The organism is Micromonospora humida, assembly GCF_016901255.1.
Taxonomy (GTDB): domain Bacteria; phylum Actinomycetota; class Actinomycetes; order Mycobacteriales; family Micromonosporaceae; genus Micromonospora; species Micromonospora wenchangensis.
The window spans coordinates 115344-171646 of sequence record NZ_JAFEUC010000010.1; the positions used below are offsets into that span (position 1 = coordinate 115344).

The following is a 56303-nucleotide window of genomic DNA, read 5'->3' on the forward strand; positions in this document are numbered from 1 at the left end:
GCCAGCCCCCGGATCATGGCCGGGGTCCGGCAGGCCCTCTCGGTCGCGCTCATCCTGATGGTCATCTCCGAGATGTTCGCCTCGTCGGCCGGGCTGGGTTACCGGATCGCCTACTTCCAACGCAACTACCTCGTCGCCGAGATGTGGAGCGGCATCCTGCTGCTCGGCGGGGTCGGCGTGCTGCTCGCCGTCGTCTTCGGGGTCGTCGAACGGCGCGTGCTGCGCTGGTACCACGGAATCAGGGAGGTCAACCGTGTCTGACCGGGGCACCCTGCTGCGGGTGACGCAGCTCAACAAGGTCTACCGGGCCCGCACCGGCGACGTCGAGGCGATCGGGGACCTCAGCTTCACGATGGACGCCGGCGAACTCGTCTGCATCGTCGGGCCGTCCGGGTGCGGTAAGACCACCCTGCTGAAGTGCCTCGCCGGCCTGCTGCGCCCGACCGGCGGCACCGTCGAGATGCACGGCGCACCGGTGACCGGCCCCAGCCCCGCGATGGCCGTGGTGTTCCAGGAGTACGGCCGCAGCCTCTACCCGTGGCTGACCGTACGCGGCAACGTCGAGCTGCCGCTGCGGCACAAGCGGCTGTCCCGCGCGCAGCGGCACACCCTGGTCGCCGACGCGCTCGACGCGGTGGGCCTGGCGCACGCCGCCCGCAGCCACCCGTGGCAGCTCTCCGGCGGGATGCAGCAGCGGGTGGCGATCGCGCGGGCCGTCGCGTACCAGCCGGAGGTCCTGATCATGGACGAGCCGTTCGCGGCGGTGGACGCGCAGACCCGGGCCGACCTGGAGGACCTGGTGCGGGAGCTGCACGCCCGACGCGGGATATCGGTCCTGTTCGTCACCCACGACATCGACGAGTCGGTCTACCTGGGGCAGCGGGTGCTGGTGCTGTCCCACGCGCCCACCCGGGTACGCGAGGATCTGGTGATCGACCTGCCGGCCGACCGCGACCAGATCACCACCCGCGCCCTGCCCCGGTTCACCGAACTGCGCACGCACGTCTACGGCGAGATCCAGCGGGCCAGACGCGGGCAGAATGTGGCCCCGCGACCCGCGCCGTGAGCGCGCCGGGCGTCGGAGGCGTCGGAGGGGATGACTGTGGCTAGGCGACAGCCCAAGCAGCTGGTGCTCGCCTTCTTCGGCGAACACGTCGTCGACGGCGACACCGGGCCGATCCGGGCCAGCGTCCTGATCACCGTGCTGGAGGGGGCGGGGGTCGCCGCGCCGGCGACCCGGGCCACCCTCGACCGGCTGGTGCGCAGCGGCGTCCTCGCCCGGGGGCGCAGTGGTCGGGAGACGCTGTTCTCGCTGACCGAGCACGGGGCGGCGGTGCTGCGGGAGGCGACGTACCGGGTGCGCGGGCCCCGGCCGTTCGACCCGCAGGGCAGCGGTTGGACCCTCGTCACCTTCTCGATCCCGGAGGAGCAGCGGACGCTGCGGCACCGGCTGCGCTCCACGCTCACCTGGGAGGGTTTCGCGCCGATCCGCGACGGGCTGTGGCTGGCCCCCGGCGAGGTCGACCTCGCCGGGTCGTTGGAGCCGCTGCGCCAGGATCTCGCCCCGCACCCCGTGGTCGCCTTCCACGCCCGCGAACTCGCCGGCTTCCCGATCGGCGACAGCGTCCGCGCCGCCTGGGACATCGAGGCGATCCGGCGCGAGCACCTGGCGTTCATCGACAGGTGGGCCGACCCGGCCGCGACCACGGCGACGGCGGGCGCGTTGACCCTGCGCACGATGCTGGTGGCGGACTGGCTGGCGCTGCTGCGGGCCGACCCGAGACTGCCTGCCGAGTTCATGGACGCGCAGTGGCCGGCCGCCCGGTCGGCACAGACCTACCGCCTGGCGCACCGGGCGCTGGCCGAGGCGTCCGCGGCGGAGTTCGCCGCCCTGGTCACCCAGCGGCCCACGGTCAGCCGGCGAACCGCGCCCGCAACTCGGCCTTCCTGACCTTCCCCGACGCGGTCCGCGGTAACTCGTCCACGATGACCACGTTCTTCGGCAGCTTGTAGCGGGCGACCCTACCGTCGAGGTGGGCCCGGACGGTACCGGTGTCCACCGAGGCCCCCGCCCGGACGGTCAGCACCGCCCACGGCACCTCCCCCCACCGGTCGTCCGGCACCCCGATCACGGCCGCCGACACCACCCCGTCGATCTCGCCGAGCAGCAGTTCGAGTTCGGCCGGGTAGATGTTCTCGCCACCCGAGATGATCATGTCCTTGAGCCGGCCGGAGACGTAGAGGTAGCCGTCGTCGTCGAGGCGGCCCAGGTCGCCGGAGCGGAACCAGCCGTCGGCGGTGAACGCTTCGGCGGTCGCCTCCGGCAGGCCGTGGTAGCCGGGGAAGACGTTGGGCCCGGCCACCTCGATCTGACCCACCGCACCGGCGGGCAGCACCGCACCGGTCGGGTCGGTGATCCGGACGTCGGTGAAGAAGTGCGGCAGGCCGACGCTGCCCTGCTTGGCCCGGGTCATCGCCGGCGGCAGCGCGGTCGCGCCCGGCGACGCCTCGGTCATCCCGTACCCCTGGGAGAACGACAGGCCGCGCGCCTCGTACGCGTCGAGGATGCGGGTCGGCACGGCGGACCCGCCGCAGGTGAGCTTCGTCAGCGTGGACAGGTCGGTCGAGGCCCAGTCGGGGTGGTCGGCCAGCAGTTGGTAGGTGGTCGGCACGCCGCTGAGCATGGTCACCCGGTGCCTGGCGATCTGCGCGAGCGCCCGGCCCGGTTCGAAACCCCGCTCGATGACCATCGTGGCCCCCTTGAGGATGACGGGCAGCGCGCCCATCCCCAGCGAGGCGACGTGGAACAGCGGCGAGATCATCAGCGCCACGTCGGTGGAGACCACGTCGTAGTCGACCACGCAGTTGAGCGCCACCCAGGTCAGGTTGCCGTGGGTGAGCACCGCGCCCTTGGCCCGGCCGGTGGTGCCCGAGGTGTAGACGATCGCCGCCGGGTCGGCGGGGCCGGGGTCGGCGTGCCCGGCCCGTGCCGGGTCGGCGTCGCGGGTCAGCGTCGCCAGGCCCGGCCGGTCCGGGGTGCCCTCGCCGGTGACCAGCACCCGTGGGGGCCGGGTGGTCGGCAGGGCGGCGGTCACCGGCACCGCGAAGTCCGGGTCGTGGATCAGCACCCGGGCCGCGCAGTCGGTCAGCACGTGGCCGATCTCGGGGGGCGCGAGCCGGGTGTTGACCGGCACGAACACGGCACCGAGCCGCACCGTCCCGAACATCACCTGGAGGAACTCCGGGCTGTTCTCGCCGAGGTAGGCGACGGTGTCGCCGGTGCCGACGCCGTACTCCCGCAGCACCGCCGCGACCCGGTCCACGGCGTCGGCGAACTGCGCGTAGGTGACGGTCGCGCCCGCGCCGTGCACGAGGGCGACCCGGTCCGGGGATCTGAGCCGACGCCGGGCCACCCAGGCGCCGATTCCGTGCTGGTGCATCAGCAGTCTCCTGGTGGTGGAGGTGGGATGATGACCTGGCCGGACGCCCGGGGCCTCAGGCGTGGAAGCGGTACAGCCCCCGGGCGACCACCGCCGGCTTGGTGCCGCCCTCGATCTCGATGGTCTGGTCGACGGTGAGCTGGTAGCCGCCCCGCACCTCGGTCACCTCGACGACGGTGGCCCTCATCCGCACCCGCGCGCCGACCACGACCGGGGCGGGGAAGCGCACCCGGTCGAGGCCGTAGTTCACCTTGGTCGACACGCCCTTGACCTCCAGCAGCTCGGTCCAGAACGGCACCGCCAGCGACAGGGTGAGGAAGCCGTGGGCGATCGGCGCGCCGAACGGGCCGCCCGCCGCCCGCTGCGGGTCGACGTGGATCCACTGGTGGTCGTCGGTGGCGTCGGCGAACAGGTTCACCTGGTCCTGGGTGACCGTCCGGTAGCCGGTGTGCCCCAGGTCCGTGCCGGCGAGGTCGGCGAGCTGGTCGTAGGTGATGGTCGTCGTCATGGCGACTCCTCTCGTACGGGTGGGGCGAGGCCCAGCAGCCGGGCCGCGTTGTCCTTGAGGATGCCCGGGAGCACGTCGGGCTTGAGGTCGGTGGCCGCCACGTCCCGCAGCCACCGGTCGGGGGTCAGCAGCGGGTAGTCGGTGCCGAACAGCACCCGGTGCCTCAGCACCGAGTTGGCGTGGCGCACCAGCGCGGCCGGGAAGTACTTCGGGCTCCAGCCGGACAGGTCGATCCAGGTGTTGGGTTTGTGGGTGGCCACCGACAGCGCCTCGTCCTGCCAGGGCACCGACGGGTGGGCCATGACGATCTGCAGGTCGGGGAAGTCGGCGGCGACCGGGTCGAGCAGCATCGGGTTGGACAGCCCGAGCCGCAGACCGTACCCGCCGGGCAGGCCCGCGCCGATGCCGGTCTGTCCGGTGTGGAAGATCGCCGGGAGGCCGGCCCGTTCGATCAGGGCCCACAGCGGGGCGTACGCCTCGTGGCCGGGGTCGAAGCCCTGCACGGTGGGGTGGAACTTGAACCCGCGTACCCCCTCCTGCTCGATCAGCCGGGTGGCGAGGTCGAGGGCCGCCGCGCCGGTGCGCGGGTCGACCGACCCGAAGGGGATCAGCACGTCGGCGTGCTCGGCGGCGGCGCGGGCGATCTCGGCGCTGGACAGCGGCGGGTGCCGCAGCTGGGTGCCCGCGTCGACGGTGAAGACGACGGCGGCCATCTGCCGCTCGCGGTAGTACCGGGCCACCGCGTCGACGGCGGGGCGGGGCCCGTCGGTGCGGAAGTACTTCGACACGGCGGCCACCAGAGGTTCGGGCAGCGAGGCGTGGCCGTGGTCGTCGACCTCGATGTGCACGTGCATGTCGATCGCGGTGACGGCGTCGAGGTCGATCGCGGGTCGGTACACGGGCGGCAGCCTCCGTCGGGCGGGTCCGGTCCGGCGGGGCGGGCGGACGGTCTCGTCGGTCCAGTGACGGTCGGCCGGGTCAGGGGCTCGCCGGCTGGAACTGGGCGGGCAGTTCGGGGAAGCGTTCGCCGACGCTCTGCGCGGCCCCGTCGAACGTCGTCGGCCAGGCCTCCACCAGCGCGTCGTAGGTCCAGCCGCCCTCGCGGTAGGCGGTCAGCGCCGCCTCCGGGTGGGTCCAGATCTGCAGGCGGTCGCCGCCGACGCCGATCACCTGTCCGGTGACCTTGGCCGCCGCGTCGGAGGCGAGGAAGGCGACCAGGCCGGCCACGTCGTCGACGGTGCCGAAGCCGAGGTCGTGCCGGAAGAACGCGGGCATCGGCTCACCGTCGGCCTCGGCGCGTACGGCGGCGGCGAAGTAGGGGACGGTGGCGGTCATCGCGGTCGCGGCGACCGGGACGACGGTGTTGGCGGTGATGCCCGCCCGCTTCAGCTCCAGCGCCCAGGTGCGGACCATGCCGACGATGCCCGCCTTGGCCGCCGCGTAGTTGGTCTGGCCGAAGGTGCCCCGCTGGCCGGTGGGCGAGCCGATGCAGATGATCCGGCCGCCCTCGCCGGCCTGCCGCATGTGCCGTACCGCCTCGCGCACGGTGGTGAAGGTGCCGCGCAGGTGCACGGTGACGACGGTGTCGAAGTCGTCGTCGCTCATCTTCCACAGCACGGTGTCGCGCAGGACTCCGGCGTTGGTGACCAGGGCGTCGAGCCGACCGAACGTGGCCAGGGCGGTGTCGACCAGTTCCTGGGCGGTCCCGGTCGGGCCCACCGGCGCGGTCACCCCGACGGCCCGCCCGCCGGACGCCTCGATCGTGGCCACCGCCTCGGCCGTGACGTCGGCGTCGATGTCGTTGACCACGACGTGGGCGCCCCGCCGCGCCAACTCCTGGGCGTAGGCCAGGCCGAGGCCGCGCCCGGAGCCGGTGACGATGGCGACTTTGCCGTCCAGTGACATGGGCACTCCCTTCCGTCGATGCGATCTGAGCACGGACCGTTGAGAATGTCAATTATTCAGGAAGCTTGCTACCATCGTCGCCATGCCCGCCGAACGGACCCGGTCGACCGGCAGCGACCGGCTGCGGGACAGCGCGCTCGCCGGTGACCTGAGCTTCCTGCTGGCCCGCGCCAACGCGCTCGCCCTCGCCGCGGCGAACGCCGCCCTGTCCACCCACGGCCTGAAGGCCCGCTCCTACTCGGTGCTCGCGCTGGCCGCCGACGACGTCCGCCCGACCCAGCGCGAACTCGCCGAGTTCCTGCGGCTCGACCCGAGCCAGGTCGTCGCCCTCGTCGACGGGCTGGAACAGCGTCACCTCGTCGAGCGGCACGCCGACCCCGCCGACCGGCGGGCTAACGTCCTCGTCGCCACCGACGCCGGCCGGGACCTGTTCGCCCGCGCCCGCGACGCCGTCCGCGCCGTGGGGATCGACTCGCTGTCCGTCGTGCCGGCGCAGGACCAGGCCCGGCTGGCCCGGCTGCTGCGGCTGCTGGCCTTCCCCGACTGATCCCCTCACCGGGGCGTGCTGCCCATGGCCCGGGACAGCACCCGGCCCGCCGCCTGCACCAGCGGGGCCAGCGCCACCGGGTCAGCCCGGTCGTGGGCGACCACCAGCGACAACGCCGCCACCACCCCCTCCGGGGCCCGGATCGGCGCGGCCACCGACAGGGCGTCCATGGTGACCTGCCGGTCGCTGACCGCGTACCCGACCCGGCGCACCTCGGCCAGCTGACGGCGCAACCGCCCCGGATCGGTGACGGTCAACGCGGTGTAGCGCTCCAGCGGCGCGGCCAGCACCCGTTCCTGCACCTCGGCCGGAGCGTGGGCGAGCAGCACCAGCCCGACCCCGGTGGCGTGCAGCGCGAACCGGCCGCCCACCCGGGTACGCACCGGCACCGCCTGCCGGCCGGCTATCCGTTCGATGAAGACCAGTTCGAGCCCCTGCCGGACGGCGAGCTGCACGTTCTCGTGCGTCACCTCGTACAGGTCCTCCATCACCGGCAGGGCCACCTCGCGCAATCCCAGTCCCCGGGGCGCGAGCGAACCCACCTCCCACAGCCGCAGGCCGATCCGGTACCGCCCGTCCCCGCCGCGCTCCAACGCACCCCAGGCCAGCAGTTCCGCCACCCGCCGGTGCACGGTGGACAGCGGCAGCCCGGCCCGGCGGGCCAGCTCACTGAGCGTCAGGGCCGGGCTGGCCGGGCTGAACGCGTCGAGCAGCGCCAGCACCCGGCTGGTCACCGTCCGACCCGGCTGCCCGCGCATCCCACCATCCTCCCCGCCCGCGCCGGCCGGTCACAGCTCCAGGACGAGCCGGGGGGTACGGGCCCGCGAGACACAGATCAGCATGGTGTCCCCGGCGGCGCGGTCCTGGTCGGACAGCAGGCTGTCGCGGTGCTCCGGCACCCCGGCCAGCACCGGGGTCTCGCAGGTGCCGCAGGTGCCCTCCCGGCAGGACGACAGGACCGGCACCCCGGCCTCCTCCACCGCCCGCAGGATCGGCACCCCCGGCGGCACGGTCACCGTCCGCCCGGACAGCGCGAGTTCCACCTCGATCGCCGTGTCCGGCCCGGCGGTGTCCTCCCGGGGGGCGAACCGCTCGACGTGCAGCCCGCCGGGCGGCCAGTCCCGGCAGTGTGCCTCCACCGCCCGCACCAGCGACTCCGGGCCGCAGCAGTAGACCAGGCCGTCGCCGGGGCCGGCCAGCAGCCCGGCCAGGTCGAGCAGCCCCGTCTCGTCCTGCGGGTACAGGCCGACCCGGTCGCCGTACCGGTCACGCAGCCCGGTGGCGTACGCCATCGCGGCGCGGGTGCGTCCGCCGTACGCCAGGTGCCAGTCCGCGCCCGCGGCGTCGGCGGCGGCGACCATCGCCACGATCGGGGTGATCCCGATGCCACCGGCGACGAAGCGGTACCGCCGGGCGGCGACCAGCGGGAACGTGTTGCGGGGGCCGTGCACCCGGACGGTGCCGCCGACGGTGAGCCGCTCGTGCGCAGCCCGGGAGCCGCCGCGCCCCGCCGCCTCCCGCTGCACCGCGATCCGCAGGACGGACCGGTCGGCGGGGTCACCACAGAGGGAGTACTGCCGCAGCAGACCGGGGCCCAGCTCCAGGTCGACGTGCGCGCCCGGCGCCCACCCGGGCAGCGCCGCGCCGTCGGGGCGGGCCAGGCCGAACTCGACGACCCCGGCGGCCACCGGCTCCCGGGCGACCACCACCAGGTCCGTTCCGGTCACGCCGGCACCGCCTGCCGGCCGGTCGGGTCGGCCGCCGGCACGCTCGGGACGTGGTGGCCGCGCGGATGGTCGAGCAGCCACTGCCACAACGCGACCGGCTCCTCGGCGAGCCGCTGCGCGCCGCAGTGGCAGATGCCGCGCAGGGTGTCGGTACCCGGCACCCAGTGGACCCGGTAGACCCGGCCGCCGTCGACCGCGGGGGTCACCGGGGCGCTCCCACCGTCCCCGACCCGACGAGCCGGGCCAGCAGCCGCCGGGCGGCCAGCCCACCGGTGTCGATGTTGATGCTCAGCTCCTGGTACCGCTCCGGTTCGGCGGCGATCACCCGCTCCAGGACGTTCAACGCCGCGACGTCCTGCATCACCACGGTGTGGTTGCTCTGGTGCAGGTACTCGCTGACCGACTCGTCGTCGACCGCGAAGTCCCGGGCCACCGCCCAGAAGTCGTACGTGCTGTGCGCGGTCGACGGGGTGATCGCGTAGACGATCTCGGCGTGGAAGGCGGCGCTGTCCTCGCCCTCGGCGGGTGGATAGACCCCCTGCGGGGCGATCCGGCTGTGCAGCAGGTAGAGGCAGGGCGGGTGGTACTCGATGTCCTGCCAGCGGGTGATCCGGCCCTGGATGCCGGTCGAGCGGGCGTAGAACGGCGGGCACTCGGCGTCGTCCATGTGCCGGCTGACGTGCACCACGCCCCGGTCCTCGTCCACCTCGGTGGTGATCGGGGTGTCCGCCACCTCGGGGGTGCCGATGTAGCCGCCGTGCAGGTAGGTCTCGTGGGACAGATCCATCAGGTTGTCCACCAGCAGGCCGTAGCGGGCCTCCAGCGGGGCCATGCCACGAACCACCGCGTACCGGGGGTCGGCCAGCCACGGCGCGCGGGGAATCGTGGCCGGGTCGGCCCGGTCCCGGTCACCGATCCACACCCAGACGAAGGAGTCCTGCTCCACCACCGGGTACGCCGCGACCCGCGCGGTACGCGGAATCCGCTGCTGCCCGGGGACGAAGACGCAGGTGCCGGTGGGGTCGTAGGTGAAGCCGTGGTAGCCGCAGACGACGGTGTCGCCGTCGAGGCGGCTCTGCGACAGCGGGAAACGCCGGTGCACGCACCGGTCGGCGAGCGCCACCGCCTCCCCCGCGCCGGTGCGGTACAGCACCAACGGCTCACCGAGCACGGTACGGGCGAGCAGGTCCCGGCCGACCTCGACGCCGTGGGCCGCCACGTACCACTGGTCCCGGGCGAACTCCATCCGCACGACCTCCTCGCGGGCTGACCATCGACGGAGACGAATCATCGCGTCCGGGGCCGCCGCCCGGGACCATGCCTTCCGTTGAGTGGAAGACGGGGTGGCGGCACCGCCGGCCGGGAACGCGTCGGGCGCCGTCCGAGCGGGGCATCGCGGCTGCGGACCGTGCGGCACGATGGTCGGGTGGACACGCAGGGCTACTCCTTCGACAACGCCAGCGCCCAGGCAACCGCCCACCACGACGCGCTGGCGGACCTGTTGGACGAACCGACCCGGGCCGCCCTCACCGAACTCGGCGAGCTGACCGGCCGGCGCTGCCTGGAGGTGGCCGCCGGGGCCGGCAGCATCGCCCACTGGCTGGCCGACCGGGCCGCCGAGGTGGTCGCCACGGACATCGCCCCGCAGCACATCCCGGCCCGGCCCGGCCTCGTCGTGCGCCGCGAGGACATCGTCACCGACCAACCGCCTGGCACCTTCGACCTGGTGCACGCCCGGCTGGTCCTGGGCCACCTGCCCCGTCGGGAGGAGGCGCTGCGGCGGATGGTCGCCGCGCTGCGGCCCGGTGGCGCGCTGCTCATCGGCGAGTTCGCCCACCCACCCGCCGACTTCGTCGCCGACGCGCCCGACGCGGCAACCGCCGACCTGCTGATCCGTTACCTGGCCGCCCACGTGGCGACGCTGACCGCCCGGGGACTGGACACGGGGTGGGCGCAGCGGGCCCCCGCCGTCTTCGCCGACGCGGGGCTGACCGACGTGCGGTCGCACACCACGGCACACCGGTGGCGGGGCGGCGGCCCGGGCTGCCGCCTGCTGCGGGCCGGCATTCCCCAGCTACGGGCCGCCCTGCTGGCCCACGGGGCGACCGACGCCGACCTCACCGCGACGATGGCCGCCCTCGACGACCCCCGGGTGGTCGTCAACGGCTTCCCCTTCGTGCAGATCAGCGGTCGCGCCCCGCACCGTCCGGCCTGACCCCGTCGTTGCGCCGCCGCCGACCCGGGCCGGTCAGGCCCGGACCCGGCGGGCCGAGCGGGGGGCGGGGCGGGTGGGCCGGCCCACCCGGGTGACGTGCAGCAGGCGCTGCGGCGCGACGTCGAGCAGCGCACCGAGCGCCGTCCGGGTGGTGGGGACGTCGATGAGCTGGCTCAGCGGGTGGGCGGCCAGGCCCGCCGTGTGCAGGGTCAGCCAGGCCCGCAGCAGCACCCGTCCGAACGCGACCTGGCCGGGGTGGTCGAGGTGGTCGGGGGCGATCAGGACCAGCACGGTGCCGCCCTGGGCGAGGGGGTCGCCAGCGGCGGCGGCGAGCAGTCGCGGCAGGCCGAGCGGGCGCAGCACCGGGTACCCGGCCAGCGCCGCGCGCAGGCCGACGGCGGCGGGGCGCGACAGGGCGAGGCACCTGTCGGTCAGTCCGTCGGCGTGGTAGCCCGGGTGTGCCGGGTCCAACCGCAGCCAGTGCCGCAGTTCCGCGACGACGGCCGGGTCGGCGTACTGCCGGCGGTCGGCGGTGCGTAGCAGCGTGCCGAGCCGGCCGGCGTCCGGCACGGCCCGTACGCTGCCGCCGGCCGGGCGGGCGACCGCGTCCAGCGCGGCGCGGGTGTCGGCGTCCACCGTCCCGGCGAGGGTGCCCCGGTGGGTCCGGCGCTCCCACACGTCGGTGGTGCAGAACGGCGTCGGGTAGCGGTCCGGGGCGGGCCGCAGCAACCCCACCCACCTGTGGTGTTCGTCGTGGTCGGCGACGTACTCCAGCCGCAGCCCGGCGTCGGCCGCGACGATCAGGCACGTTTCGACGAACGCGCCGAGGGACAGCCGCAGGTCCCGGCCGGTGGGGTCGCCGACGGGCAGGGTGTGGGCGGGGTCCCAGCCGATCCGGATCGCGTCGGGCTCGTAGCGCAGCCGCCACGGTTGGGTGTTGTGCGCGCTCGGGGCGCGCCAGCACCACGGTTCGAGGGCGCGGAACGCGTCGTGGTCCAGGTCCACTAGCGCTCCTTCGCGTAGAAGGTGTACCCGTGCAGCGGTCGACCGCCGAGGCGGCGGTACTGGGCGGCCGAGGCGACGTTGTCCCGCTCGACGTAGGTGCTGCGCAGTGTGGTGTAACCGCCGGTGTACAGGTTGCGGTGCAGGTGGGTGGAGAGCAGCCGCTGGTAGCCGCGCCCCTGGTACTGCGGGAGCACCCCCTTGACGATCAGCACCGCCTCCCGACGGTAGCGGCGGCGGGCGGCCAGCAACCGGGCCTGGTTGAGCAGGTGCAGGTCGCCCCGGACGGCGATCAGGAACTCGCTGATGTCGGGTACGCAGAGCACGAACGCGACCGGCTCGCCGTTACGGGTCAGGTAGAGCAGCAGCGACTCGTCCAGCAGGTACGCCAGCCCGTCGGTCTGCCGCCGTAGCTGCGCGGCGGAGATCGGCGTGTAGTAGCCGAGCTGGGCGAAGGAGGCGTTGAGCATCCCGCGCAGGAGGTCGAGCTGGTCGTCGAGGTGGCGGACGTCGCCCCGGTGCAGCGCGATCCGGGCGCCGTCCGGGTCGACGTGCACCGGCGGGAGGGGCTCCGGTGGGGCGGGCACGGGGCAGATCCAGGTGTCGGCCTCGAACCGGCGGACGAACCCGTACGCCTCGTAGGCGGTCGGGTACCACGGCGGATTCCAGGCGCTGTCGACGAAGCCCCGCTCGGCGTACCCGGAGGTGATCACGCCACCGGCCTGGTTGGGTAGCAGCGCCACCGGGCCGAACAGCAGGTCCCGGTCGGTGCCGGCGTGCGCGGCGATCGCGTCGAACAGCGGCTGCGCCGCCGGCTCGGTGAACTCGGTGAGCCCGAAGAGCTGGCACCGGCGGCCGAGCTTGGCGTCGAAGTCCGCGTCGGTGTGCAGGGTGGTCCGGCCGACGACCGTGCCGGCGGCGTCGCGCAGCAGGTACAGCGGCACGCCGTCGCGCCACCAGCGGCGGATCTGCTGGCGGGGGGTGGGCACGTGGCGGGGTTCGCCGGCGTAGAGCCGGTCGCCGAAGGCGAGGAACTGCCGCAGGCCGCGCCGGTCGGTGACCCGGGTGAACCGGTGCCGGGCGGGGCTCACCGGCGTACCGCCGGCCCGGTCGTCTCCGCGCCCAGCGGGGTGAAGGTGTCGATGTGCCCCATCTGGGGGCCCTCGGCCCGCCAGGTGCCGTTGGAGTAGCCGTCGGGGCTTGCGGTGTAGAGCCGGATGAAGCCGGCGGTGGCGTTGCGGGTGCCGTCGGTCAGCCAGACCATCAGCCGGCGGTGGTGCCGGGTGCGGGCGAAGCGCAGCATCGCGTCGCGGTCGGTGAAGAACGCGATGGTGCCCAGCGTCAGCGGGAACTGCCAGTAGACGGTGTGCCAGCAGTAGCCGTTCATCCGGCGCATGTCGCGCAGCATCCGGAACCAGGACGGGGCGAGCCGCAGCAGCACCAGCGGGTTGGTGTAGCGGGTGCCGCCGATGAACATGGCGCCGGCGCGGGCCTGCGCGGGGGCACGGGAGAAGTCACGGGTACGCATGGTCACCTCACCAGGTAGCTGTTCTTGATCTTCTGTTGCCCGGCGAACGGGCCGGTGCCGGGCTCGTGCAGCTCGACCCGCAGGTCGCCGGCGGTGGCGTCCTCCACCAGGGACTGGGCGAAGTCGCGGGAGACCGAGGTCAGGTGGCGGCGGACGCCGAGGCGGCACGCGTCGGCGAGCGCGGTGCGTTGCGGGGCGGCCAGCGGGCGGCGCAGTTCGAGGTGGATCACCGGCCGGCTCTCCAGCGTCGCGTCCTCGACCAGGGCAAGGCAGAACCGGCTGATCTCGGCGGCGTACGGGTTGCCGACGTAGAGGCCGTACTCGACGTCCTGCGGGTAGAGGTTCGCGCCGAGGTAGGAGATGGTGGAGTCGCTGCGGCCGAAGAGCAGCAGCAGCGGCAGCGTCATCCGCTCGGCCGCGAGCGCGGGACGCAGTTCGGCCCGGCGTACCGGGTCGGCGCAGACCAGCTCGACGGCCCGCTGGTACGACACGAGCTGCGCCTCGTCCCCGACGTTGTACCGCAGCCGGGGCTGGAGCACGTCCCCGGTGACCGTGCAGAGCAGTTCCCGTCGCTCGTTGGTCTCCAGGTAGGTGGCGAACGGGTTGTACTGGAACACCATCGGCAGCCGTTGCTCGTCCGTGCCGAGCAGGGCGTCGCGCAGCCCCCGGTCGGTCTGCAGGCGGCGGCGCAGCCACACCGTGAACCGGGTCTCCGCGCCGATGCCGATGCTCAGGTCCGACGCCCCGTACGCCGACCGGACGCGGGTGAAGCGTTGCTCCAGGTAGTCGCGTAGCGCCTCGGTCATCGCCTCCCCGCCGCAGCTGGCCGCGACGCGGTACCGCGACCAGGGGAAGCCCTCGGCGTCGAGCCGGTCGCGCAGGTGCTTGAGGAACGGCGGGTAGGCGGTCACCAGGTAGTCGAAGTCGGGGCCGAACTCCCGCAGGGTGTCGATGATCTTCCCGAGGTCGGGGCCGGTGTTCTTCACCACCGCGATCCGGGCCATCGCCGCGCCGGTGGTCGTCCCGGTCGCCCAGGCCCCCATCGAGTAGGCGTTGATGACGAACGGTCGGCGCATCGGGAAGACCAGTCCGGTGTAGCCGGCGATGTCCCGGTGCACGGCGTGCAGTTCGCGTTCGCCGCGCGGCCAGTTGAACGGCTGCCCGGCCGAGCCGGCGGACTCGTCGACGATGACCCCCCGGGTGGGCAGCCGGCCGTGCCGGCACCGGGCGGTGGCGTCGTGGGCCAGCACGTAGCTGCGCTTGTCGGTCTCGGGAAAGTCGGTGAGCCGGCGGCGCACGCCGGCCGGGCGGGCCTGCAGGAAGGCGCGGTAGGCGGGGACCTGCCGGGCGGCCCGCGCGCACACCGCGCGGGCGTGCGCGGCGGCCAGCGCGTCCAGTGCCGGGTGGTGCCGCCGGGCCGTCCAGCGCCAGCCGGCGGGGTGCCGGGCGGCGAGCCGGCCCAGCGCGGCCACCGCGCGGCCGAGGGCCCCCAGGCCGACCTGCCGGCCGTGCGCCACCACGGCCGGCAACGGCGATTCGACGGTACGCAGGGCGACGGGTCGGTGCGGTAGCTCGGCCATGCCGACCACTCTGTCCGGGCCGGCGCGCCGGGTCCTGAGGCCGGATGCGGTGGGTACCTGAGTATTCCTACTCGGTCGACCGCCCCGGCCCGCTCGTGCCGGGTGTTCCCGGCACGAGCGGGCCGGCCGGGGTCAGCCGGTGGGCCGGCCGAACCAGCGGGTCAGCTGGCCGTCCAGGTCGCTCTGGTCGTCGCCGAGCCAGGCGACGTGACCGTCGGGGCGCAGCAGGACGCACGGGGCGTCCAGGTCCGCCGTGGGGTCGGTGAGGTGGTCGACCCGGTCGGTCCAGCCGGCGACGCCGAGCCGGCCGGTGCGGTCCAGCAGCAGGCCCCGGCCGTGGCGCAGCCGGTCGTAGAGGCGACCCTGACGCAGGTCGAGGTCACGCAGCCGCCGGCCGAGCAGGTCGGGTCCCGGGCCGAGGTCGTAGCGGACGCCGATCGCGGTGATCTTCTCGGTCAGGTGGCGGTTCACCGCGTCGAAGGCCACCAGTTCGGTGAACAGCCGACGTACGGCCTGCGCGCCCGGTCCGTCGGAGAGCAGTTCCGTCTGGGCGCGGGTGTTGTCCAGCACGTCGGCGGCGACCGGACGGCGTTCGTCCTGGTAGGTGTCCAGCAGGGTGGCCGGTGCCCAGCCCCGCACCTGGGCGGCCAGTTTCCAACCGAGGTTGACCGCGTCCTGCACGCCGAGGTTGAGGCCCTGCCCACCGATGGGCGGATGGATGTGCGCCGCGTCGCCGGCCAGCAGCACCCGCCCCACCCGGTACGCGTCGGCCAGTCGGGTGGCGTCGCCGAAGCGGGACAGCCAGCGTGGGGAGTGCACCCCGAAGTCGGTGCCGGTGACGGCGCGTAACCGCTGCCGGACGTCGTCGATGGTGGGCGGTACGGCCCGGTCGGTGACCCCGGCGGCGGGGACCACGACGCGGCAGGCGCCGTCGCCGAAGGGGGTCAGGCTGAAGCGTCTGTCGACCTGCCCGAGCCCGGCCAGGGTGGCCGCGATCTCCTCGGGCGACCTGCCGACCGCCATCTCGCCCATCAGTGTCTCGGTCCGCGCGGGTTCGCCGGGGAAGGCGACGCCGAGCAGCTTGCGCACGGTGCTGCGGCCGCCGTCGCAGCCGACGAGGTAGCGGGCCTGTAGCCGGTGCCCGTCGGCCAGCGTGACGCCCACCCCCGCGTCGTCCTGGTCGAGGCCCACCACTGGCGTGCCGTGGCGGATCTGCGCCCCGATGCCGGTCGCGTGCTCTTCGAGCAGCCGCACGACGACCGGCTGCGGGATGCCCAGCAGGTAGGGGTGGGCGGTGTCCAGTCCGGGGGGCGGGGGCGCGGCGATAGCGGCGAAGAAGCCGGCGGCGGGTCGTCGCCGGCCGTGTTCGTGCAGACGGTCGAGCAGTCCGCGCATCGCCATCAGTTCGATGGTGCGGACGTGCAGGCCGACGATCCGCACCAGCGAGGTGGGTTCGGTCTCCCTTTCCAGGACGAGGACCCGCACGTCGTGCAGGCGTAGTTCGGCGGCGAGCATCGCGCCGGTCGGGCCGCAGCCGACGATGATCACGTCGGTGTCGTGGGGTGGCCGGCCGGCAGGGGCCGGGAAATCCGGTGTGGACCCGACCGTTGCGGTGGGCGGGGTGGGGGCGAGCGGCGACTGGTGCACGGGAAGCGCCTTTCGGGAGTGCCTGGTGGGTGGGGCGCTCCCGGGCGACGGTTACGTCGGTCGCCCGACCGCGACGGGCAGGGGGAGCACCCACGTGGGTACGGCGTTCATGGGTCTCACCTCCTCGGGCTGTGTCACGGGCAGCGGCAATCTATCCACCGGCCGGCGGCCTGTCCAGCGCCTTTTTCGGCCGTCCGGCCCCGAATTTCGAATGTTTCGGCTTCCGCCCGCCGGCCGGCGCCGGCAACCGTGTGTCATCCGGCCGACCACTCCGCGTCCCGGCGCGTCCACCTGCGCGAATCCGACTTCCACCAGCTCAGCCCACCCGGCGAGGTTTCCGGAACATTTCCGAAAGTTGTTGACAGTGCGGTCGACCGCTATCGATACTGACCCTTCGATGGGCATACACATGCATCAATTATTGACGTCATGTAGCGAGGAGGGTCCGTGGGCAGCAGCCTGAGGCGACGCAGGATAGTGAGCAGAACGGCCTTGCCGGCAGCGGTGTTGTTGCTGGTCGGCGGCGCGGTGGCGGTCCAGTCCGGCACCCCGGCCGTCGCCGCCGAGACCACGCTGCGGGCCGCGGCGGCCAAGGCCGGGCTGTTCTTCGGCACCGCGTCCTCACCGAACCGGCTCTACCCGATCCTCGGTCAGGAATTCGGCCAGCTGACCCCCGAGAACGACATGAAGCCCGACCGGATCGCCACGTCGAGCGGTGGGCTGCAGAACACCAGCGGCGCGGACCAGCTGGTCAACCACGCGCAGAGCAACGGCATGCTGGTCCGGGGACACACCCTGGTGTGGCACTCGCAGGCCGGCGCGCTGCAGGGGGCCAGCCAGGCCACGCTGAACAACTTCATCGGCAACGCCATCAACCGCTGGGGCAGCAAGATCGCCTACTGGGACGTGGTCAACGAGGCGCTGGAGGACAACAACACCGGCCGCCGCCGTAACCAGTGGCCGCACACCATGAACCGGGACGCCAACGGCGACGGCGACTTCTTCGACGCCGGGGACACCGACGTCATCCGGGACTCGTTCATCCGGGCCAAGCAGGTCGTGCAGGCCGGTGGCTACACCACCAAGCTCTGCATCAACGACTACGACGTCGAGGGGCTGACCGTCCAGGGCGGTGGCCCGAACCGCAAGGCCAACGCGCTGTACGACATCGTGCGGACCTACCGCCAGTACATCGACTGCGTCGGGTTCCAGTCGCACTTCAACGACAACCCGAACAGCATCATCAGCAACGACCTGCAGGCCAACATCCAGCGCTTCGCCGACCTCGGCGTCGAGGTGCACCTGTCCGAGGTCGACATCGACGACGACCTGAGCAACAACGACATCGGCGCCGGCCAGGCGGACAACTACCGCAAGGTCGTCCGGGCCTGCCTGAACGTCGCTAAGTGCACCGGCATCACCGTCTGGGGCATCTCCGACAGCGAGTCGTGGCGTTCCTCCGAGCGGGGCCTGCTGTTCACCGGCGGCAACGGCAACTACCAGAAGAAGGCCGCGTACTACGCCGTCCTCGACGAGCTGAACAAGGGCCGGACCACCACCCCGCCGACCACCACGCCGCCGCCGACCACCCCGCCGCCCACGACGCCGCCGCCGACGACTCCCCCGCCGACGACCCCGCCGCCCACCACGCCGCCGCCGACGACTCCCCCGCCCACCACGCCGCCGCCGACGTCCGGCTGCACGGCCACGGTGTCGTTGAACTCCTGGACCGGCGGCTTCGTCGCCACCGTCCGGGTCACCGCCGGCAGCGCGCCGATCCAGGGCTGGAGCGTCCAGCTCACCCTGCCGTCGGGTGCCGCGATCACCGGCGTGTGGAACGCCAACCGCACCGGCACCAGCGGCAGCGTCCAGTTCAGCAACGTCAACTACAACGGCTCGGTCGCCGCCGGCCAGTCCACCGAGTTCGGGTTCCAGGGCACCGGGTCCGCCACCGGCCTGACCCCGGTCTGCACCGCCTCCTGAGCACCGCCTGTCCCGGGCGGGCGCGGACCGTCCGCCCGGGACAGGCGCAGGGGGCCGGCACCGAGTCCTGACGGCGCGAGGACGACGCGGCGGTCACCCGCCGCGTCGTCCTCGCGCCGATCGCGTACGTCGTGCCGGGCGGCCCGGGTCGTCGGCCGCCACCGGCGCGGGCAGCGGTGCGCCGTCCGGGGCTCCGGCCATGGCGGCCCGGGTGACCAGCCGGCCGGTCCGGTCACCCGGGGCGGCAGGCTAGGTTGCACGGATGAGTCTCCTCGATGACGTCGCGCAGCGCGACGGCTGGCGATGCTGGGTGTGCGACGAGCCGGTCGACGCCGACATGTCGGTGAACCACGCGCGTGGCCCCAGTGTCGACAGCCGCACCGCCGACCGGAAGGCCAAGGTCGTGGAGCGGCTCGCGCACCGCTCCTGCAACAGCCGCAAGGGGGCGGTCAAGGTCGTCGTCGCCTGGCCGGATCACCTGCACGTGGTGGAGCCCGCGCCGCTGATCACCGTCGCCGAGCGGCTCTCCCGCAAGGCAGGCCGTGAGGTGGTCGCCCGCTGTCCGCGCCGCAGGGACGCCCAGGAGGCGGCGGACTGGCTGGTCGACCGGTTCTCCCGGCTGGTGCCCGGACTGCCGGTGACCGCGAGCGTCGAGGAGGGCGGTGGGCAGTACCTCGTCGCCCTGACCAGCGGTCGTCGCTGACGGCGGGCTCGCCACTCCCCCGGACGTCGGGTCAGCTCGGCAGGGCGTCGCCTCCCACCGCTCCCCCGACCGCCGCCATGGTCGCCGGCCAGCGCAGGTCGACCCCCCGCCGGGCCAGCTCGGACTGGAAGTCCTCCAGCAGTTTCGGGCTGGCCCGGACCCCGTGCGGCGACGTCTGCCGGTCCAGACAGTAGGCGGCCAGCGCACCTGCGGCCTCCCCGATCGACCACTCGGCCGGGTGTACCCGGTAGCAGCCGTTGGTGATGTGGGTGGTGCCCACGGCCTTGCCGGCGGCGATCACGTTGGTGACCCGCTCGGGCAGCAACGCCCCGAGCGGGATCTCGAACGGGTGCGCCGCCACGTCGAGGTAGCCGTCGCCGCCGGTCGTCGGGTGCAGGTCGATCCGGTAGTGACCGGTGCCGACCGTGTCGGGATAGTGGACCGCACCGGCGGCCCCGCGCACCGCGACCGACAGGTCCTGCTCGGCCGGCGTGGTCACCGCCACCAGCCGGCGGGCCTCCCTGATGTACGGCGCCTGCGCGAAGCCGTCGGCGGTGCCGGTCACGTCGGGGCGCAACCGCAGGCCGGGGAAACCGGTGCCACCGTCCGGGCGGGGCGCCTCGGTCTGCAACCAGTACAGGAACGCGTTACTGGCCTCCCTGGCCCGCCGGACGTGCCGCCCGGCGTCCGGCACGTCGAACAGCGGCCCGTCCAGATAGTCGTTCATCGGCCAGTTGACCAGCGTCACGTCGCTTGAGAACAGGCCGGGCCGGAACGCCTGCCGGTCGAGGATCCGCCGGTACGTCCACAACTCGGGCGCGACCAGGCCCTCCTCCATCGACGTCGCCGTCGAGCGGGGGTTGGGGGTGAACCGCCCGGTGACCGGGCGACCGGTGCGCGGATCGGGATAGTTCCAGCTGAACAGGGGGCCCGGCCAGCCGGGTGCGGTCCGGATGCGCCAGTGGTCGTAGTCGGCCGGCCGGTCCACCGTGTGGTCGCCGTCGACGTGTTCGAGGGCGAAGCAGACGGTGGCCGCCTGCATGTTCAGCGGCGCGGGCCGGTCCGGGGCGCTCGGTTCGCCGGTCTGCGCCTGCGACTCGGTACCGGTGCGGTGCTCGATGCCGGCCAGGGCCAGCAGCTCACCGGTCTCGCTCGCCTCCAGCACGAGGCTGGCCCCGAGGTGGCACAGCGTTCCGTCGGCGAGCCGGACGGTCAGGGCGGTCACCTCGTCCCCGTCGGTGTGCGCCCGTTGCACCTGCGCCCGGGTGTGCACGGTGAGCCGCCCCGCCGCCCGCCAGGGGGCGATCATGGCCTGGAGTACGGCCAGCGCCACCCGGGGCTCGTGACACAGCGGACTGACCCAGCCGTTGCCCGGGTTGAGTGGACGGTCGGACCCGTCGGCGGCCAGCGGATACCAGCGCCGGTAGTGGTCGCGTACCTCCTGCCGGAACCGGCGGTAGCTGGCCGTCGAGCCGTGCGTCTCGATCCACGGGTGTTCGTCCGGCGGGACCGCCTGCGAGGTGAGCTGTCCCCCGATCCACCCGTACGGCTCGATCACGACGACCCGGGCGCCGCCCTCGCAGGCGGCCAGCGCGGCGGCGATCCCGCCCACACCCCCGCCGACCACCAGGACGTCGGTGTGCTGCTCCGTCGGGGTGGTACGCATCAGTCCGCCTCGCCTCGTCGTGCGGTCAGGGAGAAGTGGTAACGGTCGCCCCGGTAGAGCGACACCGCCCGTTCGACGGCCCGACCGCGTCCGTCGTAGCCGATCCGGCGGACCTCCAGCAGCGCCGCCGAGGGCGGGATCTCCAGCAGGTCGCACTGCCGGCGGGTGGGCACGACTGCGGCGATCATCTGCTGGGCCACCGTGACCTGGACGTGGTAGCGGTCCTTCATGATCCCGTAGAGCCCGTTGTCGAGGTTCTCCACGAGCAGCCCGGGGAACAGGTCGGCCGGCAGGTGCACCTCTTCGAGGCACATCGGTGCGCCGTCGGCGAGCCGGAGCCGCTCCACCCGGTAGAGCAGCGACCCCTCGGGCAGTCCGAGTTCGGAGGCGTCCGCGTCGCGGGCGACCATCGCGTCCGCGACGATCAGCTTGCTGCTCGGCTGCAGGCCCCGGGCCAGCATGTCCTCGGTGAACCCGCTGAGGCTGGTGCCCTTGGCGATCCGGGTGTCGGAGACGAAGGTGCCCTGCCCCCGGATGGTGTAGACCAGGCCGGCGTCGAGCAGTTCGCGCAGCGCCTGGCGCAGCGTCGTCCGGCTCACGCCGAGTTCCTCGGCGAGGTCCCGTTCGCGGGGCAGGGCCGAGTGCGCCGGCAGGCCCGCGACACGGTGCCGGAGTTCGGTACGGATCTGGCTCAGTTTGGTGGTCATCACGAGTCCAACCGGGGATGCGGGCAGGCCTGCGCGAACCTGCGCGTGGTGTTGACCGGGTCCGAGATGGCGGTGCCGACGACGACTGCCCATGCGCCCTCGTCGAACGCCGCCGCGACCTGGGTACGGGTACGGTATCGCCCCTCGGCGATGACCGGAACCGGACAATGTCGACTGAGCTTCCCCACCAGGGCGATGTCCGGTCCGTCGGGGACGGGGCCGGTGACGTATCCGGACAGCGTGGTGCCGACCAGGTCCGCGCCGGCGTCCACGGCCGCCATGGCCGCGTCCACGCTGTCCACGTCGGCCATGAAGAGCGCCCCGCCGGCATGGGTCGCCGCGACGAGGTCGGACAGCTTCTCCCCGCCGGGCCGGGGACGGCCGGTGGCGTCGGCCGCGACGATCTGCGCCCCGGCACCGGTCAGCGCGGCCACGTCGGCCTCGGTCGGGGTGATGTAGACCGGGCTGCCGGGGGTGTGCCGCTTGACCAGTCCGACCACCGGCACCCCGAGGCCGACCATGCCCCGCACGTGGTCCACGCCCTGCCCCCGCAGGCCGGCGGCGCCGCCGAGCACGGCCGCCGCCGCCATCGCCATCATGTGTCCGGTGTCCCGGAACGGGCTTTGGCCCTGGGCCTGGCAGGACACGACCAGGCGTCCACGGATGGCTTCGGCCACGTTCATCGGTGTTCTGCCTTTGCGTCGAAGTCGGTCTGGACGATGAGTGCGGCGAACGGGCCGGGCGGTGCGTCGGCCAGGGCCAGCGCACCGGCCAGCGGGTCCCCGGCGGCCGGCACCGGCTGCGCCGCGGGCGCCGCGGCGCGCAGCGCGGCGGTGAACGACGGCCAGAGCAGGTCGGTGGCCCGGAAGACCCCGCCGGTGCCGGCGACCGGCACCGGGGCCGCGCCGAGGCCGGCCCGGAACAGCGCCCCGGCCACCGATTCGGCGAGCAGTTCGCCGGCCCGACGCCAGATCCGTCCGGCCTCGTCGTCGCCGGCGCGGGCCAGGTCGGCGACCGTGGTGGCGAAGCCCGCGATCCGTTCCGGGGTCGGTGGGTCGGCCCGCCAGCGGGCCGGCAGCGTCTCGACCGGCCCCCAGGCGGCGGTCACCGCGTCGGCGAGTCGGCCGGGCGCGGCCCGGTCCCGGTCGCGCAGGGCGCGCCGGATCGCGGTCCGGCCGATCCAGTGTCCCGAGCCCCGGTCGCCGAGGTCGGCACCCCAGCCGTCGGAGCGGGCGGTCCGGCCGCCGGCGTCGGCAGCGAGGACCACCGCGCCGGTGCCGGCGGTGACGACCGCGCCGGCGACCGGGCCGAGCGCACCGAGGTAGGCGGTCACGCTGTCGTCGGTGATCCGCAGCCGGCCGGGCCGACCGAGGGTACGCAGCCCGGCCCGCAGGGCGTCGGTGGCCGGTGGTTGGCCGTTGAGCCCGGTCATGCCGACCCCGACCAGCACCGCCGGGTCAGGGTCGGGCAGCGGGCCCAGGTCGGCCAGCGCGCCGGCCACCGCGTCGACGATCCGGGTGCCGGCGTCTCCGGCCCAGAAGCCCGGGGTCTCGGCGTGCCCGGTCGAGCGGCCGTGCCGGGCCACCGCGCGGCAGCCGCCCTGGCCCAGGTCGACCCCGACGCGGACGGGGTCGCTGCCGCTCACCGGGTCACCGCCGTGGTCGACGGCGAGGCGTCGGCGAGGCTGGCCTCGGCGTAGTGGCAGGCGACCTCGCGTCCGGCGACCGTGCGCAGTTCGGGTTCGACCTCGGCGCAGCGCGGCTGGGCGAGTCGGCACCGGGTCCGGAAGCGGCAGCCGGACGGCGGCGAGGCCGGGGACGGCACCTCGCCGGTGAGCAGGATGCGTTCGGCCGGCGGCGTCGCCCAGGGACGGGGCACCGGGGCCGCCGAGATCAGCGCCCGGGTGTACGGGTGGGCCGGGGTGTCGTACACCGTCGCCGCGGGTCCGGTCTCCACGATCCGGCCCAGGTACATCACGGCGAGGTCGTCGCTGATGTGCCGGACCACCGACAGGTCGTGCGCGATGAACAGGTAGCCCAGCCCGAGGTCGGCCCGCAGGTCGGCGAGGAGGTTGAGGGTCTGCGCCTGGACCGACACGTCCAGCGCGCTGACCGGCTCGTCGCAGACCAGGATCCGGGGCGACATGGCCAGGGCGCGGGCGATGCCGACGCGCTGGCGTTGGCCGCCGGACAACTGGTGCGGATACCGGTCGGCGAGTTCGGCGGCGAGGCCGACCCGGGCCAGCAGGTCGGCGGTGCGGGCCGGCCACTGGTCGCGGGGGACGGGGCCGCGGTGCACCCGCCAGCCCTCGGTGACGATGAAGGACACCTTCTTGCGGGGGTTCAACGACGAGTACGGGTCCTGGTAGACCATCTGGATCTCGGCGGTCAGCCGGCGTCGGCGGGCCGCGTCGGCGGTGTCGATCCGTTCGCCGGCGTACCAGATCTCGCCGCCGGTCGGGCGGCGCAGGCCGACGATGGTCCGGGCCAGGGTGGACTTGCCGCAGCCGGACTCGCCGACCAGGCCCAGGGTGCGGCCGGTGGCGACGGTCAGGCTGAGCCGTTCCACCGCGTGCACGGCCGCGCCCCGGTGCAGCAGGCCGCCGTGGGTCGGATAGCTGACCCGCAGCTGCCGGACCTCAAGCCGCGTCGGCGACGTCGACACCGGCCATCACCTCCTCGGCGTAGTGGCAGGCCGCCTCGTGGCCGGCGGCGACGGTGCGCAGGGTGGGCCGGTCGGTGCGGCAGGCGCTGCGGGCGACGGGGCACCGGGGGTGGAACGGGCAGCCGGCCGGCGTCGCCAGTGGCGACGGCGGCATCCCCTCGATCGGCGTCAGCCGCTCGCCGGGGCGGTCGGGGGCGGGGACCGAGGCCATCAGCCCCCGGGTGTACGGGTGGGCCGGCGCGTCGTACACGGTGCGCAGCGGCCCCGACTCGACGACCGTGCCGGCGTACATGACGGCGACCCGGTCGGCCACGTCGGCGACCACCCCGAGGTCGTGGGTGATGAGGATCATCGACATCCCGTCGGCCTCGCGCAGTTCCCGCAGCAGGTCCATGATCTGCGCCTGCACGGTCACGTCCAGCGCGGTGGTCGGCTCGTCGGCGATGAGCAGCCGGGGCCCCAGGGCGAGGGCCATCGCGATCACCACCCGCTGGCGCATCCCGCCGGAGAACTGGTGGGGGTAGTCGTGGGCCCGGCGGGCGGCGTTCGGGATGCCGACCCGGTCCAGGCCGGCGACGGCACGCCGCCAGGCCTCCCGGCGGGAGGTGCGCTGCCGGACCCGGAACAGTTCGGCGATCTGCTGGCCGACCCGGACCACCGGGTTGAGCGCGGTCAACGAGTCCTGGAAGACCATCGCCATCTCGGTGGCGGACAACTCGCGGGTACGCCGTACCGGCAGCGCGGAGATCTCCTCGCCGTCGTAGCGGATGGTGCCGCGTTCGATCGTGGCGCTGTGCCGGGGCAGCAGCGCCATCACCGCGCGGACGGTGACCGACTTACCGGACCCGGACTCCCCCAGGATCGCCAGTGTCTCGCCCCTGCCGACGGAGAACGAGACACCGTTGAGCGCCCGGTAGGCACCGAGCGGGCCGTCGAACGAGACGACGAGATCGTCGACCGTCAACAGGGGGTGGGACGTGTGCGGTGGTGCGACCATCGGGTCCTCCGGGTCCGGTTCTCGGGTCAGCGCAGCGATACGCCGGCGAAGTCGGGCAGGTCGTTCGGGGTCGGGGTGAACCCCTCGACGTTGCCGCGCAGCACGACGTTGCCGTTGAGGTCGAGCGGGAAGAGGCCGACCGCCTGGTCCCAGACGATCTTGCCGGCCTGGGCGTACAGGGCGGCCCGCTTGTCCTGGTCGAGTTCGGCGCGGGCGGCGAGCAGGATGCGGTCGAGTTCCGGGTTGGCGTAGCCGTTGCGCTTGGCGGTCGACAGGTAGAGCCGGGCCAGGGTGAAGTCGGCGTCGCCGGTGACCGTGCTGCCGGTGGTCATCGTGCTGTCCCAGTCGAGCTTGAGCAGCTTGTCCAGCCAGGTGGCCCGTTCCAGTTCCTGGGGCTTGACCACGATGCCGACCTTGGCCCAGTCGCTGATCATCGCGTCGGCGAAGGAGTTGCCGTTGGTGCAGCAGCCGCTGCTCCACATCATCGTGGTGGTGAACCCGTCCGGGTAGCCGGCCTCGGTGAGCAGCTGCCGGGCCCGGGCCGGGTCGTAGGTGTACGGGTTCTGCCCGGCGGCGCCGAACACGGCCTCCGGCAGCGGTCCGGTGGCCGGGGTCCCGGCCTGGTCGAACAGCGACTTGCTGATCTTGGCGAAGTCGACCGCGTGCCACATGGCCTGCCGGACCCGCGCGTCGGTGAACGGCTTGCGGGAGCTGTTGAACCAGATGTAGTAGTTGGCGTACGTCGGGAACGACCGGACGGTCAGGTCCTTGTTGTCCCGCAGCCCGGTCAGCTGGTCCGGCGGCAGGCCCCAGGTCACGTCGATCTCGTTGTTCGCAAGCGCCGTCACCCGGCCGGACACCTCGGGGATGTAGCGGTAGGAGATGCTGGTCAGCTTCGGCCGGTCGCCCCGGTAGGTGTCGTTGCGGACCAGGTTCACGCTCTGCCCGGCGGTGAACGACGAGACCTTGAACGGACCGGTGCCGTACGGGGCGTCGAAGAACGCGTTGTCGCCGAGCTTGGCGGCGGGGGCGATCCAGAGCAGGGTGAGGTTGCTCAGCACGGTGCCGAGCTGGCTCGTGGTGTGGATGGTCAGGGTGCGCTCGTCGGGGGTGCGGATGTCGTCGACGGTGGCCCACAGCCCGGCCAGCGGCCCCTTGCCGTCGATCAGCGCCCGGAGCGACGCCTTGGCGTCGGCGCTGGTCATCGGCGTCCCGTCGGCGAAGGTGACGCCGCTGCGCAGCACGAACTGCCAGGTCAGCGGGTCGGGGTTGGTCCAGCTCTCGGCGAGCTGCGGGGCGATCTTCCCGTCCTTACGGACCACGAGGGTCTCGAAGACCTCCTGGACGACGGTGAGGGTGGGTTGGTCGGCGGAGTTCGCGGCGAACGGGTTCAGCGAGACCACCGGGGTCGGGTTGGCTACCCGCAGGGTGGTGACGCCGCCGCCGTCACCGGCGGGGTCGTCGGAGCCGAAGGAGCACGCGGTCAGTCCGAGTACGCCGGCGAGGGCCAACGCACCGAGTCGGATGGTCGAAGATCTCATGTCTTCCCATTTCGCTGACGGGTTACCGGGTGGAGAGGTTCGGATCGGAGCGGTCCCGTAGTTCGTCGCCGAGCACGCCGACGCAGACCACGAAGACGGCCAGGACCAGGCCTGGCAGGGTGGCGATCCACCAGGCGCTGGCCAGGTAGTCGCGGCCGTTGGCGATGGTGGTGCCCCAGCTCGGCGTGCCGGCCGGGATGCCCAGGGACAGGAAGCTCAGCGACGCCTCGGCGACGATGACGAATCCGAGCTGGACGGTGGCGATGACCAGCAACGGGCCGGCCACCGCGGGGAGCACGCAGTGCCGCACGACGTGCCACGGCCCGGCGCCGAGGGTGCGGGCCGCGTTGGCGAAGTCCCGGGAGCGGGTCGCCATGGTCTGCGCGCGGGCCACCCGCGCGAAGATCGGCCAGGTGGTGATGGACAGGGTGAGTACGACGTTGGTGACGCTGGAACCGAGCACGCCGGCGACGAAGACGGCGAGCAGGATGGACGGGAAGGCCAGTTGGATGTCGGCCAGCCGCATGACGGTCGCGTCCACCACCCCGCCGAGGTAGCCGCAGAGGATGCCGATCGCGGCGCCCACCGTGCCGGCCAGCAGCAGGGTCGCCGCGCCGACCAGCAACGAGATCCGGGCCCCCTGCATGATCTGGGGTAGCAGGTCCCGGCCGACCTGGTCGGTGCCGAACAGGGCCAGGCCGCCGTCGGACATCCGGCTGCCCGGGGGAAGCAGCCGGTCGGTGACGGAGGTCGCGATCGGGTCGTACCGGGCGATCAGCGGCCCGATCACCCCGGCGACCAGGTAGGCGGCGATCACCCCGAGCGGGAGCCACAGGCGCAGCCGGCGACGCCGACGCCGGGGCACGGTGGTCGGTGGGGCCGACGTCGCGTCGGGCGGGCCGCCGTCGGTGGGCATGACAGGGGTGCCGAGCACGGCCGAGCCGGGTACGCCGTCGGACACGGTGATCACCTCTCAGACGCTCTCGCGGACCCGGGGGTCCAGCCGGACGTACAGCAGGTCGACGAGCAGGTTGATGACGATGAAGATCACCGCGACGGTGATCACGCAGGCCTGCACGACCGAGTAGTCGCGGGCGGCGATGGCGTCGGTCATCAGCCGACCCACCCCCGGCCAGGCGAAGACGGTCTCGACGATCACCGCGCCGCCGAGCAGGCTGCCGAACTCCAGGCCGGCCACGGTGACGACGGGGATCAGCATGTTGCGCATGGCGTGCCAGCCGACGACCCGGGTCTCGGACAGGCCCTTGGCCCGGGCGGTGACCACGTAGTCCTCGTGCAGCACGTCGAGCAGCCCGGAGCGGACCAGCCGGAGCACCACGCTGAGCAGCGGCAGGGCCAGTGTCACCGCCGGCATGACCATCGCGGCCGGGGACGCGGCACCGGAGCTGGGCAGCAGGTGCAGGAACCGGGAGAAGACCAGGATCAGCATGATGCCGACCCAGAACGTCGGCAGGGACTGGGTGAGCATCGACAGCACCGAGACCACCCGGTCCACCACGCCGTTGGGTCGGGTGGCGGCCAGGGTGCCCAGGGCGAACCCGAGGACCAGGGCGATGGCGAAGGCGGTCAGCGCCAGGGCGGCGGTCGCCGACAGGTGGGTGAGCACCAGGTTGGTCGCGGCGTCGTGCAGCCGGAACGACTCGCCGAAGTCGAGGGTGACGGCCCGCCGGAGGAACTGGACGTACTGGACGGGTAGCGAGGCGTCGAGCCCGTACTCCCGGCGCAGCGCCTCGACGGCCGACGGGTCGGCGTCCGGGCCGAGCACCGCGGTCGCCGGGTCGCCGGAGACCGCCCGCATCGCGAAGAAGACCACCGTCGCCGCGCCGAACAGGACCAGTACCGAGATCGCGAGGCGACGCAGCGCGTACCGCAGCATCCCGACCCCTCAGTTGCCGGGCGGCGGGTCGCCGGCCAGCGCCGCCTCGATGTCCTCGACGACGGCGACGGCCGCGCGGCCCTCCTCGGCGCTGACCGGTGTCGGTCCGCCGGTCAGCGCGGCGTCGACGAACGCTTCCAGCTCGGTGCGCAGGTTGTAGGCGCCGCCGCCGTCGCGGCCGGGCCAGAAGTAGGTGTCCATGAAGCTGGCCACCCCGTCGCGGCGGGCGTACAGCAGGTCGTTGTGCGAGAGGTTCATCTCGAGGATGCCGTGCTCGCCGACGATCCGCAGTCCGGCGTCGGCCCGCGACGGGCGGGAGTGCGGCAGTGTCCAGTTGTTCTCCATGGTGCCGATGGCGCCGTCGTCGAAGCGCACCGTGGCGTGTACGACGTCGTGGCTGGGTGAGAGCACCTTGCGGCCGACCGCGCCGGTGACCTCGACCTCGCGGCCGGTCACGAACCGGAGCAGGTCGGCGTCGTGGATGCCGAGGAACCAGGCGACCGAGGTCCGGTCCCAGATCCCCTCGCCCACCGCCTGCGAGGTGCACCGCCACACCTTGACGTGCCAGATGTCCCCGAGTTCGCCGGAGCGCACCACCTCGCGCAGGCGCAGCACCCGGGGGTCGAAGCGCAGCACGTGGCCGATCATCAGCGCGTCGGGATCGGGCCGGCCGGCGATGATCCGGTCGCAACTGGCCCGCGACAGTGCCATCGGCTTCTCCAGCAGCACCCGCCTGCCCGCCGCGAGCGCGGCGAGGGTCGCCTCCTCGTGCAGGTGATCCGGCGTGCAGACGCTCACCGCGTCGACCTCGTCGAGCAGGTCGCCGATGTCCGGGACGGCCCGGACGCCGAGGTGGGTCTCGGCCCATTCCCGGTTGCGCGGCGAGATGTCGGCGACGGCCACCAGTTCGGCCTGCCGCACGTCGCGCAGCGCGCGGGCGTGCAGCTGCCCCTGGACCCCGATCCCGACGACACCGACCCTTAAGCGGTCCACACCCGGCCCCCACTGTTGCGTACCTACGAAAGCTAGATGTGTACCTAGCTCCGATAGTTGTACACCTGCGGCGGGGGTCGCGCAAGACGCGAATTCACCTCCGCATCCGGCCCCCGACCTGCGGGATCGACGATCGGCGGTGGCTGCCCGCATGGCGGCGACGCAGCACCACGAGGGCCGCCGACAGCAGCACCACCCCCGCGCCGACGCCTGCCGACAACCACCGGACCGGCGCCGGGGACGGCTCGACCGTGTCGGCGATCCACTCCCGGAGAACGTCGGTGCGGGCACTGAAGTCGGGGCCCGGATGGGGACATCCCGGCCCGGTGCTGACCAGGGCCACCAGGACGGCCGTACCGTCGGCCCGCTCCCGGAAGTAGGGGCCGCCCGAGTCGTGCGGACACGGACTGGTGTCCGCCCGGGGCCGCCAGCCGGAGGTCTCGACGAGGTCCGCACCGACCCGGTCGACGGTGAACTCACCGGTCTGGAGCCGGTCCGTCGGCGCGACCGCGTCGGCGGCGGTCAGGCCGTACCCGGTCAACCGCAGCACCTCGCCGGCCACCGGCGGCCCGGCGGCGATCTCCAGCGGCGGTACACCGGTGACCGCGGTGTCGAGTTCGACCAGGGCCACGTCCGCGCCGTCCGCCTGACGGACCGCGACGACCCCGGCCTCGTAGCCGTCCCGGCCGCCGAGGTCCGTCCGCCCGACCGTGACGGTGGTCCGCCCGGCCACCGTCCGGCTCACCCGCCGGCCGTCCGGGGTACGGAAGCAGTGGCCGGCGGTGATCACCCACCGCGGCGCGACCAGCGCGCCGGAACACCAGCTGTCCCGGGTGCCGCCGCCGTCCGCCGGCAGGCCCGTCATGGTCAGCCGGGCGGTGAACCGGTACGCGCCGTCGGCCGCGTCCTCGCCGTGGGCGATCGCCGACGCCGGCCGGGGCGCGACGGGAGCGACGGCAACCGCCGTGGCCGCCACGGCGACCATGACACACTGTGTGGCGAGTCGGAGCACGGGTTCACCAGCCTGTACGTACGGGAGCAGGAACGCTGCGATGCTGCGCCCCCGGCCGTCCGGGCGGCGTCAGCGGCGCCCTTATCGGTTCTTTATGCGCCGGGTGCCAGCCTTGCGGGCGGTCCCGGGCACGGGAAGGCGACGGGAGGGGACGGCGTGCGGGTGCTGATGGCCGACGACGAGCGGGTGCTGGCCGACATGGTCGCCGAGGGGCTGCGCCGGTTGTCCATGGCCGTCGACGTGGTCTACGACGGCGACAGCGCCCTGGAACGGCTCGCCGTCAACCGCTACGACGTGGCCGTGCTCGACCGGGACATGCCCGGCCAGAGCGGCGACGAGGTGTGCCGGTGGATCGCCGGCTCCACCACCGGCACCCGGGTGCTGCTGCTGACCGCCGCCGCCGGTATCCGGCAACGCGTCGAGGGCCTCGGCCTGGGCGCGGACGACTACCTGACCAAGCCGTTCGCCTTCGCCGAACTCGTCGCCCGGTTGCAGGCGCTGTCCCGGCGCTCGACCCCGGCGCTGCCCCCGGTGCTGGAACAGGACGGCCTCGTGCTGGACGTCACCCGGCACACGGCCACCCGGGACGGGATGCCGCTGTCGCTGTCGCCCAAGGAGTACGCCGTCCTGCACGTGCTGATGCGCGCCGGCGGCCGGGTGGTCAGCGCCGAGGACCTGCTGGAACAGGCGTGGGACGAACACGCCGACCCGTTCACCAACACGGTACGGACCACCGTGATGACCCTGCGCCGCAAGCTCGGGGACCCGCCGGTGATCCACACCGTGCCCCGGGTCGGCTACCGGCTCGGGGCATGAACCTGCCCTCACCGGCCCGGCGGATGCTCCTGGTCGTCGGGGCGCTCCTGCTCGTAGCCCCGTTCGTGACGACGGCCGCCGACCTGCTGCTCGCGCTGTGGCGGGAGTTCGGCCCGTCGTGGTGCGCCACCCCCGAGTTGCGGGCGCCGGGCGACGACGCCCCGTTCGTCTGTGTCCAGGTGTTCCGGCGGCCGAGCATCCCCCTGGCGATCGCCGTGACGATCGTGCTGCTGGCCCTGTTCGCCGCGGCCTACCCGGCCGTGCGCTGGTGCCTGCGTCCGCTGCGGGACCTCGCCCCGGTGATCGCCGACGTCGGACCGCAGAACCTCGGCCACCGGCTCAGGCCCGGCCCCGGCCGCGACGAGCTGGCCGTCCTCGGCCGCACCATCGACGAGATGATGGACCGGATCGCGGTGGGGTACGAGGCGCAGCGCCGGTTCGCCGCCGACGCGTCCCACGAGCTGCGCACCCCGCTGGCCGTCCAGCGCACCCTGATCGAGGTCGGCCTGACCCGCAGCCTCACCGACGACCAGCTCGCCCTGCTCGCCGCGCAACTGCTGGAGACCAACGAACGCAACGAGCGCCTGATCGAGGGGCTGCTGGTGCTCAGCGAGAGCGACCGTGGCCTGCTGACCCGCGTCCCGCTACGGCTCGACCGGATCGTGGCGACGGTGCTCGACGCCCACCGCAGCCGCGCCGAGCAGGCCGGGGTCACGATCGTCAGCCGGCTGAGCCCCCGGCTGGTCGTCGGCGAGCAGGTGCTGCTGGAACGGCTGGTCGTCAACCTGGTGCAGAACGGCCTGAAGTACAACCGGCCCGACGGCACCCTCACGGTTCAGGTGGGCACCGATCCGGCGCTGGTGGTCGAGAACACCGGTGACGACGTCCCCCCGGACGAGGTCGCCGCCCTGTTCGAACCGTTCCGACGCCGGTTCGGCAAGCGCATCGACCACAGCGGCGGCGCGGGCCTCGGCCTGGCGATCGCCCGTTCGATCACCCGGGCGCACGAGGGCATCATCACCGCCTCCTCCACCGGCCGCGACGGGCTACGGGTGCAGGTGACGTTTCCGGCGGTGGAGACGGACGCGGCCGGAGGCCGGTGAGGGACGCCGGGTGGGGCGCGCAACTCCGGGGCCGGCCGGCTGTCAGGGTTCGAGTTGGATGTGCTCGGGGTCGATGAACTCGACGCGGAGTCGGTCGTCGGACAGCAGGTCGACCACGCGCTGCCAGTGCGCCGCGCGCCGGCTGCAGACCTCCCGCAGGCTGGTGAGGTCCGGCTGGTCACCGTCGGCGTCGAGCCGCCGCAGGGCCCCCAGGCCCAGTTCAGCGGAGGCGGCGCTCAGCTCGGCGGTCACCCGACCGATCTGCTGGACGATCTCGTCCACATGCGCGGTCAGGTCCGCCACCCGTTTCTCCACGGCACCGTCGCGCCGCAGCGGCGACTCCAGGCCGTCCGGCACCTCGATGACCAACTCGTCGAACGTCGGCACCGGTGGCGGGAACCGGAGATCCGCGACGCGCACCAGGTCTACCGCCTCGGTGACCAGCCGGCAGAACTGGGCCCGGTGCAGCCAGTACCAGGCGCGGTCCTCCGCCATCTTCCCGAGCAGACGCCAGGTGCGGTTGTCGAGGTCGAGCCATTCGATCATGTCGTGGACATCGCCCCGCCACGGTGGGGCACACCGCCGGTGCCAGTTGCGTTCCAACAGCCCCGCTCCGTCGTGGAGCAGCTTCTTGACGTACGCCGCGATCCGGATCCGGGTGACGTTCTCCGGACGTCGCCACACCGACCGCATCGGCTGGTAGAGGTCCAGTTGAAGGAAACGGAACTCGTCGCTGCCCCGGAGGCGACCGAAGTCCGGGTCGCTGCTGCCGATCCAACTACGCAGCCGGGACGCGACGCCCGTCTGGGTCGTGGTCTGCAGCGACACCTGCGCGGCGGGCCGGCTCCCGGCGGAGGCCATCGCGGCCTGGAGTTCGATCACCGCGTACCCGGTCAGCGACCGCCGCCGCCGGTCGTCCTCCAGGCCGGCGGGAGGGGCGGGGGCCAGTTCCGCCGCCGGGCTGGGTGGGGGAACCGGAACGTAGCCGTACAGGGCGTAGGAGTAGACCGCCGCCGCCGCGTAGTAGTCCAGGTAGTCCAGGCGTCCGGTGCCGAGGCGGCGACGCTGGGCGCGGCCGATGGCGTCCCGCAGCCGTTCCGGCTGGACGGGCCAACCGCGCACCATCGTCTCGGTACGCCGGTACCGCCGACGCGACCACCAGCGGCGCAGGTTCGGCAGATCCCCCACCTGCCCCCCGGTGAACCAGTCGACGGTCAGGCCGGCGGCCGTGAGCCGGTCCTGGGTCAGGTCGTGCAGGGCCCGGCCGAGTCGCAGCGGCGCCCACACGTCCCGCGCCAGGCGCAGCAGTCGCCTGTTCACGGTCGATCCGCGCGGCACCACCCACCAGGCCAGGGCCGAGTCCTGGTAGAGCCGGTGGAACTCCTGCAGTGCGGCCAGGTTGAACAGCACCCGGGCGGTGGCGACGGCCTCCAGCGCCGTCCTGGTCCGCTCGTACGCCTCCGCCCGGTCCGCGGCGTTGCGGAACGGTGACAGCACCGGCCAGTAACGGTCGACGAATGCCGCGGTGAGGCGGTCGCGGATCTGGTCGCGCAGCACCCTGCGCTCCCCGACGGCGTCGGTGGCGAACCAGTCCTCCACCGTGCGTTCCGAATATGCCAGGGTCTTGGCGTACTGGTAACGCAGCCGGATGAGTTCCCGGCGGCGGCTGATGGCCGACAGCATCGCCACCGGGTAGCGGAAGGGGTGCCGCCACCGGTCCCGCCGCCGCGTCCACAGCGACGCCGCGTAGCGGCTCTCCAGCTCACCGAGGCAGAGCGCCCCGTGGTACGTGTCCAGCGCGGCGAGGAAGAGCCCGAGGTCCTCCTGGACGCTCGCGACCATCATCCGGATGTCGGAGTTGAACGGATCCAGCCGCAACGCCTCCCGGTACCACCAGAGCGCATCGTCGAGCCGCCGTTCGTCGTGCCGCTTCTTGGCCTCGTTGTACGCCTCGAAGAGCCCGGTCGGCAGGTCACGGTGCCGCCACGGCCGCCACGGGGCCACCCGCGCGAGGCGGGTCATCGGCAGGATCTTGGCCATCGCCCAGTAGGCGGCCTTGCAGGTGGCGTCCTCCCAGGTCGCGCCCCACTCGGTGGTCGTCGCGCTGCCCGTGCCGCCCGCGAACGAGGTGACCGTGACCGACAGTCCGCAACCGGGCTCCTGCTTGCGCTCCTGAAGGGTCGCCCTGATCAGGTAACCCGACTGCGGCCAGAGCCGGGCCATGACCTTCGGCAGGACCGCCAGCGGGTTCGTCAACGTCTCCGGTGACTCGCCGAGGACGACGAGGAAGTTCTGTGGTGGTACGGCCGCCGGGCCCGCGTACGGCGGATAGATGCTGGTGCTGGCGAGTTGCCGGCAGAACCTGCTCTTCAGGTACGCCGCCCGGCCGGTGTCCTTCGGGTCCGCCGCGTTGTCGAACTCCCGCACGTCGACCGCCCCCGGGCGGTACGCCAACCATTCACGGTAGAAGCGGCACCACGTCGCGAAGGCCACCACGAACAGGATCAGCACCCAGAGCCGTCGCCACAGGTCGGTGTGCGGGCTGCCGAAGGCACGGGCCACCCCGATCAACACGAGACGCAGGGGCTCGAAGAATGTCCAACCGTCCCGGGAAGCCAGTGTCTCGGTGTCCCGGCCCAGGTGCCAGAGGGCCGAGAGCAGTAACAGGGTGCTGGCGATCCCGAGGCGCCGCCAGCCGTTCGGTCGCGGGATGGGCAGTGGGGAGGACGGCTCATGGCCGCGGTTGGTGATCCGGTGCGGATACCGCGCCCACCAGGACTCGGGACGTGGATCCTCCCAGCGCTCGGCGGCAGCGCGCCGGTTGTCCATCCCGAATGCTCCTGACACCCGTCCTGGCCTGCGGTTCCAGGTCAGTGTTCCGGCCCCGGTCGAGCTGGGTGACGAGAAATCCGAGTTGTCCCACTGGCGGGGCACCGCACCGGCGGGTGACCCGTCACCACCAGGCCGCTGTCAGTCGCTGTCGCCGGGGCGGGCGACCGGTTCGCCGCCGATGCAGCCCACGTTCACCTCGAACTCCCCCGCCGGGCCGGCGAAGGTCACCTCGGCGTCGTCGTCCGGACCCCGGTCCACGTCCTTCACCCGGTAGTCCTGCGCCGGGGCCCACGAGACCAGCCGCACCTCGGACCCGACGCACTCGGCGACCGCCGTACCGCCGGGGGTGGCGAAGCTGCGGCGCTGGCCGGGCGTCGCGGCGGGGCCGCCGGCCGGGGCCGACGACGCGGACGCCGCCGGGCCCGACGGCGTCGCCGGGGTCGGCTCCGGGGCGGCCAGGGCCCGTTCCACCTCGGCCTGGCTGCGCACCCCGCCGGGGGTGCCGGTGATGCTCTCCCCGACCAGCCGGATCGCGGCCACCCCGATCAGGGTGGCGAGCACGGCGGCGGCCAGCCAGCCGGCGGTGGCGAGGAGCGTACGGCGACCCATGCCCCGACTATGCCCGACCGGCCGCTAAGCCGGGCCCGGCGGCAGGATAAGCGGAGGTTAAGAGCCGGCCCGTCAGCCGGTGGCACCGGCTAGCCTGCCTAGCGGTGGCAACCCTGCTCCTGATCGGGGACGACGGATGAGACGGCGGCTGGCGCTGCTGGTCGCGGCGACCAGTTGCCTGACCCTGGTGGCCTTCCTGGTGCCGCTGGCCCTGCTGGTGCGCACGGTCGCCGAGGACCGGGCCACCGTCCGGGCCACCGCCGACGTGCAGGGGCTGGTGCCGGTCGTCGGCACCGCCGACACCGCGACGATCCGGCTGACCGTGGAACAGCTCACCGCCGAGTCGGGGCGGCCGGTCAGCGTCTACCTGCCCGACGGCACGGTGCTCGGCGCGCAGGAGCCGCGTACCCCGGCGGTGGCGCTCGCCGCCCGGGGCCAGAGCCTCACCGCGGAGCTGGACGGCGGCCGGGAGATCGTGATCGCGGTGCAGGGCCGGGCCGACGGCACCGGCGTGATCCGCACCGTGGTGTCCCGCGCCGACGTCACCGCCGGGGTGGCCCGCGCCTGGCTGGTGCTGGCCGCGCTCGGCATCGTGCTCGTGCTGCTCGGCCTCGCCGTGGCCGACCGGCTGGCCCGCACCCTGGTCCGGCCGATCACCGAACTGTCCTCGGTCTCGCACCGGCTGGCCAACGCCGAACTGACCGCCCGCGCCGAACCGGCCGGCCCGCCGGAGCTGCGGGAGGTCGCCGGTGCGCTCAACCACCTGGCCGCCCGGATCCAGGTGCTGCTGCGGGAGGAACGCGAGCAGGTGGCGGACCTGTCGCACCGGCTACGGACGCCGTTGACGGCGTTGCGGCTGGAGGCGGAATCGCTGCGCGACCCGGACGACGCGGCGCGGGTGGCGGCGGCCGTGGACGGGTTGGAGCGGGCGGTGACCGGGCTGATCCGGCAGGCACGCTGGCGCAGCGACCCGGCCGACGGTGATCCCGGCGCGGCCACCGCCGACGCCGCCGCGATCGTGGGGGAACGGGTCGCCTTCTGGTCGGTGCTGGCCGAGGACACCGGCCGCACGGTCGACCTCGACCTCGCGGCCGGGCCGCTGCCGGTCGGGGTTCCCGCCGACGAGTTGGCCGCGGCCGTGGACGCGCTGCTGGGCAACGTCTTCGCGCACACCCCGGAGGGCACCGGCTTCACCGTCCGGTTGACCCGGGAGGCGGCCGGGGCCGCGCTGACCGTCCACGACGCGGGACCGGGGATCCCGGCCGTGCTGGTGGAGCGGGGGGCCAGCCAGGCCGGCTCGACCGGGCTCGGCCTGGACATCGCCCGACGGGCCGCGCAGGCCAGCGGTGGTCGGCTCGACCTGGGATCGGGCGCGCAGGGCGGCGCGGTGGTGACGCTGCGGCTCGGGCCGCCCCGGTCGGCCTTAACCGGAGCTTAGGGTCGGCGCAGCGCGCCGCTATCCACCGCCGGAGCACGCTGAGCGCACCAACCGAGAAACTCCGGAGGTACGCATCATGAAGCGCACATCCCTGCTCCTGGCCGCTGCCGGCGGCGCCGCCGTCCTCGCCGTCACCGGCACGGCGATCGGCGTGTCCGCCGCGGAACGGGCCCCCGGCCCCACCGCCACCGCGACCACCGCCCCGGCCCCGGTGGACCCCACCGTCGCGCCGACGGCCGCGACCCCCGGTGGCACGCCGACGGCGGGGACGCCGGGTGGCGGCCCGACGGCGGGGACGCCGGGTGGCGGCACCGCCCCGGCCGCCGACGACGCGGTGAGCCAGCAGCGGGCCGGTGAGATCGCGCTGGCCAAGGTGGGTGGTGGTCGGATCACCGAGGTCGAGCGGGAGCGGGAGGAGGGCCGCCCGGTCTGGAGTGTGGAGATCATCAACGGCGACACCGAGCATGAGATCGACGTCGACCGGGAGAACGGCGGCATCGTCAAGTCCGAGCAGGAGAAGGCGGACGCCGACGACCGGTCCGGTCACGACGACGACTCCGACGACGACCAGGACGACGACTCCGACGACCGGGACGACGGCGACGACGACTGACGGTCCGGACGTCGGGTGGGGCACCCGGCCGTCCCTACCGCCGACCGGCGGTAGGGACGGCCGGTGCCGGCACCGCGCGGTGACGGGTGGGCTGCCCCGGCGACCTCTGCCGGCGCAGCCCACCCTGCTCGGTCGACGGTCAGAAGGTGTGCAGGTCGACCGCGAGGCCACCGGTGCCGGAGTGGCTGACCGCCACCCAGTCCGTGCCGGCCCCGGCGAGCCACCCCGGATAGCGGCCGAGCTGACGGCCGGTGTCCGCGTCGTACACCAGCACCATCGGGCGCTCGTCCTCGGCCCCGCTGACCGCCACCAGCCGAGCCGTCACCGCCGACCGCCAACTCGCCGACGTGCCGGGCAGCACCGGGTCCGGCGCGGTCCAGCGGGCGACACCGGTGGCCAGGTCGAGCAACGCCAGCGCGCCGGTGTCGGCGGTGTCGCGGACCAGGACCGACCGGTCGTCGCCGTCGATCGGGACACCGGCGGCGACGCCCCGCCAGACCGTCCTGCCGGTACGCAGGTCGACCAGTTGCGGCCGTTCGTCGGCGGTGACCGCGACGAGCCGGGTCCCTACCCCGATCAGCTCCATCCCGCTGAGGTCGTTCGCCAGCCGCTTGGCGCACTCGCCGTTCTGCCGACGCCCGCTGTAGACCGCGCCGGACCAGCCCTTGGCACCGGTGCCCGCGTCGACGCTGGCGATGCTGACCGTGCAGCGCTGGTCCCCCTTGGGCGGGTCGTGGTCGGTGCTGACCAGCAGGTCGTCGGCGGCGAAGCCGAACCAGGCCCGGTTCGGCAGCCGCCCGGCGCCGGCCCGCCCGGTGGTGGGGGCGACCGGGGTGTATGTGGCCGCCCGGCCGGTGGTGCTCAGCCGCACCACGACGTACCGGCCGGCGGCCGGCGCGTACGGCGGGCGCGCGCCGAGGGTGACGTCGCTGACCCGGGCGAACCGGTCGGACGGCAGCTTCCACAGTTCGCGACCGCTCTCCAGCTCCCTGGCGATGATCACGCAGGTCGCCGCAGCGCCGACACCGACGCAGTCCCGGGCATAAACGGCCTGCCCGTGGACGACCACGTCCTGGCTGCCGGCCGCCCGCCACCGGGTGGCACCGGTGCGCGCGTCGAGCACGTCCACACCGCCGTCGTTGTTGTCGCTGACCACGATGGACCCCCCGGCGATGACGTACCGGAAGCTGCCGGCGAACGGGTGCGCCCACCGTTGCTGCCCGGTGACCCGGTCCACCGCCCGCAGTTCCCGCCCGTCGGGGACGACGATGAGCTGGCCGGTCTCGCCCAGCGGCTGCTCGATCCGCCGTACCGACACCGACCAGGCCGCCTGCGGGACCTGCGGGGTGGGTGACCTGCTGCCCTCCCGCAGCCGCTCCGGGGTCTGCTCGACTGGCGTCAGTGGGCGCTGCGGGCGGGGCGCGGCGCAGGCGGGAAGCCCGACGACCAGGGTCAGGGCGACGACGGCGGTACGCCAACGGGCTGGTCGGTGCGACGGCACGGGTTCCCCCTCGGTGGACGGTCGAGTCGTCACCCTAGGACCCGCGCGCATCCCCTGCCACCGGACGGTCGATGTGCCGGTCCCGGCGGCGCGGGACATCCACCCCTGGCCGTCGGGACAGGACGCGGACCAGGCTGCGCTGCGCGTGCGCCGATCCGGCGGCGCGCGGTGATCCGGAGGAAGCCCGTGGGTGTGCTGGTGTGGTCCCCGATGCCGACGGCGGCCGATGGCCCCGTCCGTGGCGCTGGTGGCGGTCGTGCTGGGACAGTGGACCGGCCATGCCGAACGTTTCTGTGACCGCGCGGTCGACCGGGTGGGCGGTGCTCACCGGCACCGTCCTGCTCAGCCTCGGCGCGGTCGTCGCCTGGGCGGTGGCGACGCCGCCGTGGTCCGCCGACCAGCTCTACTCGCTCGTCGACCTGCTCGACGGCATCGTCTACGGCACGTTGGCGTGGCTGATCCTGAGCCGGCAGCGCACCGGCAGCCGGATGCCCGCCGTGATCGCCTGCGCGGCGGCGCTGGGCAGCGCGGTCGCCGCCTGCGCCGGGCAGTGGCAACTCGCCGTGGGCGGGCCGCCGGTGCTGACCGCGCTGCACCGCTGGGCCTGGGTGCCCGGCCTGTACGCGCTGGTCGTGGTGATGCCGTGGCTGCTGCCGGACCGGCCGTTGGACCGGTTCGGCCGGTACGCGGTCGCCGCCGGGGTCGGGTACGTGGCGGTGACGATGGCCGCCGCCGTCACCGCGCCACCGCCGCTGGGGGTGCTGCCGCTGCCGGACGGGCTGCGGGGCGTGCGGGCCGCACTGCTGCCCGTCCTGCCGTACCCGCTGGTCGGGCTCGGCCTGCTGGCCTGCGCCGGGTTGGCGTGGCGGTGGCGACGTGGCCCCGCCGCGCAACGCCACGGCCTCGGCTGGGCGACGGCCGGCAGCGGGCTGCTCACCCTCGCCTTCCTCGCCACCCTGCTGCCCCCGGCCGTCCCGGCGGCCCTACCGGCGCTGCTCATGCTCGCCTCGCAGGCGTTCTTCCCCGCCGCGGTGGCGGTGGTGGTGCTGCGTCAGCAGCTGTGGGGGCTGCGGCTGGCCGTACGCCGCACCCTCGTGTGGTATCTGATGACCGCAGTGGTGATCGCCGCCTACTGCGCGACGGTGGCGCTGCTCGACCGGCTGCTGCCGCAGCGGCTGCCGCTGCCGCAACTCGTCGTTACCGGGATACTCGCGGCGGCCTTCCAGCCGATGCGCGAGGCGGTGCAGCGGCGGGTGGACCGGCTCGTGCACGGTGAGGCCCCGGAGCCGCTGCTGCACCGGGTGGTGCACAGCGTCGGCAGCACCACCGAGATCAGCGCGACGATCGCCGCCGCGCTCCGGCTCGCCGAGGTGCGCATCACCGAGGGCGGGCCGCAGCCACCGCCGCACCCGTACGGCTGCCCGTTGACCGTGCCGTTGACCAGCGGCGACCGGCTCGTCGGCCAGTTGCACGCCTGGCCCCTGCCCGGTGAGCTGCTCGACGGGCGGGCCCGCGAGTCGCTCGCCGTCCTCGCTCCGGTGGTCGCCGCGGTCGTGGACCTGGCCGGCACCAACCGGGACCTGGCCCGCTCGCGCCAACGGCTGGCCGAGGTACGCGACGAGGAACGCCGCTCCCTGCGCCGCGATCTGCACGACGGTCTCGGCCCCGCGCTCAGCGGCATCGGACTGGGGCTGGCCGCCACCCGCAACCTGCTGCGCCGGGACCCGGAACGGGCCGAGGAGCTGCTGGACCGGTTGACCGACGAGCTGACGGCACGGGCGGCGGAGGTGCGGGACATGGCGCACGGCCTGCTGCCCCCGGTGCTCGCCGACGGCGGTCTGAGCCCCGCCCTGCACCTGCTGCGGGACCAGTACGCCCGCAGCGGACTGCGGATCGTGCTGCACGGGCCGGCCACCCTGACGCCGCTGCCGGAACCGGTCGCGACCGCCGCCTACGGGGTCACCGCCGAGGCGATCCGCAACGTGCAGCGGCACGCCGGGGTGGACCGGTGCACCGTGTCGCTGGACCACCGGCCCGACCGGCTGCGGGTCACCGTCACCGATCAGGGTCGGGGCCTTCCGGCCGGCCCCACCGGCCACGGCGTCGGCCTGCACGCGATGCGGGAACGGGCCGAGGCGGTGGGCGCGACCCTCACCGTGGGGCCGGCCGGCTCCCGGGGCACCACCGTCTGCCTGACCGTCCCCCTGGAGCAGCCGTGACCGACACCCCGATCCGCGTGGCCGTGGTGGACGACCACCCGGTCTTCCGGCTGGGCATGGGCGCGTTGCTCGACACCCTGGGTGGCATCGAGTGCGTGGGCGAGGCCGCCGACGCGTCGACCGCCGTGGCGCTCGTGGCCCGGGTACGCCCGGACGTGGTGCTGATGGACCTGCACCTCGGCCAGGGGTCGGGCATCGAGGTGACCCGGCTGCTGCGCCGCGACCATCCGTCGGTGCGGGTGCTGGTGGTGAGCATGCTCAACGACGACGCGTCCCTGGTCGCCGCGCTGCGCGCCGGAGCCCGCGGCTACCTGCTCAAGGGTGCCTCCGCCGCCGACGTTGAGCGGGGCATCCGGGGGGTGGCCGGCGGCGACCTGGTCCTCGGGGGCCCGCTCGCCGACCGGGCCGGCGCGCTGCTGGGCGCCCGCGCCGACGCCCCGTTCCCGCAGCTCACCGACCGGGAACGGGAGATCCTCGAACTGCTCGCCCGGGGGCTGTCGAATCCGCTGATCGCGCACCGGCTCGGGTTGAGCGCCAAGACCGTCCGCAACAACGTCTCGGTCATCCTGGTCAAGCTGCACCTGGGCAGCCGCGCCGAGGCGATCGCCCTGGCCCGCGACCACGGGCTGGGCGCGCCCAGCCCGGCCGAGGCCCCGGCGGCCCCGGTCCCGGACCTGTCGTGACCGGGGGCGACCGCGACCCCGGTCACGGGTCGGCCGGCGGCCCGACTGCCGGTCGGACCGGGGTCGGGCGGTCACCCGCCCGGTGCGACGCCACCGTCGGGGGGTCAGCTCGGTCGGGCGTCGGGCAGGGAGACGCCGGTGAGCTGCGCGCAGTAGGCCAGCAGGTCCTCCCCGAGCCCGGCGACCCGCGACGGCGACGGCCGCCAGTCGCGGGCGCTGACGTACCGCCCGCTGACCAGGACGTCGGGTTCGGTGCCCACGGCGAGGCGCACCTGGGCGCGGGCGGCGTCGTCGGGACTGGTCGGGGCGGCGGCACCACCCATCCGGGTGCGCACCCAGCCGGGATCGAGCGCGTTGCTCAGGGTGGCGGGCCAGTGGCGGGCGACGGCGACGGCGAGCGCCAGGTCCAGCAACTTCGAGGTGCAGTACGCCTCGACGCCGTCGAAGGGGCGGGTGTCGTACCGCAGGTCGCCCAGGTCGGCCACCCCGTCGGCGGCCATCGCCGACGACACGAACACCAGCCGGCCGGGCGGCGGCAGCAGCGCGGTCAGCAGGTACGGCGCGAGCACGTTGACCTGGAACGTCGACTCCAGCCCGTCGCCTGTCAACTCCCGCTCGACGGCGTCGAGGCGGGCGATCCCGGCGTTGTGGACGATCGCGTCGTACCGGCCGAACGCGGCCAGCGACCGGGCGAGCGCCGTGGTCTCCTCGAGGGAACCCAGGTCGCCGACCACGATTCCGGCCGCGTCGGGGACCGCCGCCTTGGCGACCGCCGCCCGTTGCTCGTCGCGGGCGTGCAGCACGACGCGGTGCCCGGCGGCGACGAGCTGCGCCGCGGTACGCCGGCCGATGCCGTCCACCGACCCGGTGACCACCATGGTGCCCATACCGTTCCCTCCGTCCTGGTGCGACCGCACCCCGGGCAGGTCGCTGCCCCGACCGAGGGGACCGCACGTCACTTGGTGACGGCTGAACGGGGCCGCCACCGGGCACGCCAGGTGCACGCCAAGTGGTGGTTGCTGTGCTGGACGGATGAAGAGAATCCTCGCCATCGGCCTGGCGCTCACCCTCAGTGCCGGGCTGACCGTGGCCGCGGCCGGCACGGCCCTCGCCCGCCCCAACTGCGACGTACCCATTCCGCCGCCGGCCTGCGACGACAGTCCGGTCGAGCCGACTCCCCCGCCGGTGGGCAGCGACAAGTACCCGATGGGCTGGCTGGAGTCGTGGGAGTACGTCGGCGGGGCGGTCCGGGTCAGTGGCTGGGCCAGCGACCCCAACGGCGGCCCGGTGCAGGTGACGGTGCAGACCGACGTGCCGCCGGCGGTGACCCGTCCGGCGAACCTGTGGCACGTCGAGCGGGGCGGTTTCGTCGGCTTCTCGTTCACCGTGCCGAGTTCGGCGCTGGCCGGGGTGCACACGTTCTGTGTCACCGCGAACAACGTGCCCGACGGCAGCCAGCCGGTGCCGGAGGTCGTCCCGCTGGCCTGCCCGCAGTTCCGGATCAGCCCGGCGGCGCCGAGCGGGCTGACGCTGTCGGCCGGCTACCAGGAGGGCAAGCGGACGTTGGACGTCACCTTCACCGACAACTCGGTGCGGGAGGACAACTACCGGATCGACCTGAGCTGGCTGCAGACCACGCCGGACGACACCCCGACCGATCCGGGGCTGCCCACCACCCCGCCGGGCGGGCCGTCGCTGCCGACCCCGCAGCCCACCTGGGGTGCGCCGATCCCCACCACCGAGGTCGGCGTCGCGCGGGCGGTCATCTACGGCACCCCGGACACCGGGCGGCGTACCTGGCACTTCACCCACATGCCGCAGGCCTTCGTGCACGTGGTGGTGGTGTCGAACGAGGCGGGTCTGACCTCTCCCGCGCTCAGCGGAGGCATCTCCACCCGCTGAGCGGGGTCCGGGCGTGACGGCGATCGGCGTGCTCGGCCCGGTGCGGGCGGTCCGGGACGGCACGCCGGTCGACCTCGGCGCGCCCCGGCAACGCGCGGTGCTGGCCCGGCTCGTCGCCGGCGGTGGCCACGTCGTGTCGGTGGACCGGCTCGTCGACGATCTGTGGGCGGGCGATCCGCCGCCCCGGGCCCGGGCCGCCCTGCAGGTGTACGTGTCGAACCTGCGCCGTGTCCTGGAACCGGACCGTCGCGCCCGGACCCCCGCCCGGGTCCTGGTCACCGTCGCCCCCGGGTACGCCCTGCGGCTACCGACCACGCACGTGGACGCCTGGCGGTTCGAGGCGGCGCTGCGGTCCGCGACGCCGGACGCCGCACCCGGTCCGATCGCGGCGCTCGCCGTCCTCGACGCGGCGCTCGCCTGCTGGGGTGCCGACGCCCCGTACGCCGAGTTCGGTGGCCAGCCGTGGGCGGACCGGGAGGGGGAACGGCTGGCCCAGCTCCGGGCGGGTGCCGTCGAGCAGCGCGCCGGGCTCCTGCTCGAACTCGACCGACCGCACGAGGTGGTGCGCGACCTCGATCCGCACGTCCGCGAGCATCCGCTGCGGGAACGGGCCGCGATGCTGCTCGCGGTCGCCCTGTACCGCCTCGGCCGGCAGGCCGACGCGTTGGACGTGCTGCGTGCCGTCCGCGCGACGCTGGCCGAGCAGTTGGGCATCGACCCCAGCCGGGCCCTGCGGGCCCTGGAGACGGACCTGCTGCGGCAGAGCCCCCGGCTGGAGCCGGCCGTCCCCGGGCCGCCGGTGCGCTCCGCCACGGGTCCGCTGCCGGTGGCCGCCGATCCCGGCCCGCCGTCGGCGGCGACCGGGCCAGGCCCACACCAGGTGTGGGGACGTACGGCGGAACTGACCCGACTGCGCGCGGCGGCCGACCGGGCCGCCCGGTCGGGGCTCGGCATCTGCTGGCTCGGCGCGGAGGCCGGGGCGGGAAAGTCGACGCTGGTGCGGCAGCTCGCCGGGGCCCTCGCCGACACCGGGTGGCGTACGGCGGTCGGCACCTGCCCGCCGGTGGCGGGTGCTCCCCCGGCGTGGGCGTGGCGTGAGGTGGTCGCCGCCACCCGGCGGTTCCTGCCGCCGGAGGAGCCCGGGGACCGGAACCTGTGCCCGCTGCCGGGTCCCGACGGGCCGGACGCCACCCGGGGCGGGCACGACGAGTTCCACCTCTGTCAGGCGTTGGCCGCCCATGTGACCCGGCTGACCGGGCACGGCCCGCTGCTGCTGGTGGTCGAGGACGTCCACCACGCCGACGGGGCGACCCTGCGGGTGCTGCGGCATCTCGCCGCCGCGCTCACCGGCACCCCGGTGCTGGTGGTGGTGACGTACCGGCCGGACGAGGTGACCGACGACGTGGCGGCGGCGCGGGCGGCGCTGGCCGGCGTGCCGGCGGTCGAGGTCACGCTCGGCGGCCTCGACGCGGAGGCCGTCACCGCGTTGCTGCGCCGGCACGGCGTGCACGACGCCGCGCTGCTGCGCGCGGTCCGGGAACGCTCGGCGGGCAATCCGCTGTTCGCCATCGAGCTGGCCGGGCTGGTCGCGGCGGAGGGGCCGGCGGCGGTGGACGGGGTGCCGGCCGGCATCGGGCACCTGCTGGCCCGCCGGCTGGCGCGGCTGCCGGCGGACGCGCGCACGGTGCTGCGGCACGCCGCGGTCTGTGGCATGGAGGTCGACGTCGATCTCCTGCTCGCCGTCGACGGCGGACCGGAGGAACCGGTCCTGGCCGGGTTGGAGGCCGCTGTGGCGGCCGGCCTGCTCGTCGAGCCCGTACCGGGACGGGTGCGGTTCGCCCACGCCCTGATGCGCGACGTGCTCTACCACGGCCTCCCGCTGCTGCGCCGGACCCGGCTGCACGCCCGCGTCCTCGCGGTGCTGCGCGAGCAGCGACGCGACGACGTGGCGATGCTGGGACGGCACGCGCTGGCGGCGCCCGCCCCGTCCGCCGGCGGCGTGCGCCGGCCGGCGAGGGCGGAGGTGACGGTCGGCCACCCGGCCGCGTCCGGATGACCAGCCGCCGGGAGGGGACAGGACACCGCCGGACGGGGACGGCTACCGGGTCCGGGGCCGCTGGAGGGCGAGGTGGTCGAGCAGTTGGGTCAGTCCGTCGTCCCGGGGGGCCACCTCCAGCGCCGGATCGTCGGCGAGGACCGCCTGTTGGAGCAGGTGCAGCCGCTTCGACGGCTCCAGCCCCAGTTCCTCCACCATGGAGGTGCGCAGCCGGTGGAAGACCGCCAGTGCCTCGCGCCGCTGGCCGCTGCGGTGCAACGCGACCATCAGTTGCGCGCACAGGTTCTCGTTGAGCCCGTGCTCGGCGATGAGCAGGGTGAGTTCGGCCAGCACGTCCTGGTGGTGGCCGAGCCGCATGCGCGCCTCGATGCACTGTTCGACGGTGGTGAGCCGGGTCTGTTCCAGCGCCTTGAGGCGGGGCTCGGCCACGGTTCCGGCGCGCACGTCGGCGAGCGCCGGGCCGCGCCAGAGCGCGCAGGCGCGTACCAGCAGCGCCGCCGCGTCGACGTTCTCGCCGGCCGCCAGGGCGCGTCGACCGGCCGAGGCCAGCTGTTCGAACAGGCGCAGGTCGAACTCGTCGGGGCCGACCCGGAGCACGTAACCGCCGGGGACGGTGACCAGCACCCGCTTGGCCACCTCGGCGACCGGGACGTCGAGCAGGCCGGCGAAGCACTTGCGGATCTGCAGCACGTACGTCTGGAGCGTGGTCAGCGCGCTGACCGGTGGGGACGCGCCCCACAGGTCCTGGATCAGCGCGGAGACCGGCACGGTCTGGTCCGCGTTGAGCAGCAGCAGGCCCAGCACGCTGCGGGGCTTCGGGGCGGTCGGTGTGGCGGTGTGACCCGCGTGGGCGAGCACGAGCGGTCCCAGGATCTGGATTTCCATTGCCTCTCCCCCAGAGCACGAACTGCCTGCGTCGACGTGCCGCCGCGGGGGCCGAACGACAGCGGAAACCACACCTATCCATAGACAGGCGTCAGCTACAGGCGGCATTCGGGCCTTTTCGCGTCGCAGTGGTACGACGTTCGACTGAGAGGCTAGCCGGTTTCTGAGCGATCGTCGTCGATTGTTCGAGCAATTTTCGAGGACCGACGGGGACACCGAGGTCAGACTTCTCGGCGGGGCAACAACGCAGAGCCCTGCGGCGACCCGGGGCGGGTGGCGGTCACCCACACATCGACATCATTAAAGCCTTCATGAGGAAACGGGACGGGTCACCCCGAAGCGTCCCGAGCGCCACGCTTCGGACGGCCCGGTTCACCGCCGGCGCAGCGCCGCCGCCCCGACCCGCCAGAGGATCTCCGGACGGCGCAGCCGGGCGGGGCCGGCCGTCAGGTTGACGACCTCCAGGAAGGCCCGGTGCACCACCTCGTCGGTCACGGTCGCGTGCTGGACCGCCTCGGCCAGGCCCCGGCGCAGCCTCCAGCCGAACGGTCGGGCGACGGTCACGTGCGGCAGGTAGCAGTCCTGCGCGGCGGAGAAGTCCCAGGCGTCGTCCACCACCGCCCGGACCAGCCGGAAGTACCCGTACGCCGGCCGGTCCACCGCGCCGGGCTCGGCGAGCCACTCGCCGAGCGCGACCGCCTGCAGGGCCGCCACCGAGATGCCCTGGCCGTAGGTCGGGTTGAACGAGGCGACCGCGTCGCCGATCGCCACCAGCCCGGCCGGGAACCGGTCCAGCCGGTCGAAGTCGCGCCGGACGCTGTCCGGGAAGCGGTGCACGTACACCTCGCTGGCCGGCTCGCACGCGTCCGGCAGCAGCCGCAGCGGGGTGGCCGGGTCCGACCGGCAACGCTGCAGGAACCCGCCCAGGTCACGACCCGGCCGCCGGTCGCCGTAGCCGCTGACCAGCGTCAGCCAGCGGTTCCCCTCGACGGGCGTCATCGAGCTGGGTCCGGTGCGCGCCCGGCTCGGCGTGTGGACCGAGTACACCGCCACGTGCCCGGCCAGCCGCTGGCCCGGTTCCCGGTGGAACAGGCAGGTGGCGTAGCCGAGGTCGAGGGCCATCCGGCGTTTGTCGGGCGCGGGGTAGCCGAGCCGGCCGAGCCAGTCGGCCAGCCGGCTGGACCGCCCGGTGGCGTCCACCACGAGATCCGCCCCGTGCCGCTGGGCGTCGGTGCGGCCCGGCGCGCGCACCAGCGCCCCGTCGACCCGGCCGGCGGTGGCGGTGAGCCCGACCGCGGTCCCGCCGACCAGGGCCACGTTGGGCAGCGCGAGGACCCGCCGACGGAGGTGCCACTCCAGGAACGGCCGGGACACGCTGACCACGCTGCCGCCGCGTACCGGGACCTTGGCCCGGCCGTTGAGGAACCACTGTGCGCCACCGGGACCGCTGGTGACCAGTTGGCCGCCCTCGCGCACCATCTGCCGTACGACGCCGGGCAGCAGCCGGTCGATGACCGTCCGGCCCCGGCCGAGCAGGGTGTGCGCCTGGCTGCCGTGCGGCGCGCCACGGCGGATCACCGGGGCGTCCGCCAGCTCGTCGGGCTCGACGATCCACACGTGGTCGGCGTGGTCGGCCAGGACCCGGGCGGCGACCAGGCCGGCGATGCTGCCGCCGAGGACGAGCGCGGTCCGCATCAGCGACCGACGGCCGGCCGGGGGCGGCCGGGCCACGCGTGGGCGACCGCCAGGACGTGACCGGGCAGCTCCCGGTGGGTCACCAGGACGCCGGGGGCGTCGACGGCGGGCCGCCACGCCGGCGGTGCCGGTGGCGCGGTGCGCCAGCGCAGCAGCCGGCCGCCGCGCAGCCCGGTGCCGTGCAGCTTGGCCACCGCCTCCTTGCCGGTCCACAGCGCCAGGAAGTCGACGCCGCGCCGTTGCGCCGGCCGACCGCGCAACCAGTCGGTGTCCTCCGGGGCGAACCACCGCCGGCTCAGCGCCACCGCGGGAACCGGGCGCAGCGCCTCCACGTCGACACCGACCGGTCCGTGTCGGGACACCGCCACCGCGACCAGGCCACGGGTGTGGCTGACGCTGGTGTGCCAGCCGCTGGCGACGCCGCGCAGCACCGGCGCGCCCGTCGCCGTGTGTTCCACGGTGACCGTGGCCGGCGGGACGCCGGCCATCGCCGCGGCCGTCTCGACGAGCAACGCGCGGGCCGTCACCCGCCCGTCGTCCACCGTCCGGCGCAGCCGTACCACCAGGTCAGCCGGCACGACGGTACGCCCCGACGACCGTACGCCCCGCAGACCCGACGGAGCACCCGACCGCCGCGACCGCACCCATTCGATCCCCCACGGCTCCCCATTGACGACAATTGTCAGCGCACCCTGGTTAATGCGAGGATGACCGGGCCGAATTGACCATACCGAGGCGCCTGCGGGCCCGGCCCGCACTTCTCTGGACATTGACTAGAGTCTCAGTGGAGGGCCATCCGTGGCGCGTGACGACGACTACTTCCGCAAGCGGCTGCTCACCGTGCTCTGTGCCACCTGGACGGCGCAGGCGTGTTCGGTGTTCGCCCTGCTCGGTCTGGCCGACCGGATCGCCGCGGGCACCACCGGCGGCACCGAGTTGGCGGCCGCCGCCGGATTGGACCCGGTGGCGCTGCGCCGGTTGCTCGCCGCGCTCGCCGACGCCGGTGTCCTGCGCCAGACCGGTCCCGACGACTTCGTTCTGTCCGGCATGGGGGAATACCTGCGCACCGACGTCCCCGGTTCGGTCCGCGACACCGCGGTCCTGTACGGCCAGGAGGTCTTCGCCTCGTTCGCCGGCCTGCTCGACACCGTCCGCACCGGCCGACCTGCCTTCACCGACCGCTTCGGCGAATCCTTCTACCAGTACCTGGGCGGGCACCCCGAGCTGGCCGCGACGTTCAACGGGGCGATGTCCACCGCCCCGCAACCACCGCCGCCCCCCGCCCGGCTGTTCGACGACGCCCATACGGTAGTGGACGTCGGTGGCGGCGACGGCGGCCTGCTCGCCGACCTCCTGCGGGCCCGTCCGCAGCTGCGCGGGGTCCTCGTCGAGCTGCCCGAGGCGGCCGCCCGGGGACGTGCCCGGCTCGCCGCCGCCGGGGTCCTGGACCGGGTCGACGTCGTCGTCGGCAGCTTCTTCGACCAGGTGCCCACCGGCGGGGACCGGTACGTGCTGCGGCGGGTCCTGCACAACTGGAACGACGGGAACGTCGCCCGGGTGCTGGCCCGGGTGCGGGCGGCGATGCCGGCCGGGGCGCGGCTGCTGGTGCTGGAGGAGCTGCTGCCGGCACAGCCGCAGCACGCCGGCGCCGGAGCGGGCACCTGGGGGGCGCCCCGCAACCGGATCGTGGATCTGCTGATGCTGGTCCTGATGGAGGGCCGGGACCGCACCGCGGCGGAGTACGGCCGGCTCCTCACCGACGCCGGCTTCGCCGTCACGGGCGTCACCGACGGCGCGATCGAGGCGGTCCCGGTCTGAGGGCGGCGGCGGGCCGTCCCGCCGTTGCACCGGGTCAGCGGGCAGGCCGGGTCAGCAGCAGAGCCTCCTGGGCCACCGTGGCCACCAGGTCGCCGTCGCGCGTGTACAGCCGCCCCGTCGCCAGGCCCCGACCGGCGGCCGCCCACGGGCTGTCGCAGTCGTACAGCAGCCACTCGTCGGCCCGGCAGGGTCGGTGGAACCACACCGTGTGGTCGATGCTGACGCCGAGGTCACCCGGACCCCACTCGGTCGCGTGCCCGGCCACCATCGCGCTGAGCAGCAGGGGCAGATCCGAGACGAGCACCAGCGCGCCGGCGTGCAGCGACCCGTCGTCGGGCAGCCTCCCGGCCACCCGCACCCAGGCCCGGCGGTGCGCCTCACCCGCCCGTTCCCCGTCGGTCCGCCCGCCGGGCGGCGGGCCGAGGTATCTGACGTCGAACGCGAAGAGCATGTCCTGCACCGCGGCCAACCGGGCGGGCGCGTCGGCGAGCAGCCGGGCCAGGGTCGGCACCTCGTCCGGCGGCGGGACCTCGGGCGCCGGCCGTCCGTGCGCCGGCCCGGTGCCGGGATCGTGGAACGAGGCGGTCAGGAAGAAGATCGGGGTGTCGCGCTGGAGGGCGACCACCCGCCGGGCGGACATGGACGGGCCGTCGCGCAGGGTCTCGACCAGGTAGGTGACGGGCCTGCGGCTGTCACCCGGCCGGGTGAAGTAGGCGTGCAGCGAGTGCACCGGTCGACCGGGGCGCACGGTGTGCGCGGCGGCGGTCAGCGCCTGGGCGGCGATGAGCCCCCCGTACCGGCGGGTGGTGCCCCGCGTCGTGCCGCGTCCGGAGAACACCCCCGCGACGGGAACCAGCCGGTCCGTGGTGACCGTCGCGGGGTCGACGGTCACCAGGTCGAGCAGCCCGACCACCTCCTCGACGACCGCCCGGCCACGGTCGGCGGTCGGTGTGCCGCTCATCCGGCGAGGTACTTGTCGACCTCGTCGGCTGCGACGAGCGTGCCGTGGGGTTCCGCGCGCATCTGCTCGCCGAGCTGTGCCGCGCGCCGCCGCAGCGCAGCGGTGGTCAGGCGGGACATGCCGGAGCGCAGCACGTCCTCGGACAGGTCGGTGAACCGCACGTGCACACCGGCACCGAGCCGTTCCAGCTGGCGGCCCCAGAACGGCTGGTCGGCGTAGGAGGAGCAGACCATCGTGGGGATGCCGGCGCGCACACCGGCGGCGGTGATGCTGGCGCTGCCGTGGTGCACCACCATGGCACAGTGCGGCAGCACCAGGTCATAGTCCACGTAGGGCACCACCCGCAGCTCCGCTGACGTGGACGGCGCGACCCCGGCCAGCCCCCAGCCGGTGGCCACCAGGGCACGTACCCGAAGCGACCGGCAGACCCGCCCGATGCCCGCCATCATCGCCGCCGGGTCCGCCACGTGCGTGCTGCCGAACGTCAGCAGGGCCGGCGGTTCGCCCGCCGAGAGCCATTCCGCAAGCTCCGGATCGAGGGTGGACATCCCGGCGCGGTCCAGGTCGTCCGGGGTCAACCGGAGGTCACCGACGATCGGACGGTAGGCGTCCCAGGTCAGGCCCGGCACCAGGGTGGGACTGTAGCCCTGCAGCTCCAGCGGTCGCCGCAGCCGCTTCGGGGGCGGCGGCATCGCGGGGAGGCCGAGCTGGCGACGGAACGCGAACATCAGGTCCCGCCGGTACCGCCAGGCCCGCCGGGTGTAGTGCAGGTAGGTGGCCCGGTTCGCCGCGGCGGTCGGCAGCGGGTCGAGGGCCACCAGCGGATGCGGCACCACGTCGTTCGGCCGCGACGGCGTGAGGTCGTACGCGATGAGCGGGACGTCGTACGCCTCGGCCAGGGTCGCGGCCCACTGCTCGCTGACCACGGCGCAGACGATGGCCTCGGTGCCGGCGGTGATCTCGATCGCCTCGTCGCCGAACCGGCGACCGTAGTCCCGGTACGCCTCGATCGTGATCTGGAGGAAGGAGTCGAGGGTGCTCTTGGTGACCCACTCCCGGCCCCGCTCGGTCTGCATCATCGACTGCTGGTTCCACCCGACCGGCACCACGTCGAGCCCGAGCTGCCGGGGCAGGTCGACCAGGTTCATCGACGCCCCGACGCGTACCTCGTGGCCGTGACGGGCCAGCTCGGCGGCGAGTGCCGTCAGCGGATAGACGTCACCGCGGCTGCCGAGCGCCAGGACGGTGATGCGCATCGTCGTTCCCCTCTGGTCCTCGGTGCGGCGTCGACGGGGTCGACCCGTCGCCCGCGTTCAGGTCGGTGGAGAACGCGAGCTCCCGCTGGTCCTCCAGGTCCGCCAGCCGCGCGGTCAGTCCGCGCCGGATCGAGGCGTACGCGTCGCTGCCGAGCGCGAGCCGCAGCGGGGCGGTCGGCCCGGTGGCGACGTCGACCACGGCGGCGGCCATCCTGGCCAGGTCGCCACGGCACGGTAGGCGGCCGTCCTGCGCCCGGCGACGCAGGATCGCCGCCGGGGTGCCCGCGTAGGCGGGCGACGCGGTGGTCAGCTCCTTGCTCCGCCCGAAGAACCCGGTGCTCACGGTGCCCGGCTCGACGATCGTCACGCCGATCCCGAAGCCCTTCACCTCGGCGGCCAGCGACTCGAAGAAGCCCTCCACGCCCCACTTGGTGGCGCAGTAGACGGCCGTGCCGGGTGACCCCCGTTGCCCGGCCATGCTCGACACCTGGATGATCCGCCCGCCGCCCTGCGCGCGCAGGTACGGCAGCACCGCCCGGGCCAGGTGGATGGGGCCGGTCAGGTTGGTCCGGATCTGCCTGTCGACCTGCTCGCCGCTGGCCTCCTCGGCCGCGCCGACCAGCGCGTACCCGGCGTTGCTGACCACCACGTCGAGGCGGCCGAGCGCGCGGGCGGCGTCGTCGACCACCTGCCTGATCCGGTGCGGGTCGGTGACGTCGAGCCGGGCCGTCCACAGTGTTCCCGTCCCGGAAGGTCGCAGGTCGGCCAGGGCGCGCGGATCGCGGGCGGTGGCCGCCACCGTCTCGCCCCGGGCGAGCAGTTCGGTCACCAGCGCCCGGCCGATCCCGGTCGAGCTGCCGGTGACGAGCCAGACACGCGGGGACGCGGTCATGCCCCCGCCCACTCCGGGACGTCCAGGACCTCCAGGACAGCGCAGGACAGGGTGGCCGGCGCGCCCCCGTACAGCAGCAGGTGGTCGCCGGCGGTGAGCTGTCCGGTGACCAGCAGGTGGTTGAGCGACAGCAGCTGGTCGCTCGCGCCGGTGTGCCCGACGCCGCGACCGAACTGCCAGGTGGTGCGCTCCATCGTGATGCCCAGCGGCTCCACCAGGTCGTGCTGCACCATGTACGCCGCCGCGTTCCCGCAGATGACCCGGGTCATGTCGGTCAGCTTGCGGTCCGCCTCGTCGAGCGTGCGGTCGATCAGGTCGAGCCGGGCCCGGTTCCTCAGTTCGGCGGCGTCGGTCAGCGACATCACGTTGTCGCGGAAGTACTCGGCCCGTTCCCGCATGTCGATCCTGCGGCCCTGGCCCGCCGCCGGTGGGTACAGCGGCTCGCCGCCCCGGTACAGCGGCTCCACCTCGGGCACCGCGACGCTGCCCACGGCGCGTACCCGGGCGAAGCCGTGGTCGCGGTCCAGCAGCAGCGCGCTACCGGCGTCGCCCAGGATGAACCCGGGTGCCGAGTTCCACCTGTCGATCAGCGGTGAGCCGAGATTCTCCGCCGTGGTCACCAGCACCGTCGCGCCCGCCGCCGCGCCGGTCAGGTGCCCGGCGGCGATCTCCAGCGCCGCGAACACCCCGTTGCAGCCCAACCGGACCTCGAACGCGGGGGCCGCCGTACCGACGACCTCCCGCTGGATGTACGGGCCGGGCAGCCACATCTCCGGGCCCTGGTGGTGGATGGAGGCGTGCAGCACCAGGCCGATCCCGGTGGGGTCGGCGGCGGCGCGGGTCAGCGCCTGACGGGCCGCGTGCACGGCCATCTCCGGCGGTGAGACGTCCCCGGCGACGCAGGTGCCGGTCAGCCGGTTCTCCAGGTAGGCGGCCGGGCTGTAGTCGCCGCGCCGGGCGGCCTGGCCGGCGTCGACCACGGGGGGTTGGAAGACACCCAGCCCGGACAGGTGAACGTTGGTGATCTTCAAGCGCGTCTCCCGGGTCGGCCGGCCATGGCGCCACGTCCGCCTTTCGCAAGGACTGTAGTTGCCGCGCGAGCCGGGGCGGTGCACGCGACCTCGACGCCGGACTGAGAACTGCTCGAATTCCGCCGCCGCTCCGCCTTGCGCACCCGTGGAGGCCATTTCCGGCGCATTGACCGGCGCGAGTGCCCGTTGATAACTTCGGCCCACTCATTTCGGCAGTATGTCGTCGACCGACGTGATGACGCCGCAGGTCGTCGGTGACGGAGGATGACGTCGTCGACCGACGCCGGCCCCGCCGCTCCCGCGCCATCCGACAGGAAGGTAGCCCCACCATGTCAGCCGACGAGGTCCTGGCGTTCACCCTGCAGTCGCTGCGCGAGATGAATTTCTACACCGACGACACCGGCCCCGACTCGATGCTCGGTCCGTCCGGTGTGGACCTCGACTCGCTCGCCGTGTCCGAGCTCGCGCTGCGGGTCGAGGACCGGTTCGGCGTGACGTTCGACGACGACGACATCGAGACGCTCGCCATCATGACGCTCGGCGAGTTCGCCGCGGAGGTGGCCCGGCGGGCGGAGCTGATCCCGCAGGCCGACGCGGCCCGCGGCTGACGGCGCGACGGGCGACATCCGACGTACGACATGGTGGCGGTGACCGGCACGTCCGGTCACCGCCACCGGTCGTGCCGGGCCCGGCCGCGCCGGTGAGCGGGGCCGGGCAGACCGGGGCCGGCGGACGGATACGCGGGGCGACCCGCCGCACCGCCCACCGGCCCGGCCCCGTCAGCGGCGGCCGGCCTCGCCGAGCTGGCTGAGCACCTCGCCGGCCAGCTCGGCGACGCTGTGGCCGCCGAGCATCTTCGCGATCGGCAGCAGCATCCCCAGGTCGCGCTGGACCCGGGTGCGGACCTCCACGGCCATCAGCGAGTCCAGACCCTGCCGCTTGAGGGGACGCCGGGTGTGCACCTGCGCCGACGGCATGCCCAGCACCTCCGCGAGGACCCGGGCCAGGTAGCGCTCCACGGCGTCCCGGTCGGTCAGCGTGCCCGCCACCCCTGACCCCGCCTCCCCTGACCCCACCGGTGCGGAAGGGGTCTGCCCGGGGGCGGGTGGGGGGTCGGTGACCGGGGCGGTGGCCTCGGGTCGCGCCGGGGACGGGGAGGTCGGCGGCGGCGACCAGGGCACGACGGACGCCGGGGTGGCGGGCGCGGCGACGGCGGTGGGGTCGGCGAGCAGGTCACGCAGTAGTGGCGAGGTCGCCGCGTCCGGATGCGCGCCCGCCCACCGCCGCCAGTCCGCCGGCAGCACCACGCCGTGGGTGGCGTCGCGGGCCAGCAGCAGACGCAGCGCCTCGATGCCCTCCCGGGGGCTGAACGTGTCCATGCCGGCCGGGTTGATCGCCCGGCCGTGCTCCCGGCCGACCCGCGCGGGCATGCCGACCGACCAGAAGCCCCAGTTCACGCTGAGCGCGGTCTGACCGGCGAGCCGGCGCTGGTCGGCCAGCGAGTCCAGGGCGGCGTTCGCGGCCGCGTACGCGCCGAGCATCGGGGAGCTGAGCACCGCCGAGCCGGAGGAGAACAGCACGAAGAAGTCCAGCGGCTGCCCGGCGAACAGGCGGTGCAGCACGGCCGCGCCGGTGACCTTCGGGCGCAGGACCGCCGACAGGGTCCGGTCGTCCAGCTCGGACAGGGCGCGGTACTCGATCACCCCGGCGGCGTGCACCACACCCCGGATC

The 56303-nt window shown here is 74.1% G+C and carries 53 protein-coding genes (2 of these 53 cut by a window edge); 17 read left to right on the top strand and 36 right to left on the bottom strand.

Annotated features, from left to right (window positions below; translation table 11 throughout):
* The 3 genes in view from JQX11_RS20525 to JQX11_RS20535 are tightly spaced (at most 30 nt apart) and all read left to right on the top strand, a layout consistent with a single transcriptional unit that may run on beyond the window.
* Positions 1-261, top strand: partial view of an ABC transporter permease gene (locus JQX11_RS20525; protein WP_307826273.1) — the 3' portion only. It extends 561 nt beyond the left edge of the window; only the last 261 of its 822 coding nucleotides appear in the window; its start codon lies beyond the left edge, outside the window; its stop codon occupies positions 259-261.
* A complete protein-coding gene (locus tag JQX11_RS20530; protein ID WP_204926584.1) occupies positions 254-1066 on the top strand; it encodes an ABC transporter ATP-binding protein in 813 nt (270 codons plus the stop codon). The genes JQX11_RS20525 and JQX11_RS20530 overlap by 8 nt, the downstream gene beginning before the upstream one ends.
* Before the next feature lie 30 nt (positions 1067-1096).
* Entirely contained in the window at positions 1097-1951 is an 855-nt protein-coding gene (locus JQX11_RS20535; RefSeq protein WP_204926585.1) for a PaaX family transcriptional regulator, read from the top strand.
* Here JQX11_RS20535 and JQX11_RS20540 read toward each other — a convergent pair.
* From JQX11_RS20540 to JQX11_RS20555, 4 genes are all read right to left on the bottom strand, one after another.
* Complete coding sequence (locus tag JQX11_RS20540) at positions 1914-3440, bottom strand: acyl-CoA synthetase (protein ID WP_232378254.1); 1527 nt, start codon at positions 3438-3440, stop codon at positions 1914-1916. The two genes, JQX11_RS20535 and JQX11_RS20540, sit on opposite strands and share 38 nt — an antisense overlap.
* A 55-nt stretch (positions 3441-3495) precedes the next feature.
* Positions 3496-3948, bottom strand: coding sequence for a MaoC family dehydratase (locus JQX11_RS20545; RefSeq protein ID WP_204926586.1), 453 nt, complete (start codon positions 3946-3948; stop codon positions 3496-3498).
* Positions 3945-4847 carry an amidohydrolase family protein gene (locus JQX11_RS20550; RefSeq protein ID WP_307826274.1) on the bottom strand — a complete coding sequence of 301 codons (903 nt, stop codon included), beginning with the start codon at positions 4845-4847 and terminating at the stop codon, positions 3945-3947. Before JQX11_RS20550 ends, JQX11_RS20545 begins: the two co-directional genes overlap by 4 nt.
* Before the next feature lie 79 nt (positions 4848-4926).
* Entirely contained in the window at positions 4927-5853 is a 927-nt protein-coding gene (locus tag JQX11_RS20555) for an SDR family oxidoreductase (RefSeq protein WP_204926587.1), read from the bottom strand.
* Positions 5854-5935: 82 nt separating this feature from the next.
* On the opposite strand from JQX11_RS20555, the gene JQX11_RS20560 reads away from it, so the two are divergent.
* The gene (locus JQX11_RS20560; protein WP_204926588.1) at positions 5936-6400 is read left to right on the top strand and encodes a MarR family winged helix-turn-helix transcriptional regulator; all 465 of its coding nucleotides are present in this window, start codon (positions 5936-5938) and stop codon (positions 6398-6400) included.
* A 5-nt stretch (positions 6401-6405) separates the two neighbouring features.
* Here JQX11_RS20560 and JQX11_RS20565 read toward each other — a convergent pair whose 3' ends face one another.
* The 4 genes from JQX11_RS20565 to JQX11_RS20580 are packed head-to-tail and all read right to left on the bottom strand — an operon-like array spanning position 6406 to position 9373.
* A complete protein-coding gene (locus JQX11_RS20565) occupies positions 6406-7158 on the bottom strand; it encodes an IclR family transcriptional regulator (protein ID WP_204926589.1) in 753 nt (250 codons plus the stop codon).
* Between the two features lie 30 nt (positions 7159-7188).
* The gene (locus tag JQX11_RS20570; protein ID WP_204926590.1) at positions 7189-8127 is read right to left on the bottom strand and encodes a PDR/VanB family oxidoreductase; all 939 of its coding nucleotides are present in this window, start codon (positions 8125-8127) and stop codon (positions 7189-7191) included.
* The gene (locus JQX11_RS20575; protein WP_204926591.1) at positions 8124-8333 is read right to left on the bottom strand and encodes a hypothetical protein; all 210 of its coding nucleotides are present in this window, start codon (positions 8331-8333) and stop codon (positions 8124-8126) included. Before JQX11_RS20575 ends, JQX11_RS20570 begins: the two co-directional genes overlap by 4 nt.
* The gene (locus JQX11_RS20580; protein ID WP_204926592.1) at positions 8330-9373 is read right to left on the bottom strand and encodes a Rieske 2Fe-2S domain-containing protein; all 1044 of its coding nucleotides are present in this window, start codon (positions 9371-9373) and stop codon (positions 8330-8332) included. Before JQX11_RS20580 ends, JQX11_RS20575 begins: the two co-directional genes overlap by 4 nt.
* A 180-nt stretch (positions 9374-9553) precedes the next feature.
* Here JQX11_RS20580 and JQX11_RS20585 point away from each other — a divergent pair, with 180 nt between their 5' ends.
* Positions 9554-10342, top strand: coding sequence for a class I SAM-dependent methyltransferase (locus JQX11_RS20585; RefSeq protein WP_204926593.1), 789 nt, complete (start codon positions 9554-9556; stop codon positions 10340-10342).
* Between the two features lie 33 nt (positions 10343-10375).
* Here the strand turns inward: JQX11_RS20585 and JQX11_RS20590 are convergent, their stop codons facing one another.
* The 5 genes from JQX11_RS20590 to JQX11_RS20610 all read right to left on the bottom strand — a co-directional run bounded on the left by JQX11_RS20590 (position 10376) and on the right by JQX11_RS20610 (position 16000).
* Positions 10376-11347, bottom strand: a complete 972-nt coding sequence (locus JQX11_RS20590; RefSeq protein WP_307826275.1) for a nitroreductase family protein — start codon at positions 11345-11347, stop codon at positions 10376-10378.
* The gene (locus JQX11_RS20595; protein WP_204926594.1) at positions 11347-12435 is read right to left on the bottom strand and encodes a GNAT family N-acetyltransferase; all 1089 of its coding nucleotides are present in this window, start codon (positions 12433-12435) and stop codon (positions 11347-11349) included. Before JQX11_RS20595 ends, JQX11_RS20590 begins: the two co-directional genes overlap by 1 nt.
* Positions 12432-12872 (bottom strand): DUF4188 domain-containing protein, encoded by a 441-nt coding sequence (locus tag JQX11_RS20600; protein ID WP_204926595.1) that lies wholly within the window; start codon positions 12870-12872, stop codon positions 12432-12434. Before JQX11_RS20600 ends, JQX11_RS20595 begins: the two co-directional genes overlap by 4 nt.
* 2 nt (positions 12873-12874) lie before the next feature.
* Positions 12875-14452 carry a phenylacetate--CoA ligase family protein gene (locus JQX11_RS20605; RefSeq protein ID WP_204926596.1) on the bottom strand — a complete coding sequence of 526 codons (1578 nt, stop codon included), beginning with the start codon at positions 14450-14452 and terminating at the stop codon, positions 12875-12877.
* 132 nt (positions 14453-14584) lie between these two features.
* Positions 14585-16000 carry an FAD-dependent monooxygenase gene (locus tag JQX11_RS20610; RefSeq protein WP_307826290.1) on the bottom strand — a complete coding sequence of 472 codons (1416 nt, stop codon included), beginning with the start codon at positions 15998-16000 and terminating at the stop codon, positions 14585-14587.
* A gap of 576 nt (positions 16001-16576) precedes the next feature.
* Here JQX11_RS20610 and JQX11_RS20615 point away from each other — a divergent pair.
* Positions 16577-18082: an endo-1,4-beta-xylanase gene (locus JQX11_RS20615; protein ID WP_307826277.1), complete on the top strand. Its 1506-nt coding sequence runs from the start codon at positions 16577-16579 to the stop codon at positions 18080-18082.
* A gap of 262 nt (positions 18083-18344) precedes the next feature.
* Positions 18345-18785 carry a hypothetical protein gene (locus JQX11_RS20620; protein WP_204926598.1) on the top strand — a complete coding sequence of 147 codons (441 nt, stop codon included), beginning with the start codon at positions 18345-18347 and terminating at the stop codon, positions 18783-18785.
* A gap of 31 nt (positions 18786-18816) precedes the next feature.
* Here JQX11_RS20620 and JQX11_RS20625 read toward each other — a convergent pair whose 3' ends face one another.
* From JQX11_RS20625 to JQX11_RS20675, 11 genes are all read right to left on the bottom strand, one after another.
* Positions 18817-20451, bottom strand: a complete 1635-nt coding sequence (locus tag JQX11_RS20625) for an FAD-dependent oxidoreductase (protein WP_204926599.1) — start codon at positions 20449-20451, stop codon at positions 18817-18819.
* Positions 20451-21158 (bottom strand): GntR family transcriptional regulator, encoded by a 708-nt coding sequence (locus tag JQX11_RS33140; protein ID WP_204926600.1) that lies wholly within the window; start codon positions 21156-21158, stop codon positions 20451-20453. Before JQX11_RS33140 ends, JQX11_RS20625 begins: the two co-directional genes overlap by 1 nt.
* Positions 21158-21841 (bottom strand): N-acetylmannosamine-6-phosphate 2-epimerase, encoded by a 684-nt coding sequence (locus tag JQX11_RS20635; RefSeq protein WP_204926601.1) that lies wholly within the window; start codon positions 21839-21841, stop codon positions 21158-21160. Before JQX11_RS20635 ends, JQX11_RS33140 begins: the two co-directional genes overlap by 1 nt.
* Positions 21838-22803 (bottom strand): N-acetylglucosamine kinase, encoded by a 966-nt coding sequence (locus JQX11_RS20640; RefSeq protein ID WP_204926602.1) that lies wholly within the window; start codon positions 22801-22803, stop codon positions 21838-21840. Before JQX11_RS20640 ends, JQX11_RS20635 begins: the two co-directional genes overlap by 4 nt.
* Positions 22800-23822, bottom strand: a complete 1023-nt coding sequence (locus JQX11_RS20645) for an ABC transporter ATP-binding protein (protein ID WP_204926603.1) — start codon at positions 23820-23822, stop codon at positions 22800-22802. The genes JQX11_RS20640 and JQX11_RS20645 overlap by 4 nt, the downstream gene beginning before the upstream one ends.
* Positions 23797-24819, bottom strand: coding sequence for an ABC transporter ATP-binding protein (locus JQX11_RS20650; RefSeq protein WP_204926604.1), 1023 nt, complete (start codon positions 24817-24819; stop codon positions 23797-23799). The genes JQX11_RS20645 and JQX11_RS20650 overlap by 26 nt, the downstream gene beginning before the upstream one ends.
* Before the next feature lie 26 nt (positions 24820-24845).
* Entirely contained in the window at positions 24846-26360 is a 1515-nt protein-coding gene (locus JQX11_RS20655) for an ABC transporter substrate-binding protein (protein ID WP_204926605.1), read from the bottom strand.
* Between the two features lie 22 nt (positions 26361-26382).
* Positions 26383-27330 (bottom strand): ABC transporter permease, encoded by a 948-nt coding sequence (locus JQX11_RS32645; RefSeq protein ID WP_204926606.1) that lies wholly within the window; start codon positions 27328-27330, stop codon positions 26383-26385.
* A gap of 3 nt (positions 27331-27333) precedes the next feature.
* Entirely contained in the window at positions 27334-28257 is a 924-nt protein-coding gene (locus JQX11_RS20665) for an ABC transporter permease (protein ID WP_204926607.1), read from the bottom strand.
* 9 nt (positions 28258-28266) lie between these two features.
* Positions 28267-29250 carry a Gfo/Idh/MocA family protein gene (locus tag JQX11_RS20670; protein ID WP_204926608.1) on the bottom strand — a complete coding sequence of 328 codons (984 nt, stop codon included), beginning with the start codon at positions 29248-29250 and terminating at the stop codon, positions 28267-28269.
* Positions 29251-29344: 94 nt separating this feature from the next.
* Complete coding sequence (locus JQX11_RS20675; protein WP_204926609.1) at positions 29345-30235, bottom strand: S1 family peptidase; 891 nt, start codon at positions 30233-30235, stop codon at positions 29345-29347.
* Between the two features lie 183 nt (positions 30236-30418).
* Between JQX11_RS20675 and JQX11_RS20680 the strand changes: the two genes are divergently transcribed.
* Together JQX11_RS20680 and JQX11_RS20685 are read left to right on the top strand one after the other, a co-directional pair.
* Complete coding sequence (locus JQX11_RS20680; protein ID WP_204926610.1) at positions 30419-31078, top strand: response regulator transcription factor; 660 nt, start codon at positions 30419-30421, stop codon at positions 31076-31078.
* Positions 31075-32181, top strand: coding sequence for a sensor histidine kinase (locus JQX11_RS20685; RefSeq protein WP_204926611.1), 1107 nt, complete (start codon positions 31075-31077; stop codon positions 32179-32181). The genes JQX11_RS20680 and JQX11_RS20685 overlap by 4 nt, the downstream gene beginning before the upstream one ends.
* Before the next feature lie 42 nt (positions 32182-32223).
* Here the strand turns inward: JQX11_RS20685 and JQX11_RS20690 are convergent, their stop codons facing one another.
* Positions 32224-35010, bottom strand: coding sequence for a hypothetical protein (locus tag JQX11_RS20690; RefSeq protein ID WP_204926612.1), 2787 nt, complete (start codon positions 35008-35010; stop codon positions 32224-32226).
* Between the two features lie 141 nt (positions 35011-35151).
* The gene (locus JQX11_RS20695; RefSeq protein WP_204926613.1) at positions 35152-35622 is read right to left on the bottom strand and encodes a septum formation initiator; all 471 of its coding nucleotides are present in this window, start codon (positions 35620-35622) and stop codon (positions 35152-35154) included.
* A 136-nt stretch (positions 35623-35758) separates the two neighbouring features.
* Between JQX11_RS20695 and JQX11_RS20700 the strand changes: the two genes are divergently transcribed.
* Positions 35759-37060 (top strand): sensor histidine kinase, encoded by a 1302-nt coding sequence (locus JQX11_RS20700; protein ID WP_204926614.1) that lies wholly within the window; start codon positions 35759-35761, stop codon positions 37058-37060.
* Between the two features lie 76 nt (positions 37061-37136).
* Positions 37137-37673: a PepSY domain-containing protein gene (locus JQX11_RS20705; RefSeq protein ID WP_204926615.1), complete on the top strand. Its 537-nt coding sequence runs from the start codon at positions 37137-37139 to the stop codon at positions 37671-37673.
* Positions 37674-37812: 139 nt separating this feature from the next.
* Here the strand turns inward: JQX11_RS20705 and JQX11_RS20710 are convergent, their stop codons facing one another.
* Positions 37813-39207 (bottom strand): outer membrane protein assembly factor BamB family protein, encoded by a 1395-nt coding sequence (locus tag JQX11_RS20710; protein WP_204926616.1) that lies wholly within the window; start codon positions 39205-39207, stop codon positions 37813-37815.
* A gap of 245 nt (positions 39208-39452) precedes the next feature.
* On the opposite strand from JQX11_RS20710, the gene JQX11_RS20715 reads away from it, so the two are divergent.
* Positions 39453-41393 (top strand): sensor histidine kinase, encoded by a 1941-nt coding sequence (locus tag JQX11_RS20715; RefSeq protein WP_204926617.1) that lies wholly within the window; start codon positions 39453-39455, stop codon positions 41391-41393.
* Positions 41390-42076 (top strand): response regulator, encoded by a 687-nt coding sequence (locus tag JQX11_RS20720; RefSeq protein WP_307826278.1) that lies wholly within the window; start codon positions 41390-41392, stop codon positions 42074-42076. The genes JQX11_RS20715 and JQX11_RS20720 overlap by 4 nt, the downstream gene beginning before the upstream one ends.
* A gap of 104 nt (positions 42077-42180) precedes the next feature.
* Here JQX11_RS20720 and JQX11_RS20725 read toward each other — a convergent pair whose 3' ends face one another.
* Positions 42181-42963 (bottom strand): SDR family NAD(P)-dependent oxidoreductase, encoded by a 783-nt coding sequence (locus JQX11_RS20725; RefSeq protein ID WP_204926618.1) that lies wholly within the window; start codon positions 42961-42963, stop codon positions 42181-42183.
* Between the two features lie 145 nt (positions 42964-43108).
* Here JQX11_RS20725 and JQX11_RS20730 point away from each other — a divergent pair, with 145 nt between their 5' ends.
* Both JQX11_RS20730 and JQX11_RS33475 read left to right on the top strand, forming a co-directional pair.
* The gene (locus JQX11_RS20730; RefSeq protein ID WP_204926619.1) at positions 43109-43978 is read left to right on the top strand and encodes a hypothetical protein; all 870 of its coding nucleotides are present in this window, start codon (positions 43109-43111) and stop codon (positions 43976-43978) included.
* A gap of 13 nt (positions 43979-43991) precedes the next feature.
* Positions 43992-46034, top strand: a complete 2043-nt coding sequence (locus JQX11_RS33475) for an ATP-binding protein (RefSeq protein WP_204926620.1) — start codon at positions 43992-43994, stop codon at positions 46032-46034.
* Positions 46035-46076: 42 nt separating this feature from the next.
* Here JQX11_RS33475 and JQX11_RS20740 read toward each other — a convergent pair whose 3' ends face one another.
* From JQX11_RS20740 to JQX11_RS20750, 3 genes are all read right to left on the bottom strand, one after another.
* Positions 46077-46919: an AfsR/SARP family transcriptional regulator gene (locus JQX11_RS20740; protein WP_204926621.1), complete on the bottom strand. Its 843-nt coding sequence runs from the start codon at positions 46917-46919 to the stop codon at positions 46077-46079.
* Between the two features lie 372 nt (positions 46920-47291).
* Positions 47292-48614, bottom strand: coding sequence for an FAD-dependent oxidoreductase (locus tag JQX11_RS20745; RefSeq protein ID WP_204926622.1), 1323 nt, complete (start codon positions 48612-48614; stop codon positions 47292-47294).
* Positions 48614-49192, bottom strand: coding sequence for a 4'-phosphopantetheinyl transferase family protein (locus tag JQX11_RS20750; RefSeq protein WP_204926623.1), 579 nt, complete (start codon positions 49190-49192; stop codon positions 48614-48616). The genes JQX11_RS20745 and JQX11_RS20750 overlap by 1 nt, the downstream gene beginning before the upstream one ends.
* Positions 49193-49412: 220 nt before the next feature.
* On the opposite strand from JQX11_RS20750, the gene JQX11_RS20755 reads away from it, so the two are divergent.
* Positions 49413-50432: a methyltransferase gene (locus JQX11_RS20755; protein WP_204926624.1), complete on the top strand. Its 1020-nt coding sequence runs from the start codon at positions 49413-49415 to the stop codon at positions 50430-50432.
* A gap of 34 nt (positions 50433-50466) precedes the next feature.
* Here the strand turns inward: JQX11_RS20755 and JQX11_RS20760 are convergent, their stop codons facing one another.
* The 4 genes from JQX11_RS20760 to JQX11_RS20775 are packed head-to-tail and all read right to left on the bottom strand — an operon-like array spanning position 50467 to position 54572.
* Positions 50467-51393 carry an acyl-CoA thioesterase domain-containing protein gene (locus tag JQX11_RS20760; RefSeq protein WP_204926625.1) on the bottom strand — a complete coding sequence of 309 codons (927 nt, stop codon included), beginning with the start codon at positions 51391-51393 and terminating at the stop codon, positions 50467-50469.
* Entirely contained in the window at positions 51390-52649 is a 1260-nt protein-coding gene (locus JQX11_RS20765) for a glycosyltransferase (RefSeq protein ID WP_204926626.1), read from the bottom strand. The genes JQX11_RS20760 and JQX11_RS20765 overlap by 4 nt, the downstream gene beginning before the upstream one ends.
* Entirely contained in the window at positions 52612-53541 is a 930-nt protein-coding gene (locus JQX11_RS20770) for an SDR family oxidoreductase (protein ID WP_204926627.1), read from the bottom strand. Before JQX11_RS20770 ends, JQX11_RS20765 begins: the two co-directional genes overlap by 38 nt.
* Positions 53538-54572, bottom strand: coding sequence for a ketoacyl-ACP synthase III family protein (locus JQX11_RS20775; RefSeq protein ID WP_204926628.1), 1035 nt, complete (start codon positions 54570-54572; stop codon positions 53538-53540). Before JQX11_RS20775 ends, JQX11_RS20770 begins: the two co-directional genes overlap by 4 nt.
* Positions 54573-54901: 329 nt before the next feature.
* On the opposite strand from JQX11_RS20775, the gene JQX11_RS20780 reads away from it, so the two are divergent.
* Positions 54902-55180 carry an acyl carrier protein gene (locus tag JQX11_RS20780; protein WP_204926629.1) on the top strand — a complete coding sequence of 93 codons (279 nt, stop codon included), beginning with the start codon at positions 54902-54904 and terminating at the stop codon, positions 55178-55180.
* A gap of 171 nt (positions 55181-55351) precedes the next feature.
* Here JQX11_RS20780 and JQX11_RS20785 read toward each other — a convergent pair whose 3' ends face one another.
* Positions 55352-56303 carry the 3' end of a type I polyketide synthase gene (locus tag JQX11_RS20785; protein ID WP_204926630.1) on the bottom strand. The gene runs 5498 nt beyond the window's last position, so the window shows 952 of its 6450 coding nt (coding positions 5499-6450); its start codon lies off the right edge, out of view; its stop codon occupies positions 55352-55354.

Bases quoted from the DNA above. Each gene is read 5' to 3' on its own strand.
- JQX11_RS20535 (WP_204926585.1), top strand. From the start codon at position 1,097: ATGACTGTGGCTAGGCGACAGCCCAAGCAGCTGGTGCTCGCCTTCTTC.
- JQX11_RS20540 (WP_232378254.1), bottom strand. From the start codon at position 3,440: ATGCACCAGCACGGAATCGGCGCCTGGGTGGCCCGGCGTCGGCTCAGA.
- JQX11_RS20545 (WP_204926586.1), bottom strand. From the start codon at position 3,948: ATGACGACGACCATCACCTACGACCAGCTCGCCGACCTCGCCGGCACG.
- JQX11_RS20555 (WP_204926587.1), bottom strand. From the start codon at position 5,853: ATGTCACTGGACGGCAAAGTCGCCATCGTCACCGGCTCCGGGCGCGGC.
- JQX11_RS20560 (WP_204926588.1), top strand. From the start codon at position 5,936: ATGCCCGCCGAACGGACCCGGTCGACCGGCAGCGACCGGCTGCGGGAC.
- JQX11_RS20565 (WP_204926589.1), bottom strand. From the start codon at position 7,158: ATGCGCGGGCAGCCGGGTCGGACGGTGACCAGCCGGGTGCTGGCGCTG.
- JQX11_RS20580 (WP_204926592.1), bottom strand. From the start codon at position 9,373: ATGGAGTTCGCCCGGGACCAGTGGTACGTGGCGGCCCACGGCGTCGAG.
- JQX11_RS20600 (WP_204926595.1), bottom strand. From the start codon at position 12,872: ATGCGTACCCGTGACTTCTCCCGTGCCCCCGCGCAGGCCCGCGCCGGC.
- JQX11_RS20605 (WP_204926596.1), bottom strand. From the start codon at position 14,452: ATGGCCGAGCTACCGCACCGACCCGTCGCCCTGCGTACCGTCGAATCG.
- JQX11_RS20620 (WP_204926598.1), top strand. From the start codon at position 18,345: ATGAGTCTCCTCGATGACGTCGCGCAGCGCGACGGCTGGCGATGCTGG.
- JQX11_RS20625 (WP_204926599.1), bottom strand. From the start codon at position 20,451: ATGCGTACCACCCCGACGGAGCAGCACACCGACGTCCTGGTGGTCGGC.
- JQX11_RS33140 (WP_204926600.1), bottom strand. From the start codon at position 21,158: ATGACCACCAAACTGAGCCAGATCCGTACCGAACTCCGGCACCGTGTC.
- JQX11_RS20635 (WP_204926601.1), bottom strand. From the start codon at position 21,841: ATGAACGTGGCCGAAGCCATCCGTGGACGCCTGGTCGTGTCCTGCCAG.
- JQX11_RS20650 (WP_204926604.1), bottom strand. From the start codon at position 24,819: ATGGTCGCACCACCGCACACGTCCCACCCCCTGTTGACGGTCGACGAT.
- JQX11_RS20655 (WP_204926605.1), bottom strand. From the start codon at position 26,360: ATGAGATCTTCGACCATCCGACTCGGTGCGTTGGCCCTCGCCGGCGTA.
- JQX11_RS20665 (WP_204926607.1), bottom strand. From the start codon at position 28,257: ATGCTGCGGTACGCGCTGCGTCGCCTCGCGATCTCGGTACTGGTCCTG.
- JQX11_RS20675 (WP_204926609.1), bottom strand. From the start codon at position 30,235: ATGGTCGCCGTGGCGGCCACGGCGGTTGCCGTCGCTCCCGTCGCGCCC.
- JQX11_RS20685 (WP_204926611.1), top strand. From the start codon at position 31,075: ATGAACCTGCCCTCACCGGCCCGGCGGATGCTCCTGGTCGTCGGGGCG.
- JQX11_RS20690 (WP_204926612.1), bottom strand. From the start codon at position 35,010: ATGGACAACCGGCGCGCTGCCGCCGAGCGCTGGGAGGATCCACGTCCC.
- JQX11_RS20695 (WP_204926613.1), bottom strand. From the start codon at position 35,622: ATGGGTCGCCGTACGCTCCTCGCCACCGCCGGCTGGCTGGCCGCCGCC.
- JQX11_RS20700 (WP_204926614.1), top strand. From the start codon at position 35,759: ATGAGACGGCGGCTGGCGCTGCTGGTCGCGGCGACCAGTTGCCTGACC.
- JQX11_RS20705 (WP_204926615.1), top strand. From the start codon at position 37,137: ATGAAGCGCACATCCCTGCTCCTGGCCGCTGCCGGCGGCGCCGCCGTC.
- JQX11_RS20715 (WP_204926617.1), top strand. From the start codon at position 39,453: ATGCCGAACGTTTCTGTGACCGCGCGGTCGACCGGGTGGGCGGTGCTC.
- JQX11_RS20725 (WP_204926618.1), bottom strand. From the start codon at position 42,963: ATGGGCACCATGGTGGTCACCGGGTCGGTGGACGGCATCGGCCGGCGT.
- JQX11_RS20730 (WP_204926619.1), top strand. From the start codon at position 43,109: ATGAAGAGAATCCTCGCCATCGGCCTGGCGCTCACCCTCAGTGCCGGG.
- JQX11_RS20740 (WP_204926621.1), bottom strand. From the start codon at position 46,919: ATGGAAATCCAGATCCTGGGACCGCTCGTGCTCGCCCACGCGGGTCAC.
- JQX11_RS20745 (WP_204926622.1), bottom strand. From the start codon at position 48,614: ATGCGGACCGCGCTCGTCCTCGGCGGCAGCATCGCCGGCCTGGTCGCC.
- JQX11_RS20760 (WP_204926625.1), bottom strand. From the start codon at position 51,393: ATGAGCGGCACACCGACCGCCGACCGTGGCCGGGCGGTCGTCGAGGAG.
- JQX11_RS20765 (WP_204926626.1), bottom strand. From the start codon at position 52,649: ATGCGCATCACCGTCCTGGCGCTCGGCAGCCGCGGTGACGTCTATCCG.
- JQX11_RS20770 (WP_204926627.1), bottom strand. From the start codon at position 53,541: ATGACCGCGTCCCCGCGTGTCTGGCTCGTCACCGGCAGCTCGACCGGG.
- JQX11_RS20780 (WP_204926629.1), top strand. From the start codon at position 54,902: ATGTCAGCCGACGAGGTCCTGGCGTTCACCCTGCAGTCGCTGCGCGAG.